The organism is Massilia oculi (assembly GCF_017582745.1).
Taxonomy (GTDB): domain Bacteria; phylum Pseudomonadota; class Gammaproteobacteria; order Burkholderiales; family Burkholderiaceae_D; genus Telluria; species Telluria oculi_A.
Map to the genome: position 1 here is coordinate 1 of NZ_JAFVIM010000014.1, position 56,540 is coordinate 56,540.

The window sequence follows — 56,540 nt, forward strand, 5'->3', positions numbered from 1 at the left end:
TCGGCTTGCTTGAGGATGGCGATGATCTGGCTGTCGGTAAAACGGGACGTCTTCATGTAGAGCTTTCTGTTCTTAAGTAGAAAATTCTACTTCTAAACGCGCTCTTTCTGTGGGGGGATTACCCAGAGAGACGCGCTTGGTGCAGCCGGCGCGGAGTGCATTTACGAGGAGAAAGCGAGTGGGAAGTCGGCAGACCATCCAGAGCTCGAACTGAATCGCCACGAGTTTCCTAGACACTCGCGACCCGCTTGAAATACTGCTTTTCATTCCAACCACAACACTCACCCGCTATCATCATTTGCTATCAAGAAGGTATGGGCGTAAGTCACATGGGCTAATCCACGGCTTCCGGTCTATGCAGGACCGCCGAAGACTGCTGGTGGTGCTGACCCCAGATGGTCATCAGTTTTTCCAGCGCCTCACTGAACACCACTGAACTCTACTTATTGACTACCAGAAGTAGACAGTACCGACTGAGCCGCCTAAACTGTTGCGATTACCACATGGAAATCATCGTTCAAGGGCTGCCAATGGAAGACACCGGTTTTACCCAAAAACTTGAGATCAAATTCGAGAACCGTAAGCCTGTCCTCGTCGAAGATCTCAGCAATGCCCTGCTCTCCGTTAGCGACCAATACGCTAGGTTCGTAGAAACGACGACCACAGAGCGATACGTCACGACCAGTGAACTCTTCGTGAAGGATGTCCGCAGCGGCTCTATGGTCTTCGATATTGTAGGTGTCGCGATGCCCATAATCCCGCTGCTGTGGGAAGGGGGTTCTCTGAGTGAGTGGGTCGGAGTCGCAAAGGGGACAATGGACTGGTTGCTAGCGAAAAAATCTACACCCCCGGTCGAGACAACCAAGCCTGACCTACAAAACTGGATGGCGATTATGCAACCAGTTGCGAAAGACCACGGTGCCCAACTCATATTCTCCGCTTCGGGAAATGCCACAGTCACAAACAACCTGATCATTACCTCTGCTGAAGCAGGTACTGCCCAGAAGACTCTTCAGCGGCTGTTGGCAGAGGCTGATACCCCGGCAAACCATGTGCATCGGCGCAAGGTAATGATTTGGTACCAAACCAGGTTCGATAGCACAGACACGGGGGACAAGGTCATCATTGAAGACATCTCCACCAAGCCTACTAAAGTCATCTTTGAAAATCAGGCTGTCAAAGCGGCGATGTTGCGCGGTGACCCACGCTTCATCAAGCCGTGGAATGAACTGGCGTACATTGTCGACGTTAGGGTCCAAACAGTGCGAGGAGTGCCCAAGCTCTATGAAGTGGTCGACTACCACGACGAGCACACGTTCGATCCGAATGACTAGAATTGCGGACGAAAAAAAGCCCCGAAGACGGGGCCATTTTGCTTCACCCCAAGGGTGTGGTTCCTGGGTGTGGTTCGAATCAGTTTAGAATCACTTAACTACTTGATTTTAGACGATTTTATATCCTTGGCGGAGAGAGGGGGATTCGAACCCCCGATAGGCTATGAACCTATACACGCTTTCCAGGCGTGCGACTTAAACCACTCATCCATCTCTCCTGATGGGTCGACGTGGGAACCCCACGAAGCCGCCTATTATAGCAAGTATTCCCAGCAGTACAAGGCCGACAACGCTGGCGGGCGCGCAAGCTGCTGCCGGACGGTGCCGAGCAAGTAGGATGATCTGGCCCAGTGGACCAGATCAGGAGCCATCCATCCTGGGCCTCCCGGCCAACAGCACAAAAAAATGCCCGCCCCTCTCCCGAGTAGGCGGGCAAGCCTTGCGTCAGCCTTGTGAGCCGCCGCAGGCAGGTTGCTCAGTGATTGTAGCTCAAGCCGATTCCTTCAACTGCTCCAGAATGGCCGGATTCTCGAGCGTCGACACGTCTTGCGTGATGTTCTCGCCCTTGGCCAGCACGCGCAGCAGGCGGCGCATGATCTTGCCGGAGCGGGTCTTCGGCAGGTTGTCGCCGAAGCGGATTTCTTTCGGCTTGGCGATCGGACCGATCTCCTTGCCCACCCAGGCGCGCAGCTCGTTGGCCAGTTTTTTCGCTTCCTCGCCGGTCGGACGCGCCTGCTTGAGCACGACGAAGGCGCAGATCGACTCGCCCGTGGTCTCGTCCGGCTTGCCCACCACCGCCGCCTCGGCCACGATCGGATTGGCCACCAGCGCCGATTCGATCTCCATCGTGCCCATGCGGTGGCCCGACACGTTCAGCACGTCGTCGATGCGGCCGGTAATGGTGAAGTTGGCCGTGTCCTTGTTGCGGATCGCGCCGTCGCCAGCCAGGTAGTATTTGCCGCCCAGTTCTTCTGGGAAGTAGCTGGTGCGGAAGCGGTCCGGGTTGTTCCAGATCGTGCGGATCATCGACGGCCATGGGCGCTTGACGACCAGGATACCGCCCTGCCCGTTCGGCACGTCGGCGCCGGCCTCGTCCACGATCGCGGCCATGATGCCCGGCAGCGGCAAGGTGCACGAACCCGGCACCATCGGCGTCGCGCCCGGCAGCGGGGTGATCATGTGGCCGCCGGTCTCGGTCTGCCAGAAGGTGTCGACGATCGGGCAGCGCTCCTGGCCGACATTGCGGTAGTACCACATCCAGGCTTCCGGATTGATCGGCTCGCCGACCGAGCCGAGCAGGCGCAGGCTCGACAGGTCGAAGTTCTTCGGATGCACCTTCTCGTCCAGGTCCGAGGCCTTGATCAGCGAGCGGATCGCGGTCGGCGCCGTGTAGAAGATGCTGACCTTGTGCTTCTCGACGGTCTGCCAGAAGCGGCCGGCGTTCGGGAAGGTCGGCACGCCTTCGAACACGACTTGCGTGCCGCCGACGGCCAGCGGGCCGTAGGCGATATAGGTGTGGCCGGTGATCCAGCCGATGTCGGCCGTGCACCAGTAGACGTCTTCGGGCTTGATGTCGAAAGTCCACTTCATCGTCAGCGCGGCCCACAGCAGGTAGCCGCCGGTCGAGTGCTGCACGCCTTTCGGGGTGCCGGTCGAGCCGGACGTATAGAGGATGAACAGCGGATGTTCCGCATCGACCCACTCAGGCGCGCACTCGGCCGACTGGTCCTGCACCAGCTCGTGCAGCCAGATGTCGCGGCCTTCCTTGAAATTGATGTTGCCGCCGGTGCGCTTGTAGACGATGACGTCCTTGACGGTGTCGCAGCCGCCCAGGCCCAGTGCCTCGTCGACGATGGCCTTGAGCGGCAGCGCCTTGCCGCCGCGCTGCTGTTCGTCGGCCGTGATGACGGCCACCGCGCCGGCGTCGATGATGCGCTCCTGGAGCGACTTGGCGGAGAAGCCGCCGAACACCACCGAGTGGGTGGCGCCGATGCGGGCGCAGGCCTGCATCGCGGTCACGCCTTCGATCGACATCGACATGTAGATGACGACCCGGTCGCCCTTCTTGATGCCGCGCGACTTGAGCGCGTTAGCGAATTTGCACACGCGTTCGTGCAGCTCGCGGTAGGTGACTTTGGTTACCGCACCGTCGTCCGCCTCGAAGATGATGGCGGTCTTGTCGGCGTTGCCGTTTTCAAGGTTGCGGTCGAGGCAGTTGTACGAGGCGTTCAACTGGCCGTCCGCGAACCATTTATAGAACGGCGCATTCGATTCGTCGAGGGTCGAGGTGAACGGTTTGTGCCAGTCGAGGTTCTCGCGCGCCAGGCGGGCCCAGAAGCCCTCGTAGTCGCTGGCTGCTTCGGCGCAGAGTTTTTCGTAGGCGGCCATGCCATTGATGGCGGCCTTGTCGGCAAACGCCTGAGGCGGCTGGAACACGCGGTGCTCCTGCAGGCCCTGGGTTTGCTCTTGGGTGGTCTCGTTCTCGGCCATACTAGTCTCCATATTAATGTAGTAGGTTATGCCAGATACCATAGGGGGGCTCGCTTACTGAGCCCTTACAATGGAAACCCCTCCGTTGGGTCGGTATTGACTGCCGCCCACTCTTGTTCGCCCTTATTCTAACGCCAGCCGTTGTAAAGCGTGCAAGCCCCGGCGCGCGCCCCACCTCATCGACAGGCTCCGGTGTAAAATGCTGAGCTGAATTTTTTTCGCATTCCCCTGGAGTTTCATCCCGATGTCCGCCCTCGAACCAAGCAAGCAAGTCCGCAAGCTGTCCCCGCTGAACAACCTGATCTTCGCCAGCCGCTGGCTGCAGCTGCCGCTCTACCTCGGCCTGATCCTGGCGCAGTGCGTCTATGTATTCCACTTCTGGGTCGAACTGGTCGACCTGATCGGCGCCGCCATGGGCAACGTCGATTCGCTGAACCACATCATCGACGCCGTCGGCCTGTCGGGCAGCCGTCCGACCCGCCTGACCGAAACCGTCATCATGCTGGTCGTGCTCGGCCTGATCGACGTGGTCATGATTTCGAACCTGTTGATCATGGTGATCGTCGGCGGCTACGAGACCTTCGTCTCGCGCATGCACCTGCAAGACCACCCGGACCAGCCGGAATGGCTGTCGCACGTGAACGCCTCGGTGCTCAAGACCAAGCTGGCGATGGCGATCATCGGCATCTCGTCGATCCACCTGCTCAAGACCTTCATCAACGCCGCCAACTACACCGAGCAGACGCTGATGTGGCAGACCCTGATCCACATCGCCTTCCTGTTCTCGGCGCTGGCGATCTCGTGGACCGACCGCATCACCACCATGACGCATCACGAGAAGCACTGAAGCACCAGCAGTAACACACAACGATAACGATACTCCGACACTCCATCACGAGAGATTTCCCACCATGGCAACCGTCATTACCCAGGAAGACCTGATCGAATCCGTCGCGGCCGCGCTGCAGTACATCAGCTACTACCATCCGGCCGACTATATCCAGCACCTGGCACGCGCCTACGAGACCGAGCAAAGCCCGGCCGCGAAGGACGCGATCGCCCAGATCCTGACCAATTCGCGCATGTGCGCCGAAGGCAAGCGTCCGATCTGCCAGGACACCGGCATCGTCAACGTGTTCCTGAAGGTGGGCATGGGCGTGCGCTTCGAAAGCTTCACCGGCTCGGTGACCGACGCCGTCAACGAAGGCGTGCGCCGCGCGTACAACTTCGCCGACAACAAGCTGCGCGCCTCGATCGTGGCCGACCCTCACTTCGAGCGCAAGAACACCAGGGACAACACCCCGGCCGTGGTCCATATGGAACTGGTCGAAGGCGATACCGTGGACGTCAAGCTGGCGGCCAAGGGCGGCGGCTCCGAGAACAAGACCAAGTTCGTCATGCTCAACCCGTCCGACTCGCTGGTCGACTGGGTGCTCAAGACCGTGCCGCTGATGGGCGCCGGCTGGTGCCCGCCGGGCATGCTCGGCATCGGCATCGGCGGCACCGCCGAGAAGGCGATGCTGATGGCGAAAGAGTCGCTGATGGAAGACATCGACATGTACGAGCTGCGCCAGCGCGGCCCGAACAACAAGCTCGAAGAGCTGCGCATCGAGTTGTGCGACAAGATCAACGCGCTGGGCATCGGCGCCCAGGGCCTTGGCGGCCTGACCACCGTGCTGGACGTGAAGATCAATATGTACCCGACCCACGCGGCCTCGAAGCCGGTGGCGATGATCCCGAACTGCGCCGCCACCCGCCACGCCCACTTCGTGCTGGACGGCTCGGGCCCGGCCTATATCGAACCGCCGGCGCTGTCGACCTGGCCTGACGTGAACTGGACGCCGGACACCGAGAAATCGAAGCGCGTCGACCTCAATACCCTGACCAAGGAAGAAGTCGCATCGTGGAAGCCGGGCCAGACCCTGCTCCTGAACGGCAAGATGCTGACCGGCCGCGACGCCGCGCACAAGCGCATCCAGGACATGCTGGCCAAGGGCGAGTCGCTGCCGGTGGACTTCACCAACCGCGTGATCTACTACGTCGGCCCGGTCGATCCGGTTGGCGACGAAGTGGTCGGCCCGGCCGGTCCGACGACCGCCACCCGCATGGACAAGTTCACCGACATGATGCTGGAGAAGACCGGCCTGATCTCGATGATCGGCAAGGCCGAGCGCGGCCCGGCAGCGATCGAATCGATCCAGAAGCACAAGTCGGCCTACCTGATGGCGGTCGGCGGCTCGGCCTACCTGGTCTCGAAGGCGATCAAGTCGGCCAAGGTGGTCGGCTTCGAGGACCTGGGCATGGAAGCGATCTACGAGTTCGACGTGACCGACATGCCGGTCACCGTCGCCGTCGATTCGACCGGCACCTCGGTCCACAACACCGGCCCGAAAGAATGGTCGGCCAAGATCGAATCGCTGAAAGGCGTGCCGGTCACCGTCGCCTGATTTCACGCTCATCATGACCTCCCCCGACGCTCCGGTTGGCATCTTCGACTCGGGCGTCGGCGGCCTGTCGGTACTGCGCCACATCCAGGCGCAGCTGCCGCACGAACACCTGCTCTACCTGGCCGACACCGGCTTCGCGCCCTACGGCGACAAACCCGAACACATCGTCGTCGAACGCGTGCTGGCGATCGGCGATTTTCTATTGGCGCAAGGCGCGAAAGCCCTCGTCGTCGCCTGCAACACGGCCACCGTGGCCGCCGTGCGCGAGCTGCGCGAACGTCACCCAGGCATGCCCATCGTCGGCGTCGAACCGGGCCTGAAGCCCGCGGCCAGCCTCACCCGCAGCGGCAAGGTGGGCGTGCTGGCCACCGAACGCACGCTGCGCGGCGCCAAGTTCCTGCAGCTGCGCGACCAGATCCACCTCGATTCGGGCGCCGAGTTCCTGTTGCAGCCCTGCGTCGGCCTGGCCGACCAGATCGAGTTCGGCGAACTCGATTCCGCCGCCACCAGCGCGATGCTGGAACGCTTTATCATGCCGCTGCTCACCCAGGGCGCGGACACCCTGGTGCTGGGCTGCACCCACTATCCGCTGGTGCGCGCCTCGATCGAGCGGCTGCTGAAGGATGCCGGCCGGCCGGACGTGGCCCTGGTCGATACCGGCGACGCGGTGGCGCGCCAACTCGCACGGCTGCTGGCCGGCGCCGGCCTGCTGCGCGCGCAGGGGAACCTCCCCGCCAGCCTGACCGGCTACACCAGCGCCAGCGCGACCGCCCTGACCGCGGCGTTTCGCAGCCTGCTGGGCATCGATCCGCCGGTCCACGAGGTGGCGCTGCCCCTGCCAATGGGCTGGCCGCAGGCCCCGGCATCCTGAGTGCACATTTAAATTTGCCAGTTCGGGATGAAGCCCTTATAATCTCGTTCTGTCTCGGCAATGCAGAGATAGAAAAGAAAGTCAGTGGTGGCTGTAGCTCAGTTGGTAGAGTCCAGGATTGTGATTCCTGTTGTCGTGGGTTCGAGTCCCATCAGCCACCCCACCGAATTCATGAAAAAGGTCACCTGCTCCGGCACGTGGCCTTTTTTGTTTTCCGAAGGACCCGCATGCACATCACCGGACAAACCCTCTCCCGCGCGGACGTCGAAGCGGCATTACCCCACGCCCCACTCGTCTTCCAGGATTGCGACCTCGACGGCGCCGACCTGTCGCGCCTCGACCTGCGCAACTGCACCTTTACCAGCTGCAGCATCGCCGAGACCTCGTTCTACGCCGCCAAGCTGGGCCAGACCACCTGGCAACGCTGCCGCGGCCGGCAAGCCGATTTCGAAGCGGCCGACCTGACCGACGCCCGCTTCCAGAGCTGCGACCTGAACAACAGCAGCTGGCGCCGCGCCCACCTGGCTTCGCTCACCGTCAAGGGCTGCAAGCTGACCGGCGCCAGCTTCGAGGAAGCGGCCCACCTCGGCCTGTCCTTCGAGGATTGCCTGCTGGTCGGCGCCGACCTGCGTCGCATGTCCTTCCGCAAGGCCAAGCTCATCCAGCTGGACTTCGGCGACGCCGACCTGGCCGCCTGCGATTTTCGCGATGCCGTGTTCGAAGGCGGCAGCCTGCGCGGCGCCAACCTCAAACAGGCGCGCTTCGACAACGCCGACTTGCGCGAAGCCGACCTGGGCGGCATCTCGCTGGCGGACATCAAGCTGTTCCAGGGCGCCTGGATCACGCCGCGCCAGGCCGCGGAACTGGTCAGCGAACTCGGCCTGCGCGTGGCTTGAGCCAGCTTTACATTTGGCGTCAATACCAGGACACAGATGTAAAAAGCGCCAACTTAACGACTGGATAACGCCTGATGTGCGACAATTGGTGAGTTTTCCAAAAAGAAATTTTTTCGCCGTTTTCGATGCCAACCGCCGGCATCGCTCAACGGTGGCTCACCGATTTATGCCAGATAAGAGTACCGCCCCCGAGATCTCCCGCCTGACCGCCGAAAAACGTCCCGCAGTGCGCAATGCCGTGCTGTTCGTGGCCGCCCTGTGCCTGTTGTTGCTGACCATACAAATCTCTGACGGCTGGCGCGCGCGCAAGGAGCGTCTGGCGGAGGTGGCCGTCGCCACCACGAATATGTCGCATGCGCTGGCGGCCCAGGCCGAGAGCGCGGTGCGAGTGGTGGACACGGTGCTGGCCGGCGTGGTCGAGCGGGTCGAGACCGATGGCATGAAGGGCGCGGGGCGCCCTCGCCTGCAGTTGCATCTCAAGAATATGGCGACCGAGGTCGACGAGCTGCACGGCCTGTTCGTGTTCGGCCCCGATGGCCACTGGCTGATGACCTCGCAGGACCGCCTTCCGTTGTACACGGTCGACGACCGCGAGTACTTCCAGTACCACGTCAGGAATCCAGACCGCTTCGTCCACATCGGCAAGCCGGTACGAAGCCGCTCCAACGGCGAGTGGGTGCTGCCTGTCTCGCGCCGCCTCAATAATCCGGACGGCACCTTCGGCGGCGTCGCACTCGGTACGATCCGCATCGACTATTTCTCGACCCTGTACAAAACCTTCGACGTGGGCAGCAATGGTGTGATCATGCTGACCCTGGACGACGGCACCCTGATCTACCGCCTGCCGCACAACGAGAAGCTGATCGGAACCGACATCAGCAACGGTCCGGTCCATCAGATGTACCGCAGCCTGGGACCGGCCGGCACCGCCATGCTGCGCTCGAAGATCGACGGCATCGAAAGGCTGTACAGCTACCGTCATCTGGAAACCTATCCGCTGATCGTCGCCACCGCGCAGAGCAAGCACGAGATCCTGGAAAAATGGCTGAAGTCGATGCTCGGCCAGGCCCTGATCACCCTGGTCGCCATCGCACTGCTGCTGTATTTCGGCCGGCGCCTGGTGCGCCAGATCGTGATCCGCGACCACCTCGAGCATGAGCTGGTACAGGCGCGCGAACTGCTGCAGGAACATAACCGCGCGCTGACGGTCCTGGCCGACCACGACGGCCTGACCGGCATCGCCAACCGGCGCCGCTTCGAGGAAGCCCTGGACATGGAGTTCGCGCGCGCAAGCAGAAGCGGCGCGCCACTGTCGCTGCTGATGTTCGACGTCGATTTCTTCAAGCGCTACAACGACACCTATGGCCACGTGGCCGGCGACGCCTGCCTGCGCCGGGTGGCGCAAGCCCTGAAGGACAACCTGGTGCGGCCGGCCGACCTGGCCGCGCGCTATGGCGGGGAAGAATTCGTGGCCCTGCTGCCGGATACCGACCCGGCCGGCGCCAGGATGGTGGCCGAACGCATCCGCCAGACGGTGATGGCGCTCGGGATCCCGCATGCCGGCAACGGCGCCGGCATCGTGACGATCAGCGCCGGCGTGTACACCAGCAATGCCGCTGCGGCGCCGGACAGCGCCACCGCGCTGGTGGAACGGGCCGACGCCCTGCTCTATCAAGCCAAGCAGTCGGGCCGCAACCAGGTGTGCGGCGGCGATCTCGCCGCACCCTGAGCCGGTGGCCCGCCACGATCAATGGCGGTAAGGGTTGTTCGGGCGAGCATCGTGGCGGTTGGGGACGCCGTCGCGATCACGGTCACGGTAGGCCGCTACCTGGCGCGACTGGTGCCAGCCACCGCGGTCGAGATGCCAGCCATTGCGATCCTGGCGCCATTGCGCGCGCTGGTAGGCATAGCCTGGACGCACTTTCTCCCAATGGCCGGCGACCCAGTTGTGGCGACGGCCGTTCCAGTCCCAGTAACCCGACACCCATTCATAACCGCGGCGGGCGGCCGGCACGGCTTCGCGGCGGGGCGCCGGCGGCGCCTTCTTGATGACGATCACTTCGGCACGCGGATGAGCGGCCTGGGCCTGCACGGGGGCGAATGCTGCACTGCCGATCAGGATGGCGGCGGCGGTGGCGAGAATGGTTTTCATGGTGCTCTCCGTTTCGGTTTGTGTGAGACCACTATAGCCAGACGGAGGGCCAAAAAGATTAATTGAAGGAAGTCTTTACAGCCGATACATGCCGCTACAAACTTGTAACAGCGAATGGAAAACTACGGAGGGGATGGAAAAGCAGGTGCTGCAAAAACACAGCCGGCTATGGAAGCCGGCTGTGTAAAGGGGAAGGTATTAGTCGAGCTTGAAGGCGTAGTCGACCTTGGTCCAGGTCTGGGCCGGTGCGCCGTCCTTGGTGCCCGGCTTGAACTTGCACGAGGTCAGGCCCTTGACCAGTGCGCGGTCCAGGTTCTTGAAGCCGCTCGACTTGTCGATCTTCGATTCCGCCACGGTGCCGTCCGCATTGACCAGGAACGATGCCGAGGTCGTGCCCTGCTCTTCGTTCATCAGCGACGACTTCGGATATTCGATGGTGCACTTCTTTGGATCGAACGACGCCGGGGTTTCGGCGGCGAAGCTGGCGCTGGCGGCAGCGGTGAGGGTCAGTGCAACGAACAGCTTGGCGGACAGGTTTTTCATGATTTCCCCAAATAAGGTTTTTAAGAGTTAAATGTCGTGATGCTTCGCTAGCGCGCCGCCCTACTGGCCGGCGCAGGTTTGCTTGGTAATGAATGCTTAGAATTCTTCCCACTCGTCGTTGCCGACGGTGGCAGCTGCCTTTTTCGGCTTCGGCGCGACTTCCGCCTCTTCCGTATTCACCGCGGCGCTGGCGGCGGCCGGCTTTTTCGGCGCCGGCGGTACTGGACGCTTCGCTGCCGGACGGACCACCACCGCGGTGGTGGTCGCGACTGGCGCCTGCGCCTCGAATTGGAACTGCTCACCCTCTTCCAGCTTGAAGATGCTGACCACGCGGGCCAGTTCGCCTGCCTGGTCCTGCAGGCTCTGGGCGGCCGCTGCGGCTTCTTCCACCAGCGCGGCGTTTTGCTGGGTCATGCCATCCATCTCGATGATCGAGGTGTTGACCTGGGCGATGCCGGCGCTCTGTTCGGCGCTGGCGTTGGCGATCTCGCTCATGATGTCGGTCACGCGCTTGACGCTGGTAACCACTTCATCCATCGTCACGCCGGCCTGGCCGACCAGTTTGCTGCCGCGCTCGACCTTCGACACCGAATCGTCGATCAGGGTCTTGATCTCTTTTGCCGCCGCAGCCGAACGCTGGGCCAGGTTACGCACTTCGGAAGCCACGACCGCGAAGCCACGGCCCTGTTCGCCGGCACGGGCCGCTTCGACCGCGGCGTTCAGCGCCAGGATGTTGGTCTGGAAGGCGATGCCGTCGATCACGCCGATGATGTCGGCGATCTTGTTGGCGGAGCCGTTGATCTCACCCATGGTGCCCACCACTTGCGACACCACGTCGCCGCCCTTGCGGGCCACATCCGACGCCGCTGCCGCCAGCGCATTCGCTTCACGGGCATTGTCGGCGTTCTGCTTGACGGTCGAGGTCAGTTGTTCCATCGCCGATGCGGTCTTTTCCAGCGAGCTGGCCTGCAGTTCGGTACGCGAGGACAGGTCGATATTGCCGGCGGCGATTTCACGCGAGGCGGTGCCGATGGTTTCGGTGCCGCGGCGCACCTGGGACACGATGTCCACCAGGCTGTTACGCATTTCCTTCATTTCGACCAGCAGGCTGCCGCGGTCCGATTCCTTGGTGTCGATGGCGATCGACAGGTCGCCGTGGGCGATGCTGCCGGCGATCTTTGCGGTGTAGCCAGGCTCGCCGCCGAGCTGCTTGAGCAGGCTGCGGGTGATCACGACGGCAGCCGCCACGCCCAGCACCACGGCCAGGGCCAGCAGGACCAGCATGAAGTTACGGGCATTGTCGAACGCCGCTTCGGCATCGGCCTTGGTCTGGGCGTTCTGTTTTTCTTCCTGGGCGGCCAGCGCGTTCAGGGCGTCGGTCCACTTGCGCTGCACCGGGCGCACTTCGCGCACCATGACGCGGGTGGCGTCCATGGCGTTGGCGGCCAGATAGAGTTCGGTAGCGCGGGCGATCGCCGGCATGGCGGCGGCTTCGTGTTCCTTGATCTGGCCCAGCAGCGCCTTTTCCTGGTCGTTGCCGTTCGACGCGAACAGCGCGGTCAGCTTGCGCTGGGTTTCGTTGTACTGGGCGGTCTGTTCCTTGAACTTGGCGATCTCCGGCTCCATGTCGGCAGGGTCGGCCATCAGGGTCAGGACGCGCAGCGACTGCAGGCGATCGTTGACGTTGTTGCGCATCTCGATCACGAGGCCGGTCGACACATTGCTCACGCTGACCACGTGGTCAAGGCGATCCTGGATCTGCGCCATGCGCAGGATACCCACTACAGCAACCGCTACCAGCAGCACCAGGATCAGTGCGAAACCGAGGGCCAGACGGGTACCGACCTTCATGTTGTTCAAATTCATTCGTGTTTTCCCTGTAACTTATTGATCGAAACTCGCTCGGAGAGACAAGCGCTGTGCGACGCGCGTCTGAAATCAGTGTTTCTGTACGATTTCAGGTGTTTCCGACAGGATAAATCAAGATTTCATGTCGCTAGTCAGAAAATCTCTTGCTCGACCGAATTGTTTCGGCACAACAACAGGATTGATACAGTGCAACATTGGAACAGGTCTGCATTATGGAACGACTATTTCCACACAGCAAGCAATTTTGAAACTTGTATGGTTGTTTCGACAATCAAATGTATCGATTTGTCGACAAGAAATAAAAAAAGGCGTGCCTCAGCACGCCTTTTTGTTACTTTTGGATAGATTGTTTCAAGCCGCAGCGGGCATCCTCGCGGCGGCCTCGAGCAGCAGGCGCGGATCGCCCAGCGCCAGCTTCTTCGAATCGGACAAGGTCTGGCGGAACGAACGAGCGCCCGGCAAGCCCTGCATCAGGCCCAGCATGTGGCGCGTGATGCTGTTGAGCTTCAGGCCCAGCGGGCCGTACAGGCGCAGCTGCTCCTCGATATACGGGATCATCGCTTCCAGCACCTCGACCCGCGAGCGCGGCCGGCCAGCCTCGTCGCCATAGAAGCGGCGGTCCCAGTCGGCCATGGTCCAGGGATTGTGATAGGCCTCGCGGCCCAGCATCACGCCGTCGACATGTTCCAGGTGCAGCGCGATCTCGTCGTCGCTCTTGATGCCGCCGTTGATCAGGATCTCAAGGTCAGGGAATTCGCGTTTCAACTGGTAGGCCACAGCATAGCGCAGCGGCGGGATCTCGCGGTTTTCCTTCGGCGACAGCCCTTTCAGGACAGCATTGCGGGCATGCACGATGAAGGTCTTGCAGCCGGCGTCGGCGATGGTGCCGACGAAATCGCGCACGAAGCCGTATTCCTCGTTGTAATCGATGCCGATGCGGTGTTTTACCGTCACGTCGATCGAGACCGCGTCGCGCATCGCCTTCACGCAATCGGCCACCAGTTGTGGTTCGTTCATCAGGCAGGCGCCGAACGCGCCCTTCTGCACCCGCTCGGATGGGCAGCCGCAGTTGAGGTTGATTTCGTCATAGCCCCATTGTTCGCCGAGCTTCGCGCTTTTCGCGAGGTCGGCCGGATCGCTGCCGCCCAGCTGCAGGGCGACCGGGTGCTCGACGTCGTCGTAGCGCAGGTGGCGCTCGACGTCGCCGTAGACCAGCGCGCCGGTGGTGACCATCTCGGTGTACAGCCAGGTATGGCGGGTGATCTGGCGGTGGAAGACGCGGCAGTGGCGGTCGGTCCAGTCCATCATGGGCGCGACCGAGAGGCGGCGCGATGGCAGTACAGGGGCGGCGGCGCCCGGAATGGTCGAGGTGAGGCTCATGCTGGAGGGTCTGGTCGCCACCAACCGGGGCGACGGATACTGTCGGGAACCAGTAATGATAAGCGAAACCGGCCCGCGCCGCATTCTGTACATTTGGACGCGGCTCTGTCCGGATGCAGGAACGGCCCACATGGCTCATCAAAAAAACCCATGCCCAGCCATACGAAGATTCGATTTCACTACCCGCCCCGCATGCCTCACCATGCCTGACTCGACATAACACCGCCGCCCCGGGGCATGCCCCCCGGCATCTTCACTCACACCTGACATGAAAAACATCCTGATCGCCTGCCTCCTCGCAGGCCTGGGCCTGGCCAGCGCCAGCGCCGCCGAACCATCCCGGCAAGAACAGCAGCTCGCCAAGCAGGCCCTCCCCGGCGCGCGCATGATCCCGATCCACACGCCCAAAGGCGATTTCAAGGTCTGGACCCGCCGCATGGGCGACAACCCGACCGTCAAGGTGCTGCTGCTCCACGGCGGTCCCGGGTCCACGCACGAATACTTCGAGACCTTCGACAACTACTTCCCTGGCGCGTCGATCGAGTACTACTACTACGACCAACTGGGGTCATGGTTCAGCGACCAGCCCGACGACCCGTCGCTGTACACCGTCGAGCGCTTTACCGACGAAGTGGAGCAGGTGCGCAAGGCGCTCGGCCTGGACAAGGACAATTTCTACCTGCTGGGGCATTCCTGGGGCGGCATCCTGGCCATCGAATATGCCCTAGCCCACCCGGGCAAGCTGAAAGGCCTGGTGATCTCGAACATGATGGCCAGCGCGCCGGCCTACAACGCCTACGCGCAAAACGTGCTCGCGCCGCAGATCGATCCGGCCGTGCTGGCCGAGGTGCGCAAGCTCGAGGCCGAGGGCAAGACCGACGACCCGCGCTACATGGAACTCCTGATCCCGCATTTCTACGAACGCCACATCCTGCGCAGGCCGCTGGTGGAGTTGCCCGAACCGGTGCTGCGCAGCTTCGGGCATTTGAACCAGAAAATCTACAAGCCGATGCAGGGGCCGAGCGAGCTGGGCGTCTCGGGGCTGCTCGCGAACTGGGACCGCTTCGACGACCTCGAACGGATCGACGTGCCCACGCTGGTAATCGGCGCGCGCTACGACACCATGGACCCGGCCCATATGAAAAAGATGGCGCAACGCCTGCCGCAGGGACAATTCCTGTACTGCGAGAACGGCAGCCACTCGACCATGTATGACGACGCCGGCTGCTACTTCGATGGCCTGCTCAAGTTCCTGCGCGCCGCGCCCGCACGCACGGCGGTCAAGCCGCGCTCCCTGCGCTCCTACTGAAGACTGCAGCGCGCGGGCGCACATAAAAAGAACGGCGGCATTGCTGGAGCAAGCCGCCGTTCTTTTATTACCTACCGCCGCATCAACGGTTGCGGCTCACCCGCCACACGGTATTGGCCAGGTCGTCCGCCACGATCAGGGCTCCCTTCGGATCGACGGTCACGCCCACCGGCCGACCGCGCGTCTTGCCTTCCTCCGTACGGAAGCCAGTGACGAAATCGATCGGCTCGCCAGCCGGACGTCCATTCGCGAACGGCACGAAGATCACCTTGTAGCCCACCGGCGGATTGCGGTTCCAGCTGCCGTGCTCGCCGATGAAGGCGCCGTTGGCGAATTGTTCTCCCATCACCGGCGACGAGAAATGCAGGCCGAGCGCGGCGACGTGCGACCCGAGGCTGTAGTCCGGCTTGATGGTGGCCTTGACCTTTTCCGGGTCACTCGGCTTGACGCGCGGGTCGGCGTTCGGGCCCCAGTAAGCGTACGGCCAGCCATAGAAGCCGCCTTCGCGCACCGAGGTCAGGTAATCCGGCACCAGGTCCGGTCCCAGCTCGTCGCGCTCGTTGACCACCGACCACAGTTGACCGGTTTCCGGGTTGATGGCCAGCGCCGTCGGATTGCGCAGGCCCGTCGCATACGGTTTATAGGTGCCGGCCGTGGCGTCGATCTGCCACACCATCGCGCGGTCGACCTCGGCTTCCATGCCGCGCTCGGTGATATTGCTGTTCGAGCCAATGCCGACGTATAGATAACGCCCGTCTGGGCTGACGGTCATCGCCTTCGTCCAGTGGTGATTGATCTCGGAAGGCAGCTTGGTGATCGTGGTCGGCGCGCCGGCCGCCTTGGTCTGGCCCTCCTGGTAATCGAAGCTCACCAGCTCGTCCTGGTTGGCGACGTAGATCTTGTTGTTGGCAAACGCCAGGCCGTAAGGCGCGTTCAGGTCCGCCGCGAACACTGTCTTGAGCTCGTACTGGCCATCGCCGTCGGCATCGCGCAGCAGGGTCAGGCGGTTGCCGCTCTTGACTTGGGTATTGCCCTTGGCCTTGATGTAGCCGGCGATCACGTCTTTCGGTTTGAGCTTGGCCGCATTGCCGCCGCGGCCTTCGGCCACCAGGATGTCGCCGTTCGGCAAGACCAGCGTCTGGCGCGGGATTTGCAGATCGGTCGCGATGGCCGTGACGCTGAAGCCTTCCGGCACGGTCGGCTTCTGGTCGCCCCATGGCGACGGCTCGGCGATCTTCATGCTCGGCAGGATGCCGCGTTGTGGATCAGGCAGCTGCGGATCGGCGCCGCGCGACAGCGTCTTGGCGCCCTCGCCTTCGGTGCATGCAGCCAGGAGCAGGCTCACGCCCAGCACGACCAGTGTGTTCGATCGCTTCATGGCGCACCTCCCACGCGTGGATTGAGGCCGACCCAGGCCGCCAGGCAGGCCAGGATGAAGACGATGACGGACATGACCAGCCCGGCCGGCATGACGGCCCAGGCATCCTTGGCGTGCTGGAAGGCATTGAACAGCCCCAGCGCCCAGGTGGCCAGGAGCAGCAGGAAATAGGTCAGCACATGGCCCTTCTTGATAGGCGCCCGGATCAGGTTGACCAGCGCAAACACCAGGGCCAGCCCGCTGAACAGCTCGGCGCCGGCGATCAGCCAGGAGGCAAAATTGCTCCACTGGATCTGGTAGGTGTTGTAGTAGGCGAGATCGCTCAGCAATGCGCCCAGGAAAAGCGAGACGCTGCCCGCAAGCAGGATGGTGTGAAGCGTACCCGGCGCGCTGCGGTATGCCGGGTTCGCTGTAACGACAGTCGACATCGGATTGTCCTTGATAGTGATTGGTGTTATCCAAATAATATCGAGTAGACCGATGTGCTGGCGCATGGTTGAGCCAGTATTTACCTTTGGCGACCTGCACGCCACCTGTCAAATGCGGTACTTGGCCTTGATCATCTCGGACGCACGCTCCCCGATCACGACGCACGGCGCCATCGTGTTGCCGGTGGTAATGCGCGGCATGATCGACGCGTCGGCGATGCGCAGGTTCTGCACGCCATACACTTCCAGCTTGCTATTTACTACCGACATCTCGTCGCGGCCCATCTTGGCGGTGCACGACTGGTGCCAGTAGGTGACGGCGCCGTTGCGCAGGAAGCGTTCCAGTTCGTCGTCGCCCAGGGTGCCCGGCATGGATTCGCGCTTGACGATGCGCTTGAATGCGGAGGCGTTGCCCAGCTCGCGGCACATGCGCACGCTGGCCTTGGCCGCTTCCAGGTCGTCCGGGTCCGACAAGGTGTTGGCGCGGATGATCATCGCATCGTTGACGTTGGGGCCGGACAGCAGCAGCTGGCCGCGGCTCTTCGGGTGGGCCAGGCCTGCGAACATCGTCCAGCCGTGCTCCGGCACGCCGCGCGCGGCGTTCTCCGCGCTCGGCACCGGGAATTCGACCTGGCAGTGCAGCATGTCCGGCGCGTCCAGCGAACGATCGCTCTTCCAGTACAGCGTCGCTTCCGAACCGCCGTTGCCGACTTCCTGCGGCTCGCTGTATTCCCAGATGCAGCCGAAGGACACGTGGTCCTGGTGGTTCTGGCCGACGCCCGGCAGGTGCTGGCGCACCGGGATGCCGTGGCGCGCCAGTTCGCTCGCGGGACCGAGGCCCGACTGCATCAGCACCTTGGGCGTGTTGACGGCGCCCAGCGACAACACCACCTCGCGCTCGGCGCGGAACTGGCGCGGCTGGCCATCCAGGACGACGTCGACGCCGACCACCCTGTCGCCGTCGAACAGCAGCTTGGCCACCTGCGCATTGGTGAGCACCGTCAGGTTGGGCTGGGCCATGCGCGGATAGATGTAGGAGCGGAACACCGACTGCCGCTTGCCGTCGCGGACGATCAGGTCGTTGATCGCGGCGCCGCCGTCGCCCTCCATCATCGCGCCGTTCGGGCTGTCGAAAGTCGGCACGCCGATCGCACGGGCGGCTTCCAGCATCAGGGTCGCGGTCGGCTTCGGATCGCGCGCTGGCCCGACATGCATCGGACCGCCCTGCCCGCGGCGGCTCGGGTCCGCCGCGCCGTGCCAGTTCTCGATGCGACGATAGATTGCCAGCACCGATTCGTAGTTCCACGCATCGTCTCCCGCTTCGGCGGCAAAGTAGTTCCAGTCGGCGCGGTGGCCGCGCGCCCACACCATCACGTTGATGCTGGAGCCGCCGCCCAGGACCTTGCCCATGTTCATGGGGATAGCGCGACCGTTCAGGTACGGGTTCGGTTCGGCCATGAAGGCCCAGTCGCGCTCCGTGCCCAGGTTCAGCGGCCATTGGGCCGGCTCGATGACGCTGGCTACTTCGTCGCTGCCGCCCGCTTCGAGCAGCAGCACTTTGACATCCAGATTCTCGGCCAGCCGCGCCGCCACCACCGAGCCTGCGGAGCCGGCGCCGCACACGATGAAGTCGTAAGTCGTCCTCAATTCCTCGCGCTGCGCGAGCTGGTTGCGCTGGACCGCTTCGGCGAATGCGCTTTCGTTGGTAGTCGTATTGTTCATGATGGGATTCACTTTTCTGAGATGGCGCCCTGGCCCGGATCGGCGTTCACGGCGCGGTGGGTTGGCACCGTTCACATCCGATGCATCTTTCCGATTATATCGATTCTGACGATTCTATCGATTCAAAGTTGTGATGGCTGGCCATCGATTTTCCTGATGGCCGGCAGTGCGCCAGATGATTCAGAAGTCGCGCTGCTGCGACTCGTCGAGCGGCAGCATGTAGGTCCTTGGCCCCATCCTGGTGCCGTAGCCAGGATGGAGATAGGGTGTTTCGGCGGAGCCGACCGCATCGCTGGAAGGCGCACGGCAAACGTCGCCTGCTCCATTACTCGACGGGATCTGGCATACGCTGCCACGGCCGCCAGCCACGTTCGCACCGGCCGGGGCTTGCGCAAGATCGGGCTTGATGCTGGCCGAGGCCTGCTTGCGCCGCTCTTCGGCCCGCAGCGCCGCATGCATGCTGGCACTCTCGTTCTTGGCGACGATGTCGGCGCGGTCGTCCTCCGGCGATGGGGAGACTTCATGCGGATCGATCGGAAACATCGGGGCCGCCGCGATACGGGGAGCTGCGGACGACAGGGCGATGGCGACGATCATCGAGGCGAACAGGGTCGCGTGGCTGCTTGGTTTCATCATGGTTCAGGTTTCCTTTTGTAGTAGCCTCCGGCGTCGGTGCCGGCGGTCCCACGAATTACGCGCATCGACTGCGATCGGACGCAGCCCGCATCCGACAAGCCCACTCAAGGCGTAGGTAAGATTGAAATGCCACCAGAGAGAACGCAGCGAGGAGAGAGGCTGGACATGAGAACACGCATATCGTTAAGGACTATCGGCGCCGCACTGGCCATCGCCGGAATCTCGCTCCCCGTGATGCTCCCGGCGGCGCACGGCGCACCGCCCACGGCCGTGCTGGCGAGCCGGATCGCGACGCCGGGCCCTGACATCCTCGGCCACTTCGAGGCCGCGGGCATGCGTTCGGTCCGTCCCTACGTGCTGACGCCGGCCGAGCTGGCGCAGGTGGAAGCAGCGCTGGCCAGGCTGCCGGCGCTCCACTGGCGCGTGCTGCAAACCAATCTGCGCCACCTGGGCTTCGTCGAGGGCGTGCCCGGACAGGGCACGGCGCTGACCTCGAAGGTCGGCGACACCATGCAGTTCGATATCACCGTGCGCGCCAGCGCGCTGCGCGAGCCGCTGGCCGAATTCCTCACCACCAAGGAGCGCCGCCTGTTCGAGGCCGATGGCTCGGGCCAGTCGGTGAGCTTCGAGGCGGACGGCGCCGACGCCCTCACCTATCTGCTGCTGCACGAGGCGACCCACATCCTCGACATGTCGCGCCAGCTCACGGACCGGCCGGGCAATGCATTCGGCAGCGGCATCTGGCAAGCTTCAGAGAATGGTGGCGTCACGCTGGCGCCGCACCTGGCCGCGTCGCCCGTCGCCGCATCCAGGTTCCGCGGCGCCGGCCTGATCCCGGCCGGCCGCGCACGCACCACCTACGATGCGCTTGCCAATTCACCCTTCGTCAGCCTCTACGCCACCGCCGCGCCGGCGGAAGACCTGGCCGAGCTGACGGCCTGGCACGTAGTCTCCCACCACTATGGCCACAAGATCCGGCTCATCGTGCGCGATGCCGGCGGCGCGGTGCTCGCGCACTACGAACCGATGCAATTCCCGGGTGTGAGGGCGCGCCTGCCGCTGCTCGACAAGCTGCTGGACGACGCCAGGCCGGACGCCTCCTGATGGCGACCCCACCGGCCGCGTCGTTCGAATCGGTGCGTGTGCCACGCGCCGTCCCCGCATCCGATATAGTTACGGCGATGAATACACCAAGCTCCAGTCCGATCCTGACGACGCCGCAGGCGGCCAAGATCCTCGGCGTCTCGTCGCGCACCGCGCAGCTCTGGATCGAGAGCGGCGTGATTCCCTCCTGGAAGACGCCCGGGGGGCACCGCCGCATGTTCGAGTCCGACGTGCTGGCGGCGCTGGCGGCCAACGACGAGGCGCGCCCCGGCAGCCGCCGGGTGCTGGTGCTCGCCCCCGCCTGCGACCATGCCGGCTGGGAGCGCGCCCTGGCGGCGCTGGACGTGGCCGAAGTCACCTGCACCGACAATCCGGTCGCCGCCGCCGTGGCGCTGGGGGCGAGCGTGCCCGACGTGTTCGCGGTCCAGGTGGACCAGCCTACGGACCTGGCCCCCGAGTTCCTGTCCACGCTGCACGCGCTGCCGGCGCTGAACCGGCTGCAGATCGTGATCGCCACCCGCCTGTCGGCCGGCACCGTCGCCTCCATCGTCGGCCCGGCGCTGCCCTACAAGCACCTGCTGCTCGACGGCGCGCCCGGGCAGCTCACGCGCGAACTGGTGCGCCACACGGCCATGGCGCCGCTGGCGCTGCGGCCCTTGCCGCCGGCCCTGCTGGACGCCCCGTTCCCGGTCGGCGCCGACGAAGGCCGGCGGCTGCTGGCGGTCCACCGCGCCGCCATCCTCGACAGCGCGCCGGAAGCGGCGCTGGACAATATCGCGCAGATCGCCGCCCTGAGCCTGGCCGCGCCGGTGGCCCTGATCACGGTGCTCAGCGAAGACCGCCAATGGTTCAAGGCCAGGGTCGGCCTGGACCTGCCCGAGACGCCGCGCAGCTGGGCGTTCTGCAACTACACGCTGATGGGCGCCGGCGTCTGTGAGTTGTCCAACCTCGACCGCGACCCGCGCTTCGCCGACAACCCGGCAGTCGCCGGCGCCCCGCATTTTCGCTATTACGCCGGCGCGCCGATCGTCGACGAGCAGGGTTTCGCGCTCGGCTCCCTGTGCGTGATCGATACCCGGGCGCGCACGCTCGATCCGGTCCAGGCCCAGATCCTGACCCGGCTGGCAGAACAGGCGTCGGCCGAGATCGCGCGGCGTGGGCGCGGACAAAAACGCTGACATCCTGCATCCAGAAGCGCCTGGCGCGCGTAAGTCGGCACAGGATCCCACTACCCGACCCACGCCCATGCACTCATTTCACCCATTCCGCGGCCCGTCGCGCAGGCCGCGGTGGGACCTCGCCCTGCTCGTGTGCGCGCTGGCGCAGCTGTCTCCCGCCGCGCCGGCCCTGGCCCAGAACGCCCTCGTCTCGCATGCCGAACAGCCGCCGCGCCTGATCCGCAAGACCACCGTCTACCAGGCGCCGGCCGGCGTGCGCCTGCAGGCCGGCGACATCGTCGAATCGAACGCCGGAACGGTCCAGATCGAATGGTCCAATGGCGCCCGCCTCGCGCTCGGCCCGGCCAGCAGCGTGCTCGTGAGCGACGCCGGCGCGGCGCCCGCGGCCAGCCTGCTGCGCGGATGGGGCAAGTTCGCCACCGGCGTCCCGACAGGCGGGCGCCTGGCGCTCGATGCCGGCCTGCTCTCGCTGCCGGCCGCCGGCGCCAGCGGCATCCTGCGCCTGGCGCCCGAGGGGGCGGAGTTGTTCGTCGAGAGCGGTACCGTCACCGTCACCGATAATGGCCCGGGCAGTCCAGCCAACTCGCGCGCCGTCGCGGTCGGCCGCGAACAGTATGCGGCGCGGCCGACGACCCGTCCGCTCGCGGTCGCCCCGCGCGCGCCGCGCCTGTTCGTGCAGCAGCTGCCGCGCGCCTTCCTCGATCCCCTGATCGGGGTCGCGGCGCGCACGCGCGCGGCCGAACCGCGGCCGCAGCGCGAAATCTCCGCCTTTGACGTCGCCGCCTGGCGCGACGCCGGCCCGGCATTGCGCCGCCGCCTGGCCGCGCAGTTCGCGGTGCGCCTCGAGGACGCCGTGTTCCGCAACGAGGTCGAGGACCTGCTCGCCGACCAGCCGGAGTGGCGCGACGCGCTGCGCCGCCAGCGCGCCGTCAAGACCCGCGCCAACACCCCGCTCAACCACCTGTTCTGACCATGAAGATCCGTTCGCTCGCCGCCAAGTTCAACCTGGTCTTCCTGGCCGTGTCCGTATTCGGCTTCTGCGCCGCCGGCATCATCACCAATGCGATGCTGACCGAGAATGCCCGCGAAGAGACCCTGCAGCATGCGCGCCTGCTGATGCAGGCCTCGGACGCGGCCGGCAAGTACACCAGCGCCCACGTCACGCCGCTGCTGGAAAACCGCCTCAAGTTCGAGTTCCTGCCCGAGGCGGTGCCGACCTTCGCCGCCATCGAGCACCTGAACCAGCTGCTCAAGGCCTATCCCGACTACAGCTACAAGCAGGCCACGCTCAACCCGACCAATCCGCGCAACCGCGCCGACGAATTCGAAAAGCCGCTGGTCGAGCGCCTGCGCGCCGAGCCGCAGACCGCCGAACTGGTGGGCCAGCACGTCGCCTCCGCCGGGCCGGCGCTGTATGTCGCGCGGCCGATCCGCATCCGCGACGCGGCCTGCCTGGCCTGCCATGGCAAGCCCGAGGATGCGCCGTCCACCATGCGCGACATCTACGGCAGCGAGCGCGGCTTTGGCTGGAAGCTGGGCGAGACCGTCGGCGCCCATGTGGTGTCGGTGCCCATGGAGGTGCCGCTGGCGCGCGCGCGCGCGCTGCTGCAGACCTATATGCTGTCGCTGCTCGGGGTCTTCGGCTTCCTGTTCGTCGCGCTCAACGCGATGGTGCACCTGTTCGTCACGCGCCGTATCGGCCAGCTGTCGCGCGTCGCCGACGACGTCAGCCTCGGGCGTGCCGACGCCGCCGTCATCGACACCCGGGGCGGCGACGAGCTGGCCGGCCTGGCGCGCTCCTTCGACCGCATGCGCACCAGCTTGAACAGCGCGATGAAAATGCTCGATGAGTGAAGTCGATGAGCTGCCGCGCCAGATCGGCAAGTACCGCCTCGACGCCATCCTCGGCCGGGGTGCGATGGGTGTGGTCTACCGCGCCTTCGATCCGCTGATCGAGCGCACGCTCGCGCTCAAGACCGTCCAGCACCGCGTGGGCGATCCGGAGCAGGCCCAGGAGCTGCTGCGGCGCTTTCGCACCGAGGCCCAGGCCGCAGGCCGGCTGATGCATCCGAACATCGTGGCGGTGCACGAATACGGCGAGGAGAGCGACCTGGCCTGGATCGCGATGGAATTCGTGGACGGGCGCCCGCTGTCCGAACTGAGCGGACAGCAAGCCTGCGCCCTGCCCCAGGCGCTGGCCTGGATGCGCGACCTGCTGGCGGCGCTCGCCTATTCGCATGCCCACGGCGTGGTCCATCGCGACATCAAGCCCGCCAACCTGCTGGTCACGCGCGACGGCCGCATCAAGGTCGGCGACTTCGGCATCGCCCGCATCGAGTCGTCCACGCTGACCCAGACCGGCGCCATGCTCGGCACGCCCAGCTATATGTCGCCCGAACAGTTCCGCGGCGAAGCCATCGACAGCCGCAGCGACCTGTTCTCGGCCGGCGTGGTGCTATACCAGCTGCTGACCGGCCAGCGTCCGTTTTCCGGCACCACCGCGGCCGTGATGCAGCAAGTGCTGACCCATAGCCCGGCGCCGCCTTCGCGCCTCAATCCGCTGCTGCCGGCCGCGCTCGACGCGGTGGTCATGCGCGCGCTGGCCAAGACGCCCGAGGCGCGCTTCGCCGATGCCGTCGCCTTCCTGCAGGCGCTGGAAGCGGCTGCCGCCGTGGCCGGCGCGGATGCCGACGCCACCGTGCTGCTGTCCGCGCCCCCGGCACTGCCGGCGAGCGCCGCCGAGCCGTCGCGGCATGGCCTGACGGCCGACCTCACGGCCTGGAAGCTGGCCGTGCTGCCGCAACTGGAAGCCTTGTTGACGGCGCAGATCGGTCCCGTCGCGCGGCTCCTGCTGCGCCGGATCGCGGCCGACGCGCCGGATTTCGCCACCCTGGGCGTGCGGCTGCTGGAGCAGATCCCCTCGCCCACCGCGCGCGCCGATTTCGCCACCAGCCTGGCGGCGCTCGGGCAAGCGCCGGAAGCGGGCGCTGCGGCGCCGCCGCCCCTGGACCCCGCCTTCGGCGCCGCGCTCGCGCGCCTGCTGGCGGTGGAGATCGGACCGATCGCCGCCATCGTCGTCAAGCGCGCGCTGTCCCGGGCTGCCAATCGCACGGCCCTGGTCGACCTGGTAGCGGGGCAGATCGAGGAGCCCGCCGCGCGCGTGCGTTTCCTCGATGCGGCGCGCGCTCTGGCCGACGCGCCCTGAGTCAGTCGCACGCCGGTGCGAGCATTGCGCCCAGGGCCGACGCATCGGGCAAGGCATGTTGCAACATCAGGAGCGGCTCCACGCCAGGTTCGCCCTCGGTCCAGAACACGGCCCGGCACGCACGGGCTTCGGGAAACGCCGATTTCGCGCCGGGCGTCTGGCGCGGCGGCTCGCCCAGGCGCACCAGGGCGGGTTCGAGTTCCTCCAGCGCCAGGTCGCCCCACATCGCGCACACGGCCAGGTCGGCCAGCCGGTCGAACCAGTCCATGCCAGTCGTCGCCAGGTCGAGCAGGCAGGACGCCACGTGGTCGTGCGGCGCCGCCAGGGTCAACGGAAAATGGCGCCCGACCCGGTCAAGGCTCGGCACCAGCACGCCGGCCATGGCGGCTTGCCCGCACACCCCAGGGGCCAGCACGAAGCGCCACAGCGGCGCGTGCAGGTAGCGCCCGGGCCAGGCCGCGCCATGTCGCGCGCGGCCCGCGTGCATTCCCTGCTGCAGCCAGGTATCCCAGGCCGCGACGAAGTCCGGCGGCAGGCGGCGCTTTACGAAGTCGCCATGGCTGGCCAGCTTGCCGAACAGGCCCGGCGCGGCCGCGCCATTGCTCACAGCGAGGATGGGCAGGCGAAGCCCGTGACGTCGCGCCGGAATGGATTGATCACGCTGCCGGCGGTCAGCTCGTAGACGATCTTGCGGCCGTCCAGGCTCAGGCCGAGGCGATAGCGCTCGACCTGCAGCGGTTCGAGCACGCCGCGGTCGACGGCGCGCAGCCAGGCCCAGGGACCGTCGCTGCGCAATTCGGAGGACAAGCCCGGCGCCGACAGCCGCACCTGGCCATTGCCTTTGCCGCTGGGCAGCAGCAAGGGCGCCGCCTGGCCCGTCCCGGCGGTCACTTCCTGGCCGTCGATCTCGAGCGTCGCCCGCGCCAGGCCGGCGTCGACCGCGAGCGGGCGCAGCGAGAAGCGCAAGGTGGGCTGGCGCGCGCCGCCGGCAAAGAACATGTCGCGCAGGCGTCCCCCGCGCTGGAAGGCGTCGAGCGTGGACTGCGATGCGCCGGCCAGCGCACTTCCCGCCCGCCAGCGCCAGCGCGCCCCGCTCATGTCGACGAAGGCGGCCAGATGGCGCGTGAAGTAGTCATCCATCATGCCGCCGGGGGCGAAGAACTTGCCGAAATCGTCGGCGGTGGCGTCCCGCGCGCTGGCCCGGTCGAGCGGATAGCGCCCAGCGATGGCGTCGCGGCAGAACTGCGCCGGTCCGGCATTCCACAACGCGTTCAGGCGCGCGCGCTCGCCGCCCTGGGCCAGGCCGGCGCCGGCGTCGTGGATGCCCTTGAACATGGCCGGCAGCGGCGCCGACTGCCCTTCCCCGGCGCGCTTGAGGCGCACCAGGGCGTCCTGCGCCGGCGCCGGCGCGCCGCTGCGGCGCGCGCCCTCGGCGGCATCGAAGTAGAGCGCGGCGTCCCTGATCAGGGCCAGCATCTGCTCGAGCTGGGTCGGCGCCGGGCCCTTGACGAGCCGGTGCAGCGCCGCGAAGTGGCTGTCGACCGGGTGCTGTTGCGGCGACTGCGGCGGTGACTGCAGCGCCGGCTGGGCGCCGAACACCGCCTCCAGCTGGCGCCGCGCCCGGCCGAACCTGTCCTGCGCCAGCTTGCCGACGCCGGGCGGCAAGCCATCGGCCTTGACCGCGGCCAGCGCGGTCTCGCGCGCGGCGCCGGTCAGCAGCGCGCGCAAGGCCGAGTCGGCGCCACCCAAGGCATTGCTGACCCGCGCCGCGTCGTCGAGACTGGCCAGCGGCGCCAGCCGCAGGTCGCCCAGGAAAGCATCCCAGGCGCGAATGTAGTCGGCGAAGTACAGCTGCAGCACCGCCTCGCGCGCCGCCGCCACGCCCTCCGGGCCGTCATTGGCTTCGCGCCGCGCCAGCACCCAGTCGTCGCGCGCGATGTCGGCCACCGCCAGCCAGCTCAGTTGGGCGAAGCGGCGGTAGCCGGCCACGCTGTACAAGCCGCTCACGCCCCTTCCCAGCGGCTCGCCGCTGGCGCGCGCCAGCACGCCAGATGCGTCGCGCCCGAGCGCGCGGCTGACGCTGAACTCGGGCAGCGCCTCCTGCGCCACCTGGCGCTTCGCCACGCCATAGATGCGTTCGGACAGCGACATGCCGGCCAGCGCCTGGCGCGCCTGCGCCACCAGCGCCGCGTCCAGCTGCACCGGCTCGGGAGCGTCGCCCTGCTCCAGCAGCGCCCCCAGGTGCGCCGCCAGCTGCGCGCGCTCCGTCGCACCGGCCCCGGCCAGGCCGCGCTCCCACTCGGATTCGACCCAGGCCTGGACCGCGGCGGGGTCGAAGTGCTGGCGCTGGCCCAGCATCAGGTAGACCCGCAGGGTGTCGTACAGCAGGTCCTGGCCGGCGGCGTCGCCCCGGCGCAGCACGTTTTCCATGCGCGCCACGATGCGCGTCTCGAGGGTAGCGCGCAGCAGGCGCCGATAGGCGGCCTGCGCGCCGTCACCCAGCTTTTCGCCCTGGTACAGCCCCATGCGTTCGAGCAGCGCCACGTCGCGCTCGCGCTCGGCATACCCGGCGGGCAGCGCACGCGCCGCGTCCAGCAGCGGCAGCACGCCCAGCTCGTCGCCGTCGAGCGGCGCGACCGCGGCCTGGCGCGCCAGCGCGGCGACCGCCGCATCCGATTCCTCGACCAGGCGCGCGTTGCGCACGTAGCTGATGCTCAGGGCCGCGGCCAGGATCAGCGCCAGCGCCGCGCCGCCGGCCAGGACACCCCATTGCAGCAGGCGGCGCCGGCGCTCGGCGCGCGGGTTGAGGCCGGCCAGCCCCGCCTCGCGGAAGATCACGTCGCGCATCAGGCGCGTCAGGAAGTAGCTGCGCCCGCTCTCCGGCCTGGGCGGCAGCGCGCGGTCGCGCAGGCCGAACGACGCCGCCAGCGACGACATCACCCGGTCGATCGGGGTTCCTTCCTGCGTGCCGCTGGTGAAGTAGACGCCGCGCAGCAGCGCCGGCTGCTCGAAGCGGTTGGCCGAGAACACCGCCTGCAGGAAGTTGGCCAGCGCTTCTTCCAGCGCCGCGAACTGGCGCGGGAAGCCATGGATCAGGGCGCGCCGTCCCAGGTCGCGTTCCTGCTGCATGCGTTCCAGCATGCGCAGCTGCAGCTGGGTTTCCAGCGCCCGGAATTCTTCAGGGAAGGCCGCCAGGGCCCGGGCCGGCGCGCCGCTGTCGGCCAGCGAAAACGTCATGCCCCAGACCTGGGCCCGCTCCTCGCGCCCGAGCGGCTCGAAGAATTCGGTGAAGCCGGCCAGCAGGTCGCTCTTGGTCACGATGACGTACACCGGGAAGGCCAGCCCCAGGCGTTCCTGCAGTTCCTGGATGCGGGCGCGCACCGCGCGCGCCTGGGCTTCGCGCGCGGCGCGCGGCTGCAGCAGCAGGTCGGCCACGCTGACGGTCACGATGACGCCGTTGATCGGCCGCCGCGGACGGTACTTGCGCAGCAGGCCCAAAAAGCCGCTCCAGGCCGCGCGGTCGACCTCGAGCTGGCTGTCCTGGGTCGTGTAGCGTCCGGCGGTATCGAGCAGCACCGCCTCGTCGGTGAACCACCAGTCGCAGTGGCGCGTGCCGCCGATGCCGCCGATGGCGTCCGGGCCGAGGGTCTCGGCCAGCGGGAACTCCAGTCCGGAGCGGGTCAGCGCCGTGGTCTTGCCGCTGCCCGGCGCACCGACGAACACATACCAGGGCAGCTCGTACAGGTAGCGGCCGCGCATGCGCCAGCCAGGGTTCGCGGTACGCAGCACGGCCAGCGCGGCGCGCATGCGCTGGCCGAGCGCGGCCACGTCGGCCGCCGCCGGATCGGACTCGCTAACGGACGACGCTGCCGGCGCCGGGGGTGCGATGCCGTCCATCAGGGCGCGGTGACGGCGCCGCGCCAGCCACAGGCGTGCGGCGAACCAGGCCGCGGCCAGCATCGTCAAGAGCGCGATCAGCATCCAGCGCAGGTTGGAGCCGGCGTCAAACAGCGGCGCCCAGAACCAGATCAGGATGGCCAGCAGGGCCAGTGCAATCGAGGTGGGTATCCACGGCTTGCGCAGCCAGTGGGGGATGAAACGGTTCATGGATCTCTCAATTCAAGCCGGCCGGCTGGCGCGGTGAGGTGGATGCCGTCGGCGCCATCACGACGATGTCGACGCGGCGGTTGCGCGCGCGGTTGGCGGGGCCGTCGTTGGGCGCCACCGGTTCGGTGTCGGCGCGGCCTTCGCTGCTGAAGCGTTCCGCTCTCCCGGCGCGCGCCGCCAGCAAGGCCGCGACCGTGCGCGCACGCGCCTTCGACAAGTCGAAGTTGGACGGCAGCCGCGCCGACAGCGAGGGCCGGGTGTCGTCGGTATGGCCGATCACCACCACCCTGCCCGGCTGGGTGCGCAACACGTCGCCAATGCGCTCCAGCACCGGCAGCAGGCGCTTCGATACTTCATCGCTGCCGGAGGCGAAACCGCCGTCGCCGCGCAGGGTCAGCACGGCGCGCTCGGCATTGCCGCTCACCGCTACCAGCCCGGCGTCGATCTCTAGCGCCAGCGCGGTCGCCAGCGGCGTCGGTCCAGCCGCCGGCACGGGCGCGGCCACCACGCGCGCGGGCGGCGCCGCGCGCAGCGCCGCCATCCGGGCGTAGACCGGATCGGAAGCGCGGTTGAGCAGCGCGCCATAGGTGAGCTGGAGCAGCAGAAGGACCACGCCGGCGCACACCGCCATCACCCACGGCGGCCAGATCAGCATGCGCGGCTGCGCCCGTTCGTGTCCGCGCCAGTGCGGCGACAGGTCGTGCTCGCGCTGGCCGCGCTGCTGCCCGATCAGCGCCAGCAGGCGCTCGCGCAGCAGGGCAAGCTGCTCGTGGCCGCGCTCCAGCACCCGATAGCGCCCCTCCAGGCCCAGCGCCAGGCACAGGTACATCAGTTCCAGCACGTCCAGGTGGCGCCGCGGATCGGCGCTCAGGCGCTGCAGGACCAGGAAGAATTTCTCGCCTCCCCAGGCCTCGTTGTGGAACTCCACCAGCAGGCTGCGCCGGCCCCACACCCCGCCGCCCCAGGGCGTGCTCGAGATGGTCTCGTCGACCAGGGTGCACAGCGCATAGCGCGCGGCGGCGATGGTCTCGGCATCGATGCGGGCGTCGCGGGCATCGCTTTCGAAACGGCGCACGGCATCGGTCAACTGAGCGCGAAGCGATGCCAGGTCGGGCGCGGTGGCGAGCGTGCGCAGCGGCACCACGAGTTCCAGCAGCGCGGCAGCGGCGCGCGCCACTGGGTTCAGGCCGACGCCGGACGGCGCCGGTGGAAGCGGCCGGCTTGCCGGCGCGACGGGCGCGGAGGTGACAGTGGAAGCCGGTGCGGGTACGGCCGCCGGCTGCGGCGGCCGCCGGCCCGGCCGCGGGACCAGCAGGGTGCGGTCCGGGTCCTGCCCGGCGTCGTGGGATTCGTGTGGATTCATGTCAGGAAGCCTGATTGCGGATCGCCCAGAACTGCATCTGCAATCCCGGGAAGCTGCCTGCAATATGCATGGCAAAGCCGGCGGAATTGGACAACTGCTGCCAGTAGTCGCTGCCGCGGTCGAGTTCGAAATAGGTGTAACCGGCCAGATAGGGCAGCTGGCGCGGCGCCACCGGCAGCGGGCGCAGCGCGATGCCGGGCAGCTGCAGGTTGACCAGGTCGCGGATCGTCTCCACCGAGCCGATCTTGACCTGCGGCGGGAAGCTGCCCCGCACCGCCTCCGGCGCCAGCTGCGCCTGCACCGCGAGGACAAACGTGGCCGCGTGCAGCAGCGCGCGGTCGGGCAGCACCGCCACTCGGATGCCGAACTGGCGCTCTTCGAGCGGGATCGGCACCGCATGCGGATCCATCACCGCCGACAGCGAGCGGCGCAGGTCGAGCATCAAAGGCGCGAAGCTGGCGTCGAGCGCATCGTGGCGGTAGACCGGATACGGGCTTGGGCGCTTGTCGGCGCGGGTGAAGGTGGCCAGCTCGCCGGCCAGGCGCACCAGCTCGCGATACAGCGCTTCCGGATGCAGGCCGCTCATGCCGGCCAGGTGGGCCACCAGCGGCTGGCTCCGGTTGAGCAGCTGCAGCAGCAGGAAGTCGGCGATATCGGCGGCGCCGGCGCCGGCCGGCTGGGCCAGGCGCGCGGCCAGGGCCTCGCCGCGCTGGTGCAGCAGGCCGAGGAGCTCGTCGAGGAAGCCTTTCAAGGGCGGCGTCGCGCGCACGTCGAGCGCCGGCGGACAATAGGCCGGATCGAGCACGACCCGGTTGTCGGCGCGCCTTTCAATGACGCGCGCTACGCCCAGCGTGACCCAGGCGTCGGCCACCTCGCTCGCCAGCGCAAGCCGCAGGCGCAGCTTGCCGACCGTCACATGGGCGCTGCTGTCGAGTCCATTGCTGTCCCAGACTTCGACTTCGGCGCTGCGATGGCGGGCGAAGTTATCGAGCCCGTGGTCGTCGTCGACCTCGGGCACGCCGTGGCGCCGCACGGGCAGCGCCAGCACGATCGTGACGTCGCGCGCGTCGGGCGGGATGTCGATCGGCAGCGGCAATTCGTCGTCGCCCGGCGCGCCGACCGGGGTGCCGTCGGGCAGCACGCCGCTGAAGGCCACCAGGGCCAGCTTGCCCAGCGCCAGCGCCTGCTCGTCGATCTCGAGCCGCGACACGCCCCAGGCATAGGGCCGCAGCGCGCCGACCCGCGCCTCGAGCTGGGTCGCCAGGTAACGGTCATGCTGCTGGAGATGCTGGGGCTGCAGCAGCATCCCCTCGGACCACACTACTTTGCTTTGCCACGCCATGGGTTTCTCAGGAATCAGGATTTGGTGACGGTTGCCCGGCGCGCAGTCGTTCGACCTGCTGCGCATAGGCGCTCGAGAATTTTTCGCCGAACAGGCGCTGCAAGTCTTCGTCGGCGTCGCGCGCCAGCTCGCCGTACAGTTCGACCAGGCGGTCCCACATGCGCGCCTTGCGACCGGCCGGCAGCAGGCGGTCGAAGCGTCCCGGCTCGCTCAGGCGCTGCTCTATGCGCGCCGGGTCGAAGCGCTGCACCACGGCGCCGAGCGCCGCGCGCATGCCGGCGATCACGGCCAGTTCATGCGCCTTGAGGTCGTCGAAGGCGCCCTGCACAGCCGCCTGCGGCGCCAGGTAGCCGGGCATCCCGGCGCCCAGCATCTGACCCAGTGCGCTGCCGGCATCGGGAAAGAATTTCAATGGGTTGTTGGCGCGCGGGGCGATCATCGTCATGTCGATATGGCTCTCGCGCTTGGTCAGCGCACGCGCCACCAGCACGTCCATCGTGCCGGCGGCGAGGCCGCGCAGCAGTTCGCCGGCCAGCCGCGCCAGGTCTTCGGGCGCATGGCTGGTGCGCAGCTGCGGCAAGCCCAGGCCGTCGAGCAGCGCTTGCAGAACGGCGCTCTCGGCGGCCGGCGCCGGTGCGCGCGTCTCGGGCGGCGCGGGTGCCGGCGCAGGCGGCGCCGGTGGCGGCGGCGCTGGCGGCGCGGCCGGCCGCAGATCCGCCAAAGGATCGTAATCGTCCGGAATTGCGTGGACCACCGGCGGCGGCGCGAACGCATGCAGCTCGGGCGATACATGATCGTGCTGGGCGGCGGGAGTGAAGGACTGCGCGGGCAGGCCCAGGCCGAGCGGATCGTCGCCGGCCGTCGCGGCGGCGCCGTCCAGGATCCGCGCGCCGGCCAGGGCATCGGGCCCCTTGTCGATCTCCATCCGCGCAGGCCAGAGCGGCGCCGGTGCGGGCGCCATCATGGTGGCCTCGTCCACAACCGGCTGCGCGACCGGGGCCGAAGCGGGCCGCTCAAGAACCGCCCGCAGCACGTAGTCACCGATCACGATCCGGTCGCCATCGTCCAGCGCGGCCTCGGCGCCGGCGCCAAGCGGACGGTCGTTGACGATGCTGGGATTGCTGCCGGCGTCGGTCAGGACATAGCGGCCGTCGCGCAGGGTCACGCTGGCATGGCTGCGCGACACATACTTGTCCGGGTCGTCCAGCACCAGCCGGTTTCCCGCCGCCCGTCCCAGCATGCCGCCCTGGGCGTCGAACGCGGCCTCGAGCGGCTCGAGCGGCGGCTGGCCGCGATAACTCTGCACGCGCAATATGAGTGTCATGTGGTTTCCTCAGTTCTTTCCATCGTCGGCTTCGCGCGGCGCCGTCGGCGGCGCGCCCGGCGGCACGGTGGCGGCCAGCACTGCCGCGTTCACCGCGGTCGACGCGGACGGCATCGGCAGCGGCATCGTCGAGCCGACGATCACCGCCGGGCCGATGCTCAGGAACGCGGCGCCGGCCTTGAGCGTGATGTTGGCGCCGGCCTCGATCACGACGTTCATGCCGGCCTTGACGTGCACGGTCTGGCCGGCATGAAGCGCCGACTTCAGTCCGCCCTTCACCACCATGTCCAGGGCCGCCTCCTGCGCCACCGAGCCGCCGGCCTCCTCGCGGCGGTCGCCGCCGATCTTCAGGTGGCGGTCGCCCGCGACCTGTTCGAAACTGTCCTTGCCCACCTTGAGGTGGTGCTCGCCGCCGATCCAGGCCAGGGCGTCGCGGCGCACGCGCTGCTCGAGGTCGCGCTCGGCGTGCAGGTAGAACTGCTCGGCGCCCTTCTTGTCCTCGAAGCGCAGCTCGTTGTGGCCGCCGCCCCCGGGCGATGCATTGCTCCTGATGGTCGAGCGGGTCGCCTGCGCCGGCAGCGGATACGGCGGCATATTGTCGGCGTTGTAGACGCTGCCGGTGACCAGCGGCCGGTCCGGATCGCCCTCGAGGAAGCTGACGACGACTTCCTGGCCGATGCGCGGCACGAACATGGCGCCCCAGCGCTTGCCGGCCCAGCCCTGGGCCACGCGCACCCAGCACGAGCTGGTCTCGTCATCGCGCCCGAGCCGGTCCCAGTGGAACTGCACCTTGATGCGGCCGTACTTGTCGGTCCAGGTCTCCTCGCCGGCCTTGCCGACCACGATCGCCGTCTGCGGCCCCTGCACCACCGGCCTCGGCGTGACGGGGCGGGGACGAAAATCCTGCTGCGCCGGCATCGCCTCGAAGCGGCATTCCAGCACCGGTTCCGGCTCGGCCCCGCGCACCGGCTCGTACGTGTCGGACGCCAGGACATACTCCGCCGCGCACAGCAGGAAACGGGCGTTCTGGTCGGCGCGCGGGTGTTCGCCGAGCGTGAACAGGGCGCCCGGATACAGCCCACGCGCGCGGGTCGCGCCCTGGACCCGCTGGTGACCGGCATGGCGCGCCTCGATGCGGCGCCGGGCGTAGCCCTCGCCGGCGGCGCGGCTGGTGTAGTTGCCGGGGTAGTCGAACAGCTCGTGCCGTGACTGGCCGTGGCGCCGCGCCACGGCCGACTTGACCAGCAGGCTGGCCGCGGGCTGCTCGAAGTCGAAATCCTGCAGCGCCTGGGCGCCCGGCTCGACCTGGGCGCCGACGCTCCACTCGTGCACCACCTCGCTGTCGCGGATGGCGCGCTCCTCGGTCGGGACGTAGCGCAGCGTGGCATAGCCCGGCGCCGCCGCGTGGGCGGCGAAGGAGTCGGCCAGCACCATCACGTGGCGCCCCGCCTCGCTCCGGAAGAAGTAATAGATGCCTTCTCGCTCGAGCAGGCGGCTGACGAAATCGAAGTCGCTCTCGCGGTACTGCACGCAATAAGGATAAGGGGCGTAGCCGCCACCCAGGTTCGCCGTATCGAAGTCGGCGATGGCGTACTTGGCGAATACCGCCTTGACGATGTCGACGACATTCTGTTCCTGGAACACGCGGCAATCCGACGCCAGCGTGAGGAACCACAGCCAGGGCCGCACGGTGACGCGGTAGGTGGCGTAGCGTCCGCGGCGCGCGCTGACGACGAAGCGCGTGATGAAACCGTGGAAATGGCGCTCGCCGCCGCGCGGCAGGTCGACCGTGACCGCGATCGGCGTGGCCAGCAGCTCGTCGGCCTTCAGGTCGGCGCGCTCGCTGTAGAGCTCGAGCTCGTACTCGCTCGGCGCCGACAGCGCCTCGCTGCCGCGCATGCGGCGCAACAGCAGCACGTCGGCGCCGAGCGTGCAGGCGACCGAGATCTCGCGGTTGGTCTGGATGGTGGACATGACGGCTTTCCTGGTTTGCTGACGCGACGGCGGGTGGACCGCAAGGACTTACGCGCGGCCACGCGGTTTGGACGCGACTGGTTGGTAAGAGCGGCAAGGGAAGACGCGACGCCGGCGGGCGTCGCGTAACGCGGAATTTTTTTCAGAAAACCTAGCGAGCCTATTCCATATACCGCACGCGGATTTCATCGCCCATCTTTGCCGACTGAGTGGGACCGCAGAGAGATCGCCACTCCTTCATTAGCTTGTGATAATCGCCCTCCGCTCCCTCACCGGGCTTGTAGGACTTTACTTCGCCGGTCAGCAATCTTTCCACAGACCGCGATATCGCTTCAAACCGCGCTGCCTCCGCGCAACTTACAACAAGGAACGACAATGCCATCTTTTGATTTTGAGTCAAGACGATGTTACTGCCGTATGGTGCAGCTATTTCGCTCAATTTTGACAAATTCATCATTACATTTGTCACCTCGAAATTATGTGGACTTACCTTAATGTTTTCTGAGATAGTCCCAAGATCTTTATGCATCCCTCCAATGGAAAATTTTGAAACAATCGTTCCTTTCGGCTCGTGACCTCGCAAATATATCCATTGATTTGACAGGTCTTTTATTGCAATGATATACAGGGATTTTCTCTCCATTAGCGCATGCACTATAGCGTCATCAGGCAGACATATATCGAGCTGCAATACTCCGATGCGGGGACTTTCAATCCCGGAACCGACATTCAATTCCTCTCGCAGCTTTCGAATTGATTTTTTGTATTCCCTGCCGTACAAATTAATAACAACTGTTCTCATGATATTTCTCTTTCAGGTCGTAACCATAGGCAAATTCATCATCTATTACTACAACCCTAGCCAGGGTCGCCGCCCGGTGCTCTATTAGGCGTCGTGGAATTTCGCCGGTAATTGCAGGCAGCAGCGTATTGGTCAAGATGGCACGATCATCCTGCCGCCGCTTTCCAGCTCGGTGCAAGGGCTGCCGATCAGGTCGGCCACGGCATCGTTGTAGCTGAACGGCGCCTTGTGCGCGCGCGGATGCGACAGCGATTCGACCGCCTCGGCCTGCAGGCGCGGCATCCTGCATACCCTGGCGCCGATCGGAGCCTGTGCGTTGCCGGCAATGCGCCGATAGGGGCGGCCATCTCCGGATGGGCATCGTCTTCATCGAACCACGCCTCCATCTGTTTCGAGACCAGATATCCAGCCCGCATTCCCTGCTTGTCGAGCGCGCCGGCAAGGCCGCCCCGGCACATGGTGACCCGCCTGTCCTCGCCCCTGAATTCAAGGTTCGTATTCGGCATCATCGTCCTCCATCTCCATGACTGTTGACGTTCCGGCCTCAGCCATAACGCGCTCCGGGACGCAGTTGCTGGACGTCCCTGATGTGAAACTTGCCGTCGTGCTCTTCGACGTACTGCGTCCAGAATGTCCACGCGCCCCCCTGACGCCAGCCGATGACGGTGGCACGGGCGCGAGATCCCCGCCACTTTCGCCTGGCCTCGTAGGCCTCCTTTGGCAGCACGCCATGCTCGCTGCCCGGATAGTCGATTGCTGCCTGGTGGATTGCGTCTCGCGCCATCAAGGTGCGGTCGTCGTGCAGGTAGCGCAGGTTGTAGTGGCTGAAATAGGCGCCGCCGTTCGGCTGCGGCGCGCATACCACGGTGCAGCCGGTCAGTTCCGGGGTCAGCATGATGTCCGCGCCCCATCCCACCAGGGCGCAGCGCACGGCCGCGCGGGGCGCGTTGCCGCTCCACACGGCGTCGAACGTACCGAGCAGCTCGGCCCCGTAGGGATAGTTGCCATTGGTGGCGATGCGTATCTGGAACTCGCCGGCATCGGTCTTGTCCAGGTCCATGCCGAACAACACCCGGCGCCGGCGCGCGTGCGACGCCCCTATCCGCAACAGGACGAACTTGTGGGTGCCGCCCGCGCCTTCGGGATAGACGCCGCAATATCGCACATGGTTGCTGCGCATGAAACGGGGCGGGTTACGCAAAAATCGCCGTATGTCGTCCATAGCTGTTCTCGTTCTTGCGTGCGGGCCACCACGGCTGGCACGGCATGGAGACTTACGCCGGACGAGGCGATCCGGACGCACTTCAAGCCTTGTGTCGTCATCCAGGCCAGGGACTCAGCAAGACTCATCGACGCCGGCCCCGCAGGCCGTATCGGCGCTATCCGCGGTATCGGCGCCATCGAAGTCGTACACGAATTCGCCCTCGTCCACCGACACCCACACGCGGCTGGCGGGCCGCGCCGCCAGCATGCGCCGCAGGAATTCGCCGCTGACGGCCGGCAGCAGCGTATTGGTCAGGATGGCATCGATCATCCTGCCGCCGCTTTCCAGCTCGGTGCAACGGCTGCCGATCAGGTCGACCACGGCATCGCTGAAGCTGAACGGCACCTTGTGCTGGTCCCATACCCGCCGCGCGATCCGGTCCAGCTGCAGGCGGATGATCGCGCCCAGCATCGCGTCGCTCAGCGGGTAATACGGCACCGTGACCAGGCGCCCCAGCAGCGCCGGCGGAAACACCTCCATCAGCGGCGCGCGCAGCGCCGCCGCGATCGTGTCCGCCGCCGGCAGGTCGTCGCGGTCGCGGCACATGCGGCTGATCAGCTCGGTGCCGACGTTGGTGGTGAGCAGGATCAGGGTATTGCAGAAGTCGATCACGCGCCCCTCGCCGTCTTCCATCCAGCCCTTGTCGAACACCTGGAAGAACAGCTCGTGCACGTCCGGATGGGCCTTCTCGACCTCGTCCAGCAGCACCACGCTGTAGGGCCGGCGCCGCACCGCCTCGGTCAGCACCCCGCCCTCGCCATAGCCGACGTAGCCGGGCGGCGCGCCCTTGAGCGCCGACACCGTATGCGCCTCCTGGTACTCGCTCATATTGATCGTGATGAGATTCTGCTCGCCGCCATACAGCGTCTCGGCCAGCGCCAGCGCGGTCTCGGTCTTGCCGACGCCCGAGGTCCCGGCCAGCAGGAACACGCCGACCGGCTTGCCCGGATTGTCCAGGCCCGCCCACGAGGTCTGGACCCGGCGCGCGATCATGTCCAGCGCGTGGCGCTGGCCGATGATGCGGCGGCCGAGCGCGTCGGCCAGCGCCAGCACGCCCTCGACCTCGTTCTTCATCATGCGGCCCACCGGGATCCCGGTCCAGTCCTGGACCACCGCCGCCACCGCCTGGCCGTCGACTGCCGGCAGCAGCAGCGGCGTCTCGCCCTGGCAGGCGGCCAGCTCGTCCTGCAGCGCGCGCAAGGCGTCGAGGCGCCGCGCACGCAAGTCGCCGGCGTCGGCAGCCGCTTCCTGGCCCGGCTCGATCCCGCCGCGCAGTTGCGCGCGCAGTTCCAGCATGCGCCCGACCAGCTCCTTCTCGGCCTCCCAGCGCAGCGCCAGCGCCCGTTCGCGCGCCTGCTGCCGCCCCAGCTCGCGCGTGGCCTGTTCTTCCCGCTCTTCGGCGTCGATGCCGATCGCATGTTCGCGTTCGATGATCTCGAGCTCCGTTTCAAGGGCCGCGATGCGGCGCCGGCAATCGTCGACCTCGGCCGGCACCGCGTGCAGGCTGATCGCCACCCGCGCGCAGGCCGTATCGAGCACGCTGACCGCCTTGTCCGGCAGCTGGCGCGCCGGGATGTAGCGGTGCGACAGGCGCACCGCCGCCGCCAGCGCCTCGTCCAGGATCTGCACGCCGTGGTAGCGTTCCAGGCTGGCGACGATCCCACGCATCATCAGGAGCGCGCGCGCTTCGTCGGGCTGGCCCACCTCGACCGCCTGGAAACGCCGGCCGAGGGCCGGATCCTTCTCGATATGGCGCTTGTACTCGGCGAACGTGGTCGCCCCGACCGTGCGCAAGGCGCCGCGCGCCAGCGCCGGCTTGAGCAGGTTGGCGGCGTCGCCGGTGCCGGCCGCGCCGCCGGCGCCGACCAGGGTATGGGTCTCGTCGATGAACAGGATCACCGGCTGGGCGCTGGCCTGCACCTCGTCGATCACTGCGCGCAGGCGCTGCTCGAACTCGCCCTTCATGCTGGCGCCGGCCTGCAGGAGGCCCAGGTCGAGCGCCAGCAGGCGCACCTGGGCCAGCGCCGGCGGCACGTCGCCGCGCGCGATGCGCTGGGCCAGGCCCTCGACCACGGCGGTCTTGCCGACGCCGGCCTCGCCGACCAGGATCGGATTGTTCTGGCGGCGCCGCATCAGGATGTCGACCACCTGACGGATCTCGACGTCGCGCCCCACCACCGGATCCAGCCCGCCGGCGCGGGCCTGGGCGGTCAGGTCGGTGGCGAAGCGGGCCAGGGCCTCGCCCTTGCCCGCTGCGGATGGCGCCAGCGCCGCGGCGTCGGCGCCCGGCTCGCCGCCACCGCCGGCATCCGCGTCCACCTCCGGCGAATCCTCGAGCAGCAGGGAGAAATGCTCGAGCAGGTCGTCGACCCGGATCTTGCCGAACTGCGCCGACAGGCCCAGCAGCGCATTGCGCAGGCCTGCCGTCTTGAGCAGGCCCACCAGCAGGTGGCCCGATCGCACGCGGACCTGGCCGAACATCAGCGTCGCATAGACCCAGGCCCGCTCGACGCTTTCCTCCAGCTGATGCGACAGGTCGGTGATCGACGCGGCGCCGCGCGGCAGGCGGTCGAGCGCCGCGGTCAGGTCGCGCGCCAGCACGGTCGGGTCGACCTCGTAGGCGCGCAGGATGCGCTGCAGGTCCGAATCCGGCGCCAGCAGCAGCTGGTGCAGCCAGTGCGCCAGCTCGACGTAGGGGTTGCCGCGCAGCTTGCACAGCACGGTGCCGCTGTCGACGGCGTGGTAGCACAGGGCGTTCAGTTTCCCGAACAGGGCGGTGCGGCTGATGTCAGCCATGGGAATCTCCTTTGGTGGAAGGCCGGCCAGGCGCCAGCCGCAGCTGGCGGTCGTCGCAACGCGGTGCGCGCGAACTGACCCAGGTGGTCCAGCCGAGTCGTGAATCGGCGCCCAGGCGCAGCCCGGGCAGCGTGTCTTTGGTGACGATGAGGTTGAGCTCCCAGTCCAGCGCCGGGCCGGCGTACAGGCGCACCCAGTCGGCCAGGCGGCGCATGCCCGGGGTGCCGGGCAGCAGCGCCCGCGCCCGTTCGATGCCGAGCGGGCCGACCAGCAGCCGGAAGCGGTGCTGCGCGCTCCAGACCCGCTTGCCCAGCACCGTGCCCATGCCGAGCCGCTCGGCAGCTGGACCGCCGCGCAGGCGCGCCAGGTCGCCCGCCGGCAGGCGCATCCAGCTGCCGGCGAACTGCTCCACCTCGACCGGTGCGCCGAGGTAGTCGCCCAGGATGGCGGCCAGTCCGGCGGCGCTGCGCTGGTGCGGCCCGAGCCGGCCTGCATAGTGCAGCTTGGCCAGGTCGGGCACCGCGTCGCGCCCGCGCAGCGAAGGCATGCCGAGGCCGACCAGGGCCGCCACGTAGCCGGCGAAGGGATCGGCGCCCGGACGGTCGAAGCCGAGCGCCGGCTGGGCGCTGGACCAGGCGCGGTACAGCAAGGCGATCATGCGGTGCTGCAGCAGGTCGAGGAAGCGCGCCGGCGTCGGATCGTCATGGTGGCGCTGGCGCTCGCGCACGTACTCGGTCAGGTGCACCGGCATCGGCCCGTTGGCGCCCAGCAAACCGAAGAAATTCACCAGCAGGCGCGGCGCGGCGCCATCCTCTGCGTCCCCGGGCCCCGCACGCTCGAGCGCGGCCAGCATGTGCGGTTCGAAGGCCAGCGACGGCTGCTGGCCGAAGCGCAGCGCTTCTTCCTGCGGCCGTCGGGCCTGGCCGATGCGGGGCAGTCCGGGCCAGGCGCATTCGGCCAGACGCAGCGCGGCGTAGAAGTCGAACGAGCCCGGCGCCTCCTCCAGGCTGCCCAGCAGCGCTACAGGGTCGCGCATCGTCCCACGCGCGCCGGCCAGGCCATCACCAGGCCCCTGCCTTCTGTCAGGACCTGGGTCTCGGTGAAGCTGTTCAGGCTCACGTACTTGGCAAGGAACTGTTCCAGCACCATGCCCAGCACGAAGACGCCGCTGCCGGCGAAGGCCGCGTCGTCGAAGCCGAGCCGCACCTGCAGGCCGCGGCCGAAGCTGGCCGGGCCGGGCAGCGGCAGGCGGCGCACGACCGCCTCGGCCCGCACCGAGCGCAGGCCGTCGATCTGGCGCTGCGCCGCCAGGTCGACGCGCGCGCAGTACAGGCGCAGCAGCTCGCGCAGCGCGGCGGCGCCCTCGTCGCCGGGCCCGTCCAGCAGCGACAGGTAATTCAGCGACAGGTGGCTGACCAGGCGCCAGCCGGTCTCGCCCTGGGCATGCGACGGCGCCGGCAAGCTTGGTCCGGCCACGCAGCGCACCGCGCGCACCGGCGCGCCAGCGCCGAGCGTGAAATCGGTCTTGCCGGCGCCCAGCGCCATGCCCAGCACCAGGTCGCGATTGGTGCACAGCGTGTCGACCCCGAGCTGGCGCAGCCCGCCGTCCCAGGGCGCGGCCGCGGCGTCGACCAGCGTCAGGAACAGTTCGCTGCCGACGTAGCCGGAACGGGCGCCGTCGCGCCGCTGGCGCTCGGACAGCAGGCGCGCGTCGCGCCGCAACTGATAATAGGCCGGCGCCGCCGGCGCGCCCGTCCCCAGGTCGTTGGCGCGGTAGAAGGGAGCGAAGCTGCGCACCGCGTCGGCGCCGCTGCCATAGCCCTCGACGCCCCGCACCTCGAATATCTCGAAGTCCAGCGGCCGGGTACGGTCCGGCACGATATGGTGCTCGGCCTGGCGCTCGGACAGGTGGATACGATCGGCGCGCTTGGGGAACAGGTTGATCGCGGGCGTGCAGTACAGGCCGAAGCTGGCGGCATCGACCGCGTTTTCCAGCGCCGGCTCGAAGCGCGAGAACAGGACCACGACCTCGACCTCGCTCCCGGCGCAGCGCCGCAGGGCCGGACCCAGGCCGCCCAGCTCGACGAACATGAAGCGCTGCGGCAGCGCGAAGTATTCGCGCAGCAGGCGGTAGCCCTCGAACGAGCGCGGTCCGTTCGGAAGCAGGGCCTCGTGTTCGGCGCTGCCCAGCGCGCGCAGGGCGGCGGCCGGCAGGAAGCTGTGCGCCTGCTGCTGGCCGGCGCCGGCCGGGCGCACCAGGATGCCGGCCGCGCGCGCCAGCAGCTCCTCGAGCAGGCGCGCCGGCAGGCCTTCGCCGCCGCGCAGGAACAGCGGCAGCGCATCGAGCGCCAGTTCGGCGAACGACAGCCCGGCGCCGCAGCGCAGGCGCAGGCGCAGCGCCGCCTTCACCGGACCCAGGCGCGCGAGGTCGATGCCGTCGAATTGCGGGCCGCAGGCCGTGTAGCGGGCCTGCGCCAGCTCCACCGGCCACAGTGTTACCTCGTGGGCGGTGCGGAACTCGCAGGCGGTCTGGTCGCCCTTGCCCAGCATGCCGTGCAGCGCGCTGCCGCGCGCCACCGTGTAGCCCTGGGCCAGGCTGCCCTCGTCCATGTCGGGCTGCAGCTGCACCACCGCCATCGCCGGCGTCGGCGCCAGGTATTGCGGATAGACCAGCTCCAGCAGGTGGTTGGTAAACCGGGGAAACTCGGCGTCGACCTTGAGCTGGACCCGCGCCGCCAGGAAGGCGACGCCTTCGAGCAGGCGCTCGACGTAGGGGTCGGCGCAGGACTCGGTTTCCAGTCCCAGGCGGCCGGCGATCTTGGGATAGTCGCGCGCGAATTCGCCGCCCAGCTCGCGCAGGTGGCGCAGCTCGGCTTCGTAGCGGCGCAGCAGCTCCGGATTCATCGGGGCGCCTCGGCATCCATGTCGAACAGGCGCACCGCGCCGATCTCGAGATCGAGTTCGGTCCTGACGTACAGCCGTTCCGGCAGCGGGTGGCCCCACAGCTCGCCGTGGATCTCGAAGGCCAGGTGGTTTGGCCCGGACAGCGCCGGCGCGGATGCGGCCGGCGCCACCTGCAGGCTGTCGCGCAGGATGCGCGGCTCGAAATCCCAGATCGCCTGGCGGATGGCGCGCGCCACCGCGCCGCGGTCCAGGCCGGATGCGGTCTTGCCGGCCAGGTCGGGCAGGCCGAAGTTCAGCACCGAGCGCGCCGCCAGCGGGACGCCCTCGAACGGCGCCAGGGCCGCCAGGCCGGTGGTATTGAGCAGCCAGCCCAGGTCGCGCAAGACCGCCCTGCGCAGGCCGCGCAACGACAGCAGGCGACCCTCGCGCGACTCGTGCGTCGCACCGCGCTCGTCGTCGCTCAGTCGGTCCAGCAGCGCCGGCTGCAGGCGGTCGCGGCTCAGCAGCTCGGCCATGCCCTGCTCCGCCGTGCGCGCCGGACCGCCCCGGTTTTAGTACGTGGCATTTTTTTCCAGGTCCCACTTCTTCGGCGTGCCGGTGATGACCTTGTCGCCGGTGAACGAGTCGTACTGGTAGCTGATCCTGGTGAAGTTGATCGAGAACGTCTCGCTCGGGCGCTCGCCGCCGCTGTTGACCGAGTACGAGCTGATGATCGCTTCTTCCAGATCCATCTTCAGGAACACCTGCTCCTTCTTGTCGGCGCCGCCGGTCTGGATGAAGTGGATTTCGGCCTTGCCCAGGCTCATGCCGCACACGGCCTGCATGAACAGGTCGGCCGAGGCGATGTCGGTCGCCTTGCTCAGCGAGATCTCCGAAAACGAGGGGTTGCTGGTGTCGCGGTCGGCGCCGCCGCCGCTGCTCGATATGGCGCGGCCGACGCCCAGCTGTATCGAATCGATGGTGATCCAGCCGTCGTGCCCGGATACGGTGGAGGTGCCCTTGATGGTCTTGGCAAATTTCAGAAGAATCATGGTGTGCTTTCAGTGGTTTGACGATGAACGGGGCCGCCTACTTTTTCGCGGAAGGCAGTTTCGACACCAGGCGCAGCGAGACGGTCAGCCCCTCGAGCTGGTAGTGCGGGCGCAGGAAGAACTTGGCGCCGTAGTAGCCGGGGTTGCCCTCGACTTCCTCGACGACGACCTCGGCGCCGGCCAGCGGCTTCCTGGCCTTGTCGGCCTCGGTCGCGGTGGCCGGGTTGTGCTCGACGTAGCGGCCGATCCAGTTGTTGAGCCAGATCTCCATGTCGGTGCGCTCCTTGAACGAGCCGATCTTGTCGCGCACGATGCACTTGAGGTAGTGGGCGAAGCGGCAGGTCGCGAACAGGTAAGGCAGGCGCGCGCCGAGGTTGGCGTTGGCGGTGGCGTCCGGATCGTCGTACTCGGCCGGCTTGTGCAGCGACTGCGCGCCGATGAAGGCGGCGATGTCGCTGTTTTTCTTGTGCACCAGCGGCATGAAACCGTTCTTGGCCAGTTCGGCCTCGCGCCGGTCGCTGATCGCGATCTCGGTCGGGCAGGTCATGTCGACGCCGCCGTCGTCGGTCGGGAAGGTATACACGGGCAGGCCTTCGACCACGCCGCCCGATTCGATGCCGCGGATCTGCGAGCACCATCCATAGCGCTTGAACGAGCGGTTGATATTGACCGCCATTGCATAGGCCGCATTGGCCCAGGTGAAGTCGAGGGCTCCGGGCCTGCCGGTCGTCTCCTCGAAATCGAATTCCTCGACCGGGTTGGTGCCGGCGCCATACGGCGCGCGCGCCAGGAAGCGCGGCATGGCCAGCCCGACGTAGCGCGCATCCTCCGATTCGCGGAACGAGCGCCAGGCGGCGTGTTCCGGCGTCTGGAACAGCTTGGTCAGGTCGCGCGGGTTGGCCAGTTCCTGCCAGGAATCCATCAGCATCACGCTGGGATCGGCGGCGCTGATCAGCGGCGCGTGGGCGGCGGCGGCCACCTGCGCCATCTGCGCCAGCAGCTCGACATCGGGACCGCTGTTGTTGAAGTAGTAGTCGGCCACGAAGGCGCCATACGGCTCGCCGCCGAACTGGCCGTACTCCTCTTCGTACAGCTTTTTGAAGATCGGACTCTGGTCCCAGGCCACGCCCTTGAACTTGCGCAGCGTCTTGTGCAGCTCATTCTTCGAGATGTTCATGACGCGGATCTTGAGCGATTCGTCGGTCTCGGTATTGCTGACCAGGTAGTGCAGGCCGCGCCAGGCGCTTTCCACCGCCTGGAACTGCTTGTCGTGCAGGATGTGGTTGATCTGCTCGGTCAGCTTGCGGTCGATCGCGGCGATCAGGCCCTCGATCGTGGCCAGCACGTCGCCGCCGACCAGCGAAGCCTCCTGCAAGGCCTGCTGGGCCAGGGTGCGCACGGCGTTTTCGACCGCGTCGCGCGCCTTGTCGGTGCGCGGCTTGAATTCCTGCTGCAGCAGGGCCGCGAAATCGCTCGCCGCCAGCGTGCCCTCGAGGGCGGGTGCATTCAGTTCCTGGGTTGCCGTTGACATTGCTTATCCTTGCTGCGGTTGATCGGCGCCGGGCGCCTGTGCCTCGGGGTCGGCTGGCTTCGGCTCGGCCGCCAGCGATGCCATCAGGGCTGGGTTGCCCATCAGCTTCGCCATCAATTCTTCGGCGCCGGTCTTGCCGTCCATATAGGTCAGCAAGTTGGAGAGCTGGCTGCGCGCCTCGAGCAGCGTTCGCAGCGAGTCGACCTTGCTCGCGATCGCGCCGGGCGTGAAGTCGTCCAGGCTCTCGAAGGTCAGCTCGATCGCCATATTGCCTTCGCCGGTGAGCGTGTTGGGCACCGTCGCCACCACGCGCGGCTTCATCGATTTCAGCCGCTCGTCGAAGTTGTCGACGTCGATCTCGAGGAATTTGCGCTCGGCCACCGGCGCCAGCGGCTCGGCCGGCGTTCCTGACAGGTCCGAGAACACGCCCATGACGAACGGCAGCTGCACCGTCTTCTCGGCGCCGTAGGCCTCTACGTCATAATCGATCTGCACGCGCGGCGCGCGGTTGCGCCCGATGAACTTCTGACTGCTTTCTTTAGCCACGATAAGACTCCATTCAAGTGAGGGGCGTGCCCTTCGCGGGACATGCCCCGGCGGCGCGTCTGCGCCTGGGTGATCGGTCAGCCGCTCCTGGCGCAAGCGGCCCCGCTGTTTCATGAATCGCTCCGGATGCCGCTGATCTGCGCCAGCTGGTTCAAGCCATCGGGAGCAAGCTCCTCCATCAATTCGGTGAAATTCATCTCGACCAACCCCCTGGCCCGCTGCAGCAGCAGCGGCACGGGGCTGGACGGTTCCGCGCGCGCATACCAGGCGCATATGCGCTCCAGCAGCCGCACCACGTCGGCGCGGCCCGTGATGTCCCCATCGGCACGCACGGCGGCCGGCACGGCGACATGCGCGGCATCCTGAGGCGCGGCTTGCGGCGGCATCGCCGCCGATGCGGCCAGGTGCGGACGCACCTGGCTCGCCGCGCGCTGCAATAGCCCGGCTAGCGGCGTGAGATCGATGCCCATGCCGGCGCCCAGGCGCCGTGCCAGCGTCGCCTCGATCTCCGCCACGCTGGCGCCTGCCGCATCCAGGGCGGCGCAGGTGGCGGCGAGGTCGTCCTGCGGCGCCGCCGCGAACGCGGCCAGGATCGTTGCCGGGGCCACCACGGCCGTGTCGCCGGCTTCGCCCTGTTCGCCGGCCTCGATCTCGCGCAGGCCGAATGCGCCGATGGCGCGCACCTCGACCAGCGGCATGTCGCGCAGCTGGCGCAGCAAGCCGCCCGCCTCCACCAACGCCGCCAATGTGTTCAGGCGAAAGGTCGGATCGTTGTCGTCGTCGGCGTCGAGCTGCGGATGCAGCTGCTCCCATTGCGTGGACAGCAGCGCCGCCAGCAGCGACAGTCCCGCGGCGAGTCCTGGCGCGCCTTCCTGCCCGAGCAGCGCGCGCGTCAGGCCGACGGCCACGCGCAGGTCGCGCGTACGCCCCATCAACTCGAGCGCCAGCGCGCGCACCGTTTTCCAGTCCGGGCCCGTGGCCGGCGTGATCGTGCTGCCGTACTGGACTTCGGGCTTGCCGTTCAGCGCCGCTTCGAACGCCAGGAATTGCGGGTCGTATTCCAGGTTCTCGCCGCACGGCAGCAGCTCGTCGAGTGGCGCGGCAAGGTCCGAGAGAAAGGTCGATTGCAGGTCGTTCATGGCGCTTCCATTGATTGGAGCGAGGCGGGTGCTGTCATCACGCTCCCGCGCTCGTCGTTCAGGAAGACTTACGCAGGGCCGGATCGACTGGACGCGTGCGCCGCGATATTTTTTGCTTCGTCGCGCGCGCCGGTCGCCTCGAAGCGCGCCAGCAGTACCGTGACGTTGTCGCGGCTGGCGTGGCGCCGGCTCAAGTCGAGCAGGCCGGCGCAGGCCGCGCCCGGATCGTCTTCGCGACGCAGCAGCGCCGCGATCTCTGCATGCGGCACCCAGCCATGCAGGCCATCGCTGCACAGCAGCAGCAGGTCGCCGGCGCGCACCTCGTGGTAATCGAAGTCGGGCGCGACGACGGGCGCCGGCCCGATGGCCTGCAGCAGCAGGTTACGTGGCGGCAGCTCGCCGGGCGCGCCCGATTCCAGCGCCAGCTGGTAGGCGGTCTGGTCGCGCGTCAGCTGGACCAGCGCGCCATCCCGATAGCGGTACAAGCGGCTGTCGCCGACGTGGAACGAGAGCACGGCGCCCAGCGCCGGCAGGAACTGCAGGCCGGTCAGGGTGCTGCCCATGCCGTCGCCGTCGGCATGGCCGCGCGCGCGGTTTTCTTCGTACAGCAGCGCATTGGCGCGATCGACCGCGCGCCGCAGGCGCACGGTGCCGTTCCAGCGCAGGTCGAGGTCGGTGGCGTCGGGGTCGCCCTCCTCTCCCATCTTCTGCAACCGCGCGTGGCCGTCGGCAAGGCTGGCGGCCAGCGCCGCCAGCGCGCCGCTGCTGGCGACCTCGCCCGACATGTGGCCGCCCATGCCGTCGGCCACGGCGACCAGGCCGAGGGCATCGTCGACCACGAAGCGGTCTTCGTTACGCGTGCGCACCTCGCCGGCCTCGCTCATGCCGCAGGCCTGCATCGCCAGCCGCGCGTTCACCAGAACCTGACGCATGGGCCGCTCAGGACATAGGGGCCGGTGGGCTGCGGCGCCGCAGGGTCTTCCTCGAAGCTCAGCGCCAGCCGGGATATGCCGGCAAACACCTCCTCGGCCGGCGCGCCGAGCGGAATCGGCGCGTTCGCTCCGACGACGACGTTCGTGATCGGCACCGGCGCGCCATGCGCGGGCAGCGCCCACAGGCGCGCCACCCGCCCCGTAGGGATCGCGAGCGGCGCCAGCAGCCTGATGGTCATCGTCTCGCCGTGCCGGTGCGAGCCCACGGTCAGCCGGCTCTTGCCGCCCTCGTCCTGCAGGATGCCGACATAGCTGGCGGGCAGCGCCGCCGACATATGGTGCATGCCGAACAGGTGCGCGTTGTGCGAGACGAAGGCGGTGGCCACCGCCGCGCCGAGGGCGAAGCCGACCACCGGCCTGAACCACTTGCGCAGCCGGTCCAGGATCTGCGGCGCCGGCTGCGCATCGCCTTCGCGCTGGATGCGCCCCGAGATCCGCGTCCACAGCGCCGGCGGCGGCGCCACCGCGGGGATGCTGCCGTACAGCGGCGCCAGGCGGTTGTTCCAGTCGGCCACCGCGCGCTGGACCGCGATCGACTGGGCCTGCAGGCGTGTGAAACGGCGCCGTGCGCCCGCGCCCATCGTCCCCAGCACATAGGCGCCGGCCAGCCTGTCCAGCAATTCGGGCCGTTCGTAGTTCACGACGCCCTCCCGGTCTCGGGCTGCTGGTGCGCTTCGATGCATTTCCTGAGCCGCTCGAGGCCGCGCCGCACCCAGGCCTTGGCCGTCCCCAGCGGCACCCGCAGGTGCTCGGCCAGTTCGGAATGCGACAGGCCGTCGTAGAAGGCGAGCGCCAGCGACTGGCGCTGCGGCGCGTCCAGCTGCGCCACGCAGCGCTTCAGGACCATCGCCTCGGTGGCGGCGCTGAACAGCTCGTGCGGGTCGGCGTGCTCGGCGATCGCGTCCACCTGCCCTTCCGCGCCCGCATCGACAGCATCGATGGACTGCGCGGTGCTCTCCGTCTCGCGCTTGAACTTGCGCAGGTGGTCGAGCGCCTTGTTGCGCACCACGCTGATCAGCCAGGTCATCGGAGCCGACAGCGTGGCCGCATAGGTTCCCGCCTGCTGCCAGACGTTGATATAGGCTTCCTGAAGGATGTCCTCGGCGGTGGACGCGGTGCGCAGGTAGCGCAGCGCGACACCGTACAGGTGGGCGCTGGTCAGGTCGTAGAGTTCCTTGAATGCCTGCTGGTCGCGCAGCGCGACGCGTGCGAGCAAGTTGACCAGGCGCTGGTTTTCCGGTGTGTGGTTGAGCATGTGCGTGCTTGGATAAAGGATCGGTTGGCGATTGCGTCTAGCTACGCCGGAATCGCGCACCTGGATGCATGTTTCGTCATGCATCCCCTCCCTCGTACGAAGAGCAATTTGTATTGACAATCCGTAACGACACTTGTGCTTTTATTAGGTTATCCCTATCGAATAACTAAACACGATAGCTTGGCATAAGGAGATACGATTGGCGGTGACTTTTGGTTTCCTGCACGATCCTGTCCATGAACCTGACACACGATCGACACAGTCACCTGGCGGGCCTGATCACCGCCGCGGCAACCGGGGACCACACGGCATTCCGGGAATTGCACGCCCTGACCCACGACTACCTGTATCACACGGCCCTGCGCCTGCTGCGGCTGCCAAGCCTGGCGGAAGACGTGCTGCAGGATGCCTACCTCAGCATCTGGCTGCATGCGAAATCCTTCCGTCCCGGCCAGGCCAGCCCGATGACCTGGCTGATCGCCATCGTCAGGAACCGCGCCTTCAGCATCCTGCGCAGTAACCGCAACGGCATCGCCTCGCTGATGTCGGAAGAAGACCCGGCGCTGCTGGCCGAAGTGGAGCAAAGGGATGGCCTCGACCTCGACCCTGGCGCCCAGGTCTTCGACGCGGTGGCGCGCATGCGCCTGGAACAGGCGATGGCGCGGCTGGAACCGGCCCAGCGCCAGAGCATCGCGCTGGCCTTTGGGCAGGAATTGACGCATGCCGAGATCGCGCGCCATCTCGGGGTGCCGCTGGGTACGGCGAAAAGCTGGTTGCGGCGCGGCCTGGAACGGCTGCGCGTCTGCCTGGAGGAACCGGGGGACGTCCAGCCGATCATGGTGTCGGAGACGCGCCGGCGCGCGATGGTCGATCTGCGTACGGAAAAGCGCCGGCGTGGCGTCAAGGCGCCGCCGGTCAAGGAGCGGCTTGGCGCGAAGGTCAGGCGCCCCGCTGGTCCCACACTCGCGGGCTGCCTTCCATGACTTCCTGCATCTGGGTGCGGAGCCACAGCAATCCCGGATCGCCGTCGCTGCTCGGATGCCACGCCATGCACAGCGTATAGGTCAGGAAGGGAAACGCCAGGTCGACCACATCGACGGAGGAGTCGTTATAGGGCGCGATGAAGGCCGGCACGGTGCACACCAGGTCACTCTGGCCGACGATCGCTGCGACCGCGCTGAAGTCGCGCACCGCCATCATCGTGTGGCGCGAATGGCCCAACCGGTACAGCTGTTCGTCCATGAATCCGTGCAGGTTGCTGTCGCGCGCCACGTTCACGTGATCCAGCTTGCAGTATTCGCCCAGGGGCACCGGGACATTTCCGCGCGGATGTCCCTTGCGCTGCACCATCACGTAGGGCGTCGTCATCAACTCGCGGCTCAGGAGGCCCGACGGTAGCAGGCAGGCCGTGCTGAAGCACAGGTCCACGTCGCCTTTTTCGAGCTTGCTCGCCAGGTCGCTCTCGTCCGGCGCAGCCAGGGTCAGGCGCAGGTTCTTGTTGCCGACCGCCTGCATGCGCTGCGCCAGGCCCGGCAGGATCACGGCGGCGCCCGTGTTGTTGGCGACGATATTGAAGGTGCGCGCCGCGCTCCCGGGATCGAAGTCGTCGGTGTCGAAGCGCACCGCCGCATTCAGTCCAGCCAGCGCGGGCTGCAGCCGGCGGTGCAGCTTGAGCGCGAACGGCGACGGCGCCAGGCCGCGCCCGCTCTCGGCCGGCACCAGCAGCGGATCGTTGAACAGCTGGCGCAGGCGCGACAGCTGCGCCGACAGCGCCGGCTGACTCACGTGCAGGCGCGCCGCGGCGCGCGTGACGTTGCACTCCTCGAGCAACACGTTCAACGATAGGAGCAATGGCAGGTCGGCGCCGCGCAAGGACGGCGCGACGCGCGAAAGGAATAGTGGCTTGTTCATGGCGTTGATCTTTCAGGAAGTCCGCAGGAGGCCCTCGCGCCTCCTGCAAACGTTTTCATTAGTATGACGTCATACGGTGGGTATGGTGCCGCCGTCGATGACGAACTCGGCGCCGTGGACCGAGGCCGCCAGCGGCGACAACAAGAAGGCGACCAGTTCGGCGACTTCCTCGGGTTTGCCGGGGCGTCCGATCGGGATGCCGCCGAGCGACGCCATCACCCGTTCGCGGGCGGCCTCGATGCCGCCGCCGCCGTGCTCCGCCAGGCGCTCGAGGAACGCATGGGCGGCGGTGGTTTCGATGAAGCCGGGGGCGACAGCGTTGACGCGGATGCCGCGCGGCCCGAATTCATTGGCCAGCGACTTGCTGTAGCTGGCCAGGGCGGCCTTCGCCGCGGCGTAGGCGACGGTCGATTCGTACAGGGGCAGGCGGCGCTGGATCGAGGTGATGTGCACGATGGCGCCGGCGCCCCGCTCCACCATCGCCGGCAGGAAGGCGCGGTCGACCCGCACCGCGCTCATCAGGTTGAGCTGGAGCGCCTCGTCCCACATGGCATCGGTCAGGGCCAGCGCGCCCCCGCCCGGCGCCGACGATCCGCCGACGTTATTGACCAACAGGTCGAGGTGGCCGAACTCGCCCTGGACGGTGTCCATCAGGCGGCGCACGCCGTCGACGCTGACCAGGTCGGCCTCCACGTAGCGCACCGATGCCACCGGATCTTCCGGCTGCTTGCGCGCCGGGGCGATCACGGTCGCGCCGCGCGCGGCCAGCGCGCGCACGATGGCCGCGCCCATGCCCTTGGTGCCGCCGGTGACCAGCGCCCGCTTGCCTTCGAAAGCGTAGTTGTTCATGGCGTTGCTCATGGCTTGACCTCCAGCGAAGCGATGCTGTTGGACTGCAGTGCGAAGTGGAAGGCGAGCGTGATCGGGCTTCCGGGAAAGTTGCCGCTCACTTCGGCGCGCAGGGCATAGCCATCGTCCTGGCCGTCGATGCGGTCGAGACCGAGGGGGACCATGGTGGCGCCGTACTTGCGCGCGGTGTCCCCGGCCCAGGCGGCGATGTCCGCGCGGCCGCGATGCAGGTGGCCCTCGTCGTGCACGGTAGCGTCGGGCAGGAAGGCGGCGGCCACGCGCGGGGCATCCTGCGCGTTGCTGGCCTCGACATACGTCGAAATGGCGGTAGGCAGATTGATCATTCTGGGTTCTCCTTGAAAGTAGGTACTTCCAGTGTAGAGTCCACCACTATGGTGAAAAAGATCCAAAAAAGATATGCTCAATAAACCTAAAGTTCGTAATCAATTGTCCAAATACTCCCGTGAGTTCTCTTGAACTGATCCGTCTCTTTCTCGCCGTCGCCGAGCACCGCAGCTTCACGCTGGCCGCCAGGCGCCTCAACGTCAGCCCCACGGCGGTCAGCAAGGGCGTGCGCGCGCTGGAAGCCAGGCACGGGGTACCGCTATTTACCCGCACCACCCGCAGCGTGTCCCTCACCGACGCCGGCGCCAGCCTGCTCGCCGTCCTGAAACCGGCGGTGAGCCAGATCGAGGACGCCTTCTCGGAACTGGAACAATTCCAGCGCCGCCCCGCCGGCCGCATCCGCATGACCGCCCCGCGCGCCCTCGGACGCCTGGTGGCGGGGGTGCTGGTGCCGCGCATGCGCGCGAGCCACCCCGACATCAGCTTCGACCTGTCGCTCGACGACGGCCTGGTCGACCTGGTGGCCGCCGGCTTCGACGCCGGCATCCGCCTCGGCCAGGCGATCGCCCAGGACATGGTCGCCATCCGCCTCAGCCGCCCCTTGTCCTGGTCGATCGTCGCCTCGCCCGCCTACTTCGAGCGGCATGGCATGCCCTCTCACCCGCGCGAACTGCTGCAGCACCGCACCATCCGCTACCGTTTCACGACCTCCGGCGTCCTGCCGCCGTGGAACTTCCGTGACCACGAAGGTGACGCCGACTACCAGCTCGATCTCGATGCCGCGCTGTGCGCCAACGACACCGGCATGATCGCCGAGCTGGCGCGCAAGGGGCTGGGCATCGCCCGCCTGCCGGACATCGAGATCGCCGAGGACCTGCGCCATGGCCGCCTGGTGCGGGTGCTCGCTCCCTACGTGCCGGCCACGTCCGGCCTCTACCTTTACTTCCCGATGCGCAGCCAGCACCAGTCCAAGATGCGGGCCCTGGTCGACGAGGCGTCGCGGCTGGCCGGCGAAGGCCTGCTCGACGTCTCGTTCGGCTAGCGGCCTGTCCTCCTCAGTTGGCGCCGGTGGCCGCGACCGCGTCCAGGATCACCTTGGCGACGTCGGCCGGACGCGATTGCTGCGGCACGTGGCTGGCAGGCAGGTCGGTGACCTTGGCGCCGATCTTCTTCGCCATCGCGCGCTGCAGGCCGGGATCGATCATGCGGTCGCGGGCGCTGACGATGAACCACGACGGCTTGCCGTTCCAGGCGGCGTTCGTCACCTTGTCGCTGAAGGCCTTGGCCTGGATCGGGCCCTGGGTCGCGGTCATCACGGCGGCTTGGGCGGCCGGCACGTCCTGGGCGAAGTCTTCACGCATCGCGGCTTCGGGCAGGCTCAGGAAACCTTCCTTATCAGCAACGAAACGCTTGCTGCCGGGGGCGGCCGGATAACCCTCGCCGGTTTCGGCGGTGGACTTGCCGGCCTCCGGCGCGAACGCCGCCACGTACACCAGGCTGCCCACCTTGTCGTGCTGGCCGGCCTCGGTGATCACGGTGCCGCCCCAGGAGTGGCCGACCAGCACCACCTTGCCCGGCTGGGTCTCGATCGCGCGCTTGGCGGCGGCGACGTCGTCGGCCAGCGAGGTCAGCGGGTTCTGGACCGCGGTAACCTTCACGCCCTTGGCCTGCAGCAACGGAATGACCTTGGCCCAGTCCGAGCCGTCGGCGAAGGCGCCGTGCACGATCACGACGGAGGGTTTGGCGCTCGCCTTGACGTCGGCGGCGTGGACGTTGGCGCCGATGGTGGCGAGGGCGGCGGCGATGGCCAGGGTGCGCAGGTGGCGTTTGACGGTCATGATGTTCTCCTAAAGGTGTTGTTGGGTAAGTGAAGCCAGTGTAGGGAAAGACACATCGTCACGGTATCGGTCGATCGACCGAGGCGACCGATGTTTCAGAAGGCCATCCTGCACCGCCCACTGCGCGTCCACTTCCGATATACGTCACCACCGCCGAACTGGATGCACCAACACACACCTTTTTTTGCTCAGTCGAACACCGGCGTCTCCACGCCCAGCAATTTGTGGATCTTTGGTGACGTCGTCGTATACAACATATGCACCTTCTTGTCGGGGAAGACATAGGCCGCAGCGCCGAAGGCCGCCAGCGCCGCCTCGTGAAAGCCCGACAGGATCAGCTTTTTCTTGCCGTGATAGGTATTGATGTCGCCGACGGCGAAGATGCCCGCCTCGCTGGTCTCGAAGGTCGCGGTATCGCGCACCCGCAACTGGCGCATCTCCATGTCCAGCCCCCAGTCGACGATCGGTCCCAACATCGGCAGCAGGCCGAAGAACGCCATCAGGACGTCGACCGGCACGCGCCTGGTCACACCGTCGGCGCCCGCCACCTTCACTTCGGACAGCCGGCCGCCCTGCACGTCGAAACCCGTGACCTGCCCCGCGATGAACTGCATCGCCTGCGCATCGCACAGCGCCTTCATCTTCGCGATCGAGGCCGGGGCGGCGCGAAAGCTCTCGGTGCGGTGCACCAGCACCACCGATTCCGCCTTGCCCACGAACTCCAGCGCCCAGTCCAGCGCCGAATCCCCGCCGCCGCAGATCACCAGCTGCCGGCCATGGAAGCGCTCCGGGTGCTTGACCCGGTAGAACAGCTGGCTGCCCTCGAAGCGGTCGATGCCGGCCACCTTCAGCTTGCGCGGCTGGAAGGCGCCGACGCCGGCCGCGATGATGACCGTCTTCGCGATGAAGCGCGTGCCGAGCGAGGTCTCGAGGTCGAAGCGGCGGTCGGCGCGCCGTTGCACGGTCGTCACTTCCTGGCCCAGGTGGAAAACCGGTTCAAACGGCGCGATCTGCCGCATCAGATTGTCGGTCAGTTCGCGCCCGGTGAGCACGGGCGCGGCCGGGATGTCGTAGATCGGCTTGTCCGGATACAACTCCATGCACTGCCCGCCCACGGCGCCGAGCGAATCGATCACGTGGGCCCGGATGTCGAGCAGGCCCAGTTCGAAGACCTGGAACAGGCCGACCGGGCCGGCGCCGACGATGACGGCGTCGGCTTCGATGGCGCCATGGTCGGCCTGGAATGCGGGCCGGGCGAGGCGCGGGGTGTCGTAGGGTGTATTCATGTGCGGTGTCCTTGAGGGAGAGAGCCGGCGAGCGGCGACAGGACATTTATAATTCCTCAAGCTCACTTGAGGTCAAGTGAGCGCCTGGGCAAAACCGACGTGGCGAGCGGCTTCGGGCGCTCTGATTTACCACAATATAATTTTGCCAACGGGAAATATTTTGCTCTGGAGGTATATGGCGGCGAGCATCCAGACGTTACAATCAACGGGTGGCTACCCATGATTTCCCTATGACAGAACAGCAGGCCCCGCCCTCTTCCGGCGCATCCGGAAACGCGGAAGGACCGCTGCCGGGCGCCGGCCAGGCGGTCCTGGCGCGTCCTGTTGTGGCAATCATGCAACCCTACTTCCTGCCCTATATCGGTTACTTCCAGCTGATCGCCGCCGCCGATCAATTCGTCGTCTACGACAATATCAAGTACACCAAGAAGGGCTGGATCAATCGCAACCGCATGCTGAGCAATGGCACAGACGTCATGTTTTCGTTGCCACTGAAAAATGCCTCCGATCACCTCGACGTGGTCGCGCGCGAGCTGGCCCCCGGTCCCCATCGCTGGCTGGCCCAGCTCAAGGGCGCCTACCGGAATGCGCCGCAGTATGCCGAGACCATGCCGCTGCTGGAGGCGATCGCCGCCTGTCCCGAGACGAACCTGTTCCGCTTCCTGCACCACGCCCTGCTGCAATGCTGCGCCCACCTGGCGATCGACACCCCGGTCCGCGTCTCGTCCGGGGTGGCCATCGACCACGGCCTGGCGGCCCAGGACAAGGTGCTGGCGCTGTGCCAGGCACTGGGCGCGCGCAGCTACCTCAATCCGATCGGCGGCACCGAACTGTATGCGCACGCGGCGTTTGCCGCGCGCGGCATCGACCTGCACTTCCTGCGCGCGCGGCCGCTGGCCTACCCGCAATCCGGCGCGCCCTTCATCCCCTGGCTGTCGATCGTGGACGTCCTGATGTTCAACCCGCTTGAAACGGTGCGCGCCTGGGTGCGCGGCCACT

Annotated in this window: 49 protein-coding genes and 2 tRNA genes (1 of these 51 running past the window's edge); 16 read left to right on the forward strand and 35 right to left on the reverse strand. The window is 67.1% G+C overall.

The features are described 5' to 3' along the window. The first annotated feature begins 503 nt into the window (after positions 1-503). Positions 504-1,334, forward strand: a complete 831-nt coding sequence (locus J3U95_RS16585; protein WP_208279785.1) for a hypothetical protein — start codon at positions 504-506, stop codon at positions 1,332-1,334. Positions 1,335-1,461: 127 nt separating this feature from the next. Here J3U95_RS16585 and J3U95_RS16590 read toward each other — a convergent pair. Both J3U95_RS16590 and acs read right to left on the reverse strand, forming a co-directional pair. Then, positions 1,462-1,552 (reverse strand) — tRNA-Ser (locus J3U95_RS16590). 271 nt (positions 1,553-1,823) lie between these two features. Further along, a complete protein-coding gene (acs, locus tag J3U95_RS16595; protein WP_208279786.1) occupies positions 1,824-3,824 on the reverse strand; it encodes an acetate--CoA ligase in 2,001 nt (666 codons plus the stop codon). A 244-nt stretch (positions 3,825-4,068) separates the two neighbouring features. Here acs and J3U95_RS16600 point away from each other — a divergent pair, with 244 nt between their 5' ends. The 6 genes from J3U95_RS16600 to J3U95_RS16625 all read left to right on the forward strand — a co-directional run bounded on the left by J3U95_RS16600 (position 4,069) and on the right by J3U95_RS16625 (position 9,767). Beyond that, positions 4,069-4,671: a TIGR00645 family protein gene (locus J3U95_RS16600; RefSeq protein WP_109344597.1), complete on the forward strand. Its 603-nt coding sequence runs from the start codon at positions 4,069-4,071 to the stop codon at positions 4,669-4,671. A 64-nt stretch (positions 4,672-4,735) separates the two neighbouring features. After that, positions 4,736-6,271, forward strand: coding sequence for a fumarate hydratase (locus tag J3U95_RS16605; RefSeq protein WP_208279787.1), 1,536 nt, complete (start codon positions 4,736-4,738; stop codon positions 6,269-6,271). 13 nt (positions 6,272-6,284) lie between these two features. Next, positions 6,285-7,142 carry a glutamate racemase gene (murI, locus tag J3U95_RS16610; RefSeq protein ID WP_208279788.1) on the forward strand — a complete coding sequence of 286 codons (858 nt, stop codon included), beginning with the start codon at positions 6,285-6,287 and terminating at the stop codon, positions 7,140-7,142. 87 nt (positions 7,143-7,229) lie between these two features. Next, positions 7,230-7,305, forward strand: a tRNA-His gene (locus J3U95_RS16615). A 64-nt stretch (positions 7,306-7,369) separates the two neighbouring features. Beyond that, positions 7,370-8,038 carry a pentapeptide repeat-containing protein gene (locus J3U95_RS16620; protein ID WP_208279789.1) on the forward strand — a complete coding sequence of 223 codons (669 nt, stop codon included), beginning with the start codon at positions 7,370-7,372 and terminating at the stop codon, positions 8,036-8,038. 166 nt (positions 8,039-8,204) lie between these two features. Further along, the gene (locus J3U95_RS16625) at positions 8,205-9,767 is read left to right on the forward strand and encodes a sensor domain-containing diguanylate cyclase (RefSeq protein WP_208279790.1); all 1,563 of its coding nucleotides are present in this window, start codon (positions 8,205-8,207) and stop codon (positions 9,765-9,767) included. Between the two features lie 18 nt (positions 9,768-9,785). Here J3U95_RS16625 and J3U95_RS16630 read toward each other — a convergent pair whose 3' ends face one another. The 4 genes from J3U95_RS16630 to dusA all read right to left on the reverse strand — a co-directional run bounded on the left by J3U95_RS16630 (position 9,786) and on the right by dusA (position 13,982). Continuing rightward, complete coding sequence (locus J3U95_RS16630) at positions 9,786-10,190, reverse strand: YXWGXW repeat-containing protein (RefSeq protein WP_208279791.1); 405 nt, start codon at positions 10,188-10,190, stop codon at positions 9,786-9,788. 198 nt (positions 10,191-10,388) lie between these two features. After that, the gene (locus J3U95_RS16635; protein ID WP_208279792.1) at positions 10,389-10,733 is read right to left on the reverse strand and encodes an energy transducer TonB; all 345 of its coding nucleotides are present in this window, start codon (positions 10,731-10,733) and stop codon (positions 10,389-10,391) included. Between the two features lie 96 nt (positions 10,734-10,829). Next, a complete protein-coding gene (locus J3U95_RS16640) occupies positions 10,830-12,599 on the reverse strand; it encodes a methyl-accepting chemotaxis protein (protein ID WP_229519887.1) in 1,770 nt (589 codons plus the stop codon). Positions 12,600-12,953: 354 nt separating this feature from the next. Next, entirely contained in the window at positions 12,954-13,982 is a 1,029-nt protein-coding gene (gene dusA / locus J3U95_RS16645; RefSeq protein WP_208279793.1) for a tRNA dihydrouridine(20/20a) synthase DusA, read from the reverse strand. A gap of 268 nt (positions 13,983-14,250) precedes the next feature. Here dusA and J3U95_RS16650 point away from each other — a divergent pair, with 268 nt between their 5' ends. Next, positions 14,251-15,291, forward strand: coding sequence for a proline iminopeptidase-family hydrolase (locus tag J3U95_RS16650; RefSeq protein WP_208279794.1), 1,041 nt, complete (start codon positions 14,251-14,253; stop codon positions 15,289-15,291). A gap of 82 nt (positions 15,292-15,373) precedes the next feature. Here the strand turns inward: J3U95_RS16650 and J3U95_RS16655 are convergent, their stop codons facing one another. From J3U95_RS16655 to J3U95_RS16670, 4 genes are all read right to left on the reverse strand, one after another. Further along, positions 15,374-16,669, reverse strand: a complete 1,296-nt coding sequence (locus tag J3U95_RS16655; protein WP_208279795.1) for a PQQ-dependent sugar dehydrogenase — start codon at positions 16,667-16,669, stop codon at positions 15,374-15,376. Then, a complete protein-coding gene (locus tag J3U95_RS16660; RefSeq protein WP_208279796.1) occupies positions 16,666-17,097 on the reverse strand; it encodes a DUF2231 domain-containing protein in 432 nt (143 codons plus the stop codon). Before J3U95_RS16660 ends, J3U95_RS16655 begins: the two co-directional genes overlap by 4 nt. Before the next feature lie 108 nt (positions 17,098-17,205). Further along, on the reverse strand, positions 17,206-18,819 hold the full coding sequence (locus tag J3U95_RS16665) for a GMC family oxidoreductase (RefSeq protein ID WP_208279797.1): 1,614 nt from the start codon (positions 18,817-18,819) through the stop codon (positions 17,206-17,208). A 180-nt stretch (positions 18,820-18,999) separates the two neighbouring features. Beyond that, entirely contained in the window at positions 19,000-19,455 is a 456-nt protein-coding gene (locus J3U95_RS16670; RefSeq protein ID WP_208279798.1) for a hypothetical protein, read from the reverse strand. A 165-nt stretch (positions 19,456-19,620) separates the two neighbouring features. On the opposite strand from J3U95_RS16670, the gene J3U95_RS16675 reads away from it, so the two are divergent. From J3U95_RS16675 to J3U95_RS16695, 5 genes are all read left to right on the forward strand, one after another. Continuing rightward, positions 19,621-20,559 carry a hypothetical protein gene (locus J3U95_RS16675; RefSeq protein ID WP_208279799.1) on the forward strand — a complete coding sequence of 313 codons (939 nt, stop codon included), beginning with the start codon at positions 19,621-19,623 and terminating at the stop codon, positions 20,557-20,559. Between the two features lie 77 nt (positions 20,560-20,636). Continuing rightward, positions 20,637-21,737 (forward strand): GAF domain-containing protein, encoded by a 1,101-nt coding sequence (locus tag J3U95_RS16680; protein ID WP_208279800.1) that lies wholly within the window; start codon positions 20,637-20,639, stop codon positions 21,735-21,737. Between the two features lie 67 nt (positions 21,738-21,804). Further along, on the forward strand, positions 21,805-22,707 hold the full coding sequence (locus tag J3U95_RS16685) for a FecR family protein (protein WP_208279801.1): 903 nt from the start codon (positions 21,805-21,807) through the stop codon (positions 22,705-22,707). Positions 22,708-22,709: 2 nt separating this feature from the next. Beyond that, on the forward strand, positions 22,710-23,591 hold the full coding sequence (locus J3U95_RS16690) for a Tll0287-like domain-containing protein (protein WP_208279802.1): 882 nt from the start codon (positions 22,710-22,712) through the stop codon (positions 23,589-23,591). Further along, complete coding sequence (locus J3U95_RS16695; protein WP_208279803.1) at positions 23,584-24,942, forward strand: serine/threonine-protein kinase; 1,359 nt, start codon at positions 23,584-23,586, stop codon at positions 24,940-24,942. The genes J3U95_RS16690 and J3U95_RS16695 overlap by 8 nt, the downstream gene beginning before the upstream one ends. A gap of 1 nt (position 24,943) precedes the next feature. Here J3U95_RS16695 and tagF read toward each other — a convergent pair whose 3' ends face one another. From tagF to J3U95_RS16795, 20 genes are all read right to left on the reverse strand, one after another. Beyond that, positions 24,944-25,549, reverse strand: a complete 606-nt coding sequence (gene tagF / locus J3U95_RS16700; protein WP_208279804.1) for a type VI secretion system-associated protein TagF — start codon at positions 25,547-25,549, stop codon at positions 24,944-24,946. Then, positions 25,546-29,049 (reverse strand): type VI secretion system membrane subunit TssM, encoded by a 3,504-nt coding sequence (tssM, locus tag J3U95_RS16705; protein ID WP_208279805.1) that lies wholly within the window; start codon positions 29,047-29,049, stop codon positions 25,546-25,548. The genes tagF and tssM overlap by 4 nt, the downstream gene beginning before the upstream one ends. 7 nt (positions 29,050-29,056) lie before the next feature. Further along, positions 29,057-30,412 carry a type IVB secretion system protein IcmH/DotU gene (icmH, locus tag J3U95_RS16710; protein WP_208279806.1) on the reverse strand — a complete coding sequence of 452 codons (1,356 nt, stop codon included), beginning with the start codon at positions 30,410-30,412 and terminating at the stop codon, positions 29,057-29,059. 1 nt (position 30,413) lies between these two features. Continuing rightward, the gene (tssK, locus tag J3U95_RS16715; RefSeq protein WP_208279807.1) at positions 30,414-31,754 is read right to left on the reverse strand and encodes a type VI secretion system baseplate subunit TssK; all 1,341 of its coding nucleotides are present in this window, start codon (positions 31,752-31,754) and stop codon (positions 30,414-30,416) included. Positions 31,755-31,761: 7 nt separating this feature from the next. Beyond that, on the reverse strand, positions 31,762-33,078 hold the full coding sequence (gene tagH, locus J3U95_RS16720; protein ID WP_208279808.1) for a type VI secretion system-associated FHA domain protein TagH: 1,317 nt from the start codon (positions 33,076-33,078) through the stop codon (positions 31,762-31,764). A gap of 9 nt (positions 33,079-33,087) precedes the next feature. After that, the gene (locus J3U95_RS16725; protein WP_208279809.1) at positions 33,088-35,052 is read right to left on the reverse strand and encodes a type VI secretion system Vgr family protein; all 1,965 of its coding nucleotides are present in this window, start codon (positions 35,050-35,052) and stop codon (positions 33,088-33,090) included. Positions 35,053-35,212: 160 nt separating this feature from the next. Then, positions 35,213-35,854, reverse strand: a complete 642-nt coding sequence (locus tag J3U95_RS16730) for a ribosome-inactivating family protein (protein WP_208279810.1) — start codon at positions 35,852-35,854, stop codon at positions 35,213-35,215. Between the two features lie 132 nt (positions 35,855-35,986). Then, complete coding sequence (locus J3U95_RS16735) at positions 35,987-36,136, reverse strand: hypothetical protein (protein ID WP_208279811.1); 150 nt, start codon at positions 36,134-36,136, stop codon at positions 35,987-35,989. Between the two features lie 262 nt (positions 36,137-36,398). Further along, a complete protein-coding gene (locus J3U95_RS16740) occupies positions 36,399-37,034 on the reverse strand; it encodes a hypothetical protein (RefSeq protein ID WP_208279812.1) in 636 nt (211 codons plus the stop codon). 156 nt (positions 37,035-37,190) lie between these two features. Then, a complete protein-coding gene (tssH, locus tag J3U95_RS16745; protein WP_208279813.1) occupies positions 37,191-39,914 on the reverse strand; it encodes a type VI secretion system ATPase TssH in 2,724 nt (907 codons plus the stop codon). After that, positions 39,907-40,950, reverse strand: a complete 1,044-nt coding sequence (gene tssG, locus J3U95_RS16750; protein WP_208279814.1) for a type VI secretion system baseplate subunit TssG — start codon at positions 40,948-40,950, stop codon at positions 39,907-39,909. Before tssG ends, tssH begins: the two co-directional genes overlap by 8 nt. After that, positions 40,935-42,818 (reverse strand): type VI secretion system baseplate subunit TssF, encoded by a 1,884-nt coding sequence (gene tssF / locus J3U95_RS16755; RefSeq protein WP_208279815.1) that lies wholly within the window; start codon positions 42,816-42,818, stop codon positions 40,935-40,937. The genes tssG and tssF overlap by 16 nt, the downstream gene beginning before the upstream one ends. Further along, the gene (gene tssE, locus J3U95_RS16760) at positions 42,815-43,333 is read right to left on the reverse strand and encodes a type VI secretion system baseplate subunit TssE (RefSeq protein ID WP_208279816.1); all 519 of its coding nucleotides are present in this window, start codon (positions 43,331-43,333) and stop codon (positions 42,815-42,817) included. Before tssE ends, tssF begins: the two co-directional genes overlap by 4 nt. Positions 43,334-43,369: 36 nt before the next feature. Then, complete coding sequence (locus J3U95_RS16765) at positions 43,370-43,849, reverse strand: Hcp family type VI secretion system effector (RefSeq protein WP_208279817.1); 480 nt, start codon at positions 43,847-43,849, stop codon at positions 43,370-43,372. A gap of 37 nt (positions 43,850-43,886) precedes the next feature. After that, positions 43,887-45,380 carry a type VI secretion system contractile sheath large subunit gene (gene tssC, locus J3U95_RS16770; protein ID WP_208279818.1) on the reverse strand — a complete coding sequence of 498 codons (1,494 nt, stop codon included), beginning with the start codon at positions 45,378-45,380 and terminating at the stop codon, positions 43,887-43,889. Between the two features lie 3 nt (positions 45,381-45,383). After that, a complete protein-coding gene (gene tssB, locus J3U95_RS16775; RefSeq protein WP_370662079.1) occupies positions 45,384-45,926 on the reverse strand; it encodes a type VI secretion system contractile sheath small subunit in 543 nt (180 codons plus the stop codon). Positions 45,927-46,036: 110 nt separating this feature from the next. Further along, on the reverse strand, positions 46,037-47,065 hold the full coding sequence (gene tssA, locus J3U95_RS16780) for a type VI secretion system protein TssA (protein ID WP_208279820.1): 1,029 nt from the start codon (positions 47,063-47,065) through the stop codon (positions 46,037-46,039). Positions 47,066-47,133: 68 nt separating this feature from the next. Continuing rightward, positions 47,134-47,997 (reverse strand): PP2C family protein-serine/threonine phosphatase, encoded by an 864-nt coding sequence (locus J3U95_RS16785; protein ID WP_208279821.1) that lies wholly within the window; start codon positions 47,995-47,997, stop codon positions 47,134-47,136. After that, entirely contained in the window at positions 47,979-48,698 is a 720-nt protein-coding gene (locus tag J3U95_RS16790; RefSeq protein ID WP_208279822.1) for an anti-sigma factor, read from the reverse strand. Before J3U95_RS16790 ends, J3U95_RS16785 begins: the two co-directional genes overlap by 19 nt. Next, positions 48,695-49,312: a sigma-70 family RNA polymerase sigma factor gene (locus J3U95_RS16795; protein WP_208279823.1), complete on the reverse strand. Its 618-nt coding sequence runs from the start codon at positions 49,310-49,312 to the stop codon at positions 48,695-48,697. The genes J3U95_RS16790 and J3U95_RS16795 overlap by 4 nt, the downstream gene beginning before the upstream one ends. 236 nt (positions 49,313-49,548) lie before the next feature. Here J3U95_RS16795 and J3U95_RS16800 point away from each other — a divergent pair, with 236 nt between their 5' ends. Then, positions 49,549-50,295: an RNA polymerase sigma factor gene (locus J3U95_RS16800; RefSeq protein WP_208279824.1), complete on the forward strand. Its 747-nt coding sequence runs from the start codon at positions 49,549-49,551 to the stop codon at positions 50,293-50,295. On the opposite strand, the gene J3U95_RS16805 is transcribed toward J3U95_RS16800, so the two are convergent. The 3 genes from J3U95_RS16805 to J3U95_RS16815 all read right to left on the reverse strand — a co-directional run bounded on the left by J3U95_RS16805 (position 50,252) and on the right by J3U95_RS16815 (position 52,416). Then, positions 50,252-51,223, reverse strand: a complete 972-nt coding sequence (locus J3U95_RS16805) for a LysR family transcriptional regulator (protein ID WP_208279825.1) — start codon at positions 51,221-51,223, stop codon at positions 50,252-50,254. The two genes, J3U95_RS16800 and J3U95_RS16805, sit on opposite strands and share 44 nt — an antisense overlap. A gap of 69 nt (positions 51,224-51,292) precedes the next feature. Next, a complete protein-coding gene (locus J3U95_RS16810) occupies positions 51,293-52,084 on the reverse strand; it encodes an SDR family oxidoreductase (RefSeq protein ID WP_208279826.1) in 792 nt (263 codons plus the stop codon). Then, complete coding sequence (locus J3U95_RS16815) at positions 52,081-52,416, reverse strand: nuclear transport factor 2 family protein (RefSeq protein ID WP_208279827.1); 336 nt, start codon at positions 52,414-52,416, stop codon at positions 52,081-52,083. The genes J3U95_RS16810 and J3U95_RS16815 overlap by 4 nt, the downstream gene beginning before the upstream one ends. A gap of 119 nt (positions 52,417-52,535) precedes the next feature. Between J3U95_RS16815 and J3U95_RS16820 the strand changes: the two genes are divergently transcribed. Continuing rightward, a complete protein-coding gene (locus J3U95_RS16820; protein ID WP_208279828.1) occupies positions 52,536-53,459 on the forward strand; it encodes a LysR family transcriptional regulator in 924 nt (307 codons plus the stop codon). Between the two features lie 13 nt (positions 53,460-53,472). Here J3U95_RS16820 and J3U95_RS16825 read toward each other — a convergent pair whose 3' ends face one another. Beyond that, positions 53,473-54,255, reverse strand: coding sequence for an alpha/beta fold hydrolase (locus J3U95_RS16825; protein ID WP_208279829.1), 783 nt, complete (start codon positions 54,253-54,255; stop codon positions 53,473-53,475). A 188-nt stretch (positions 54,256-54,443) separates the two neighbouring features. After that, positions 54,444-55,541, reverse strand: coding sequence for an NAD(P)/FAD-dependent oxidoreductase (locus tag J3U95_RS16830; protein ID WP_208279830.1), 1,098 nt, complete (start codon positions 55,539-55,541; stop codon positions 54,444-54,446). A 230-nt stretch (positions 55,542-55,771) separates the two neighbouring features. Between J3U95_RS16830 and J3U95_RS16835 the strand changes: the two genes are divergently transcribed. Then, positions 55,772-56,540: the 5' portion of a WbqC family protein gene (locus J3U95_RS16835; RefSeq protein WP_208279831.1), read on the forward strand. The gene runs 14 nt beyond the window's last position; only the first 769 of its 783 coding nucleotides appear in the window; its start codon is at positions 55,772-55,774; the stop codon falls past the right edge of the window.

Excerpts from the sequence above, each read along its gene's own strand:
- J3U95_RS16740 (WP_208279812.1), bottom strand. The coding sequence starts at position 37,034 with ATGCGCAGCAACCATGTGCGATATTGCGGCGTCTATCCCGAAGGCGCG.
- J3U95_RS16680 (WP_208279800.1), top strand. The coding sequence starts at position 20,637 with ATGAATACACCAAGCTCCAGTCCGATCCTGACGACGCCGCAGGCGGCC.
- acs (WP_208279786.1), bottom strand. The coding sequence starts at position 3,824 with ATGGCCGAGAACGAGACCACCCAAGAGCAAACCCAGGGCCTGCAGGAG.
- J3U95_RS16690 (WP_208279802.1), top strand. The coding sequence starts at position 22,710 with ATGAAGATCCGTTCGCTCGCCGCCAAGTTCAACCTGGTCTTCCTGGCC.
- J3U95_RS16810 (WP_208279826.1), bottom strand. The coding sequence starts at position 52,084 with ATGAGCAACGCCATGAACAACTACGCTTTCGAAGGCAAGCGGGCGCTG.
- J3U95_RS16815 (WP_208279827.1), bottom strand. The coding sequence starts at position 52,416 with ATGATCAATCTGCCTACCGCCATTTCGACGTATGTCGAGGCCAGCAAC.
- J3U95_RS16685 (WP_208279801.1), top strand. The coding sequence starts at position 21,805 with ATGCACTCATTTCACCCATTCCGCGGCCCGTCGCGCAGGCCGCGGTGG.
- tssE (WP_208279816.1), bottom strand. The coding sequence starts at position 43,333 with ATGGCCGAGCTGCTGAGCCGCGACCGCCTGCAGCCGGCGCTGCTGGAC.
- J3U95_RS16830 (WP_208279830.1), bottom strand. The coding sequence starts at position 55,541 with ATGAATACACCCTACGACACCCCGCGCCTCGCCCGGCCCGCATTCCAG.
- J3U95_RS16825 (WP_208279829.1), bottom strand. The coding sequence starts at position 54,255 with ATGACCGTCAAACGCCACCTGCGCACCCTGGCCATCGCCGCCGCCCTC.
- J3U95_RS16695 (WP_208279803.1), top strand. The coding sequence starts at position 23,584 with ATGAGTGAAGTCGATGAGCTGCCGCGCCAGATCGGCAAGTACCGCCTC.
- J3U95_RS16655 (WP_208279795.1), bottom strand. The coding sequence starts at position 16,669 with ATGAAGCGATCGAACACACTGGTCGTGCTGGGCGTGAGCCTGCTCCTG.
- J3U95_RS16735 (WP_208279811.1), bottom strand. The coding sequence starts at position 36,136 with ATGCCGCGCCTGCAGGCCGAGGCGGTCGAATCGCTGTCGCATCCGCGC.
- J3U95_RS16725 (WP_208279809.1), bottom strand. The coding sequence starts at position 35,052 with ATGTCCACCATCCAGACCAACCGCGAGATCTCGGTCGCCTGCACGCTC.
- tssC (WP_208279818.1), bottom strand. The coding sequence starts at position 45,380 with ATGTCAACGGCAACCCAGGAACTGAATGCACCCGCCCTCGAGGGCACG.
- J3U95_RS16805 (WP_208279825.1), bottom strand. The coding sequence starts at position 51,223 with ATGAACAAGCCACTATTCCTTTCGCGCGTCGCGCCGTCCTTGCGCGGC.
- J3U95_RS16675 (WP_208279799.1), top strand. The coding sequence starts at position 19,621 with ATGAGAACACGCATATCGTTAAGGACTATCGGCGCCGCACTGGCCATC.
- J3U95_RS16620 (WP_208279789.1), top strand. The coding sequence starts at position 7,370 with ATGCACATCACCGGACAAACCCTCTCCCGCGCGGACGTCGAAGCGGCA.
- dusA (WP_208279793.1), bottom strand. The coding sequence starts at position 13,982 with ATGAGCCTCACCTCGACCATTCCGGGCGCCGCCGCCCCTGTACTGCCA.
- J3U95_RS16635 (WP_208279792.1), bottom strand. The coding sequence starts at position 10,733 with ATGAAAAACCTGTCCGCCAAGCTGTTCGTTGCACTGACCCTCACCGCT.
- J3U95_RS16630 (WP_208279791.1), bottom strand. The coding sequence starts at position 10,190 with ATGAAAACCATTCTCGCCACCGCCGCCGCCATCCTGATCGGCAGTGCA.
- J3U95_RS16585 (WP_208279785.1), top strand. The coding sequence starts at position 504 with ATGGAAATCATCGTTCAAGGGCTGCCAATGGAAGACACCGGTTTTACC.
- tssA (WP_208279820.1), bottom strand. The coding sequence starts at position 47,065 with ATGAACGACCTGCAATCGACCTTTCTCTCGGACCTTGCCGCGCCACTC.
- tssK (WP_208279807.1), bottom strand. The coding sequence starts at position 31,754 with ATGGCGTGGCAAAGCAAAGTAGTGTGGTCCGAGGGGATGCTGCTGCAG.
- tssG (WP_208279814.1), bottom strand. The coding sequence starts at position 40,950 with ATGCGCGACCCTGTAGCGCTGCTGGGCAGCCTGGAGGAGGCGCCGGGC.
- J3U95_RS16765 (WP_208279817.1), bottom strand. The coding sequence starts at position 43,849 with ATGATTCTTCTGAAATTTGCCAAGACCATCAAGGGCACCTCCACCGTA.
- J3U95_RS16600 (WP_109344597.1), top strand. The coding sequence starts at position 4,069 with ATGTCCGCCCTCGAACCAAGCAAGCAAGTCCGCAAGCTGTCCCCGCTG.
- J3U95_RS16800 (WP_208279824.1), top strand. The coding sequence starts at position 49,549 with ATGAACCTGACACACGATCGACACAGTCACCTGGCGGGCCTGATCACC.
- J3U95_RS16730 (WP_208279810.1), bottom strand. The coding sequence starts at position 35,854 with ATGAGAACAGTTGTTATTAATTTGTACGGCAGGGAATACAAAAAATCA.
- J3U95_RS16650 (WP_208279794.1), top strand. The coding sequence starts at position 14,251 with ATGAAAAACATCCTGATCGCCTGCCTCCTCGCAGGCCTGGGCCTGGCC.
- murI (WP_208279788.1), top strand. The coding sequence starts at position 6,285 with ATGACCTCCCCCGACGCTCCGGTTGGCATCTTCGACTCGGGCGTCGGC.
- tssH (WP_208279813.1), bottom strand. The coding sequence starts at position 39,914 with ATGGCTGACATCAGCCGCACCGCCCTGTTCGGGAAACTGAACGCCCTG.
- J3U95_RS16605 (WP_208279787.1), top strand. The coding sequence starts at position 4,736 with ATGGCAACCGTCATTACCCAGGAAGACCTGATCGAATCCGTCGCGGCC.
- J3U95_RS16640 (WP_229519887.1), bottom strand. The coding sequence starts at position 12,599 with ATGAATTTGAACAACATGAAGGTCGGTACCCGTCTGGCCCTCGGTTTC.
- J3U95_RS16670 (WP_208279798.1), bottom strand. The coding sequence starts at position 19,455 with ATGATGAAACCAAGCAGCCACGCGACCCTGTTCGCCTCGATGATCGTC.
- icmH (WP_208279806.1), bottom strand. The coding sequence starts at position 30,412 with ATGAATCCACACGAATCCCACGACGCCGGGCAGGACCCGGACCGCACC.
- J3U95_RS16665 (WP_208279797.1), bottom strand. The coding sequence starts at position 18,819 with ATGAACAATACGACTACCAACGAAAGCGCATTCGCCGAAGCGGTCCAG.
- J3U95_RS16795 (WP_208279823.1), bottom strand. The coding sequence starts at position 49,312 with ATGCTCAACCACACACCGGAAAACCAGCGCCTGGTCAACTTGCTCGCA.
- tssM (WP_208279805.1), bottom strand. The coding sequence starts at position 29,049 with ATGAACCGTTTCATCCCCCACTGGCTGCGCAAGCCGTGGATACCCACC.
- J3U95_RS16660 (WP_208279796.1), bottom strand. The coding sequence starts at position 17,097 with ATGTCGACTGTCGTTACAGCGAACCCGGCATACCGCAGCGCGCCGGGT.
- J3U95_RS16785 (WP_208279821.1), bottom strand. The coding sequence starts at position 47,997 with ATGCGTCAGGTTCTGGTGAACGCGCGGCTGGCGATGCAGGCCTGCGGC.
- tagH (WP_208279808.1), bottom strand. The coding sequence starts at position 33,078 with ATGACACTCATATTGCGCGTGCAGAGTTATCGCGGCCAGCCGCCGCTC.
- tssF (WP_208279815.1), bottom strand. The coding sequence starts at position 42,818 with ATGAATCCGGAGCTGCTGCGCCGCTACGAAGCCGAGCTGCGCCACCTG.
- J3U95_RS16625 (WP_208279790.1), top strand. The coding sequence starts at position 8,205 with ATGCCAGATAAGAGTACCGCCCCCGAGATCTCCCGCCTGACCGCCGAA.